The organism is Streptomyces sp. NPDC088553 (assembly GCF_044752965.1).
In the GTDB taxonomy this organism is placed as follows: Bacteria; Actinomycetota; Actinomycetes; order Streptomycetales; family Streptomycetaceae; genus Streptomyces.
The window spans coordinates 729,152-786,822 of sequence record NZ_JBIVMG010000004.1 but is presented as its reverse complement, the minus strand read 5'-3'; the positions used below and the strand labels follow the sequence as shown (position 1 = coordinate 786,822).

At 72.3% G+C, this 57,671-nt stretch carries 42 protein-coding genes and 1 other RNA gene (2 of these 43 running past the window's edge); 33 read left to right on the top strand and 10 right to left on the bottom strand.

All coding sequences use genetic code 11. The features are described from left to right. A protein-coding gene (gene secA, locus ACIP8Z_RS16550; RefSeq protein WP_402083768.1) for a preprotein translocase subunit SecA crosses the window boundary here: on the top strand, positions 1-2,389 show its 3' portion. Its footprint begins 425 nt before the window's first position; 2,389 of the gene's 2,814 nt are visible here — the last part of the coding sequence; its start codon lies beyond the left edge, outside the window; it ends in the stop codon at positions 2,387-2,389. A 166-nt stretch (positions 2,390-2,555) separates the two neighbouring features. Here secA and ACIP8Z_RS16545 read toward each other — a convergent pair whose 3' ends face one another. Beyond that, positions 2,556-3,041, bottom strand: coding sequence for an Rv3235 family protein (locus tag ACIP8Z_RS16545; protein WP_402083765.1), 486 nt, complete (start codon positions 3,039-3,041; stop codon positions 2,556-2,558). 279 nt (positions 3,042-3,320) lie between these two features. On the opposite strand from ACIP8Z_RS16545, the gene ACIP8Z_RS16540 reads away from it, so the two are divergent. Together ACIP8Z_RS16540 and ACIP8Z_RS16535 are read left to right on the top strand one after the other, a co-directional pair. Continuing rightward, entirely contained in the window at positions 3,321-3,827 is a 507-nt protein-coding gene (locus tag ACIP8Z_RS16540; protein ID WP_402083763.1) for a DUF6912 family protein, read from the top strand. Positions 3,828-3,874: 47 nt separating this feature from the next. Then, positions 3,875-4,546, top strand: coding sequence for an HAD family hydrolase (locus ACIP8Z_RS16535; RefSeq protein WP_402083760.1), 672 nt, complete (start codon positions 3,875-3,877; stop codon positions 4,544-4,546). 226 nt (positions 4,547-4,772) lie between these two features. On the opposite strand, the gene ACIP8Z_RS16530 is transcribed toward ACIP8Z_RS16535, so the two are convergent. Further along, positions 4,773-5,327 carry a DJ-1/PfpI family protein gene (locus tag ACIP8Z_RS16530; RefSeq protein WP_229314013.1) on the bottom strand — a complete coding sequence of 185 codons (555 nt, stop codon included), beginning with the start codon at positions 5,325-5,327 and terminating at the stop codon, positions 4,773-4,775. Positions 5,328-5,761: 434 nt separating this feature from the next. Here ACIP8Z_RS16530 and ACIP8Z_RS16525 point away from each other — a divergent pair, with 434 nt between their 5' ends. After that, a complete protein-coding gene (locus ACIP8Z_RS16525; protein ID WP_402083757.1) occupies positions 5,762-10,735 on the top strand; it encodes an NAD-glutamate dehydrogenase in 4,974 nt (1,657 codons plus the stop codon). Between the two features lie 84 nt (positions 10,736-10,819). On the opposite strand, the gene ACIP8Z_RS16520 is transcribed toward ACIP8Z_RS16525, so the two are convergent. The 3 genes from ACIP8Z_RS16520 to ACIP8Z_RS16510 all read right to left on the bottom strand — a co-directional run bounded on the left by ACIP8Z_RS16520 (position 10,820) and on the right by ACIP8Z_RS16510 (position 13,873). Further along, positions 10,820-12,124 carry a glycosyltransferase 87 family protein gene (locus tag ACIP8Z_RS16520; protein ID WP_402083755.1) on the bottom strand — a complete coding sequence of 435 codons (1,305 nt, stop codon included), beginning with the start codon at positions 12,122-12,124 and terminating at the stop codon, positions 10,820-10,822. A gap of 26 nt (positions 12,125-12,150) precedes the next feature. Continuing rightward, on the bottom strand, positions 12,151-12,930 hold the full coding sequence (locus tag ACIP8Z_RS16515) for an ABC transporter ATP-binding protein (RefSeq protein WP_319309722.1): 780 nt from the start codon (positions 12,928-12,930) through the stop codon (positions 12,151-12,153). An 82-nt stretch (positions 12,931-13,012) separates the two neighbouring features. Then, a complete protein-coding gene (locus ACIP8Z_RS16510; RefSeq protein WP_402083876.1) occupies positions 13,013-13,873 on the bottom strand; it encodes an ABC transporter permease in 861 nt (286 codons plus the stop codon). Positions 13,874-14,144: 271 nt separating this feature from the next. On the opposite strand from ACIP8Z_RS16510, the gene ACIP8Z_RS16505 reads away from it, so the two are divergent. Beyond that, complete coding sequence (locus tag ACIP8Z_RS16505; protein ID WP_402083753.1) at positions 14,145-14,753, top strand: TetR/AcrR family transcriptional regulator; 609 nt, start codon at positions 14,145-14,147, stop codon at positions 14,751-14,753. A gap of 75 nt (positions 14,754-14,828) precedes the next feature. Here ACIP8Z_RS16505 and ACIP8Z_RS16500 read toward each other — a convergent pair whose 3' ends face one another. Beyond that, positions 14,829-18,866 carry an FtsK/SpoIIIE domain-containing protein gene (locus tag ACIP8Z_RS16500; protein ID WP_402083752.1) on the bottom strand — a complete coding sequence of 1,346 codons (4,038 nt, stop codon included), beginning with the start codon at positions 18,864-18,866 and terminating at the stop codon, positions 14,829-14,831. Between the two features lie 525 nt (positions 18,867-19,391). On the opposite strand from ACIP8Z_RS16500, the gene ACIP8Z_RS16495 reads away from it, so the two are divergent. From ACIP8Z_RS16495 to ACIP8Z_RS16480, 4 genes are all read left to right on the top strand, one after another. Further along, on the top strand, positions 19,392-21,155 hold the full coding sequence (locus ACIP8Z_RS16495; protein WP_402083750.1) for a serine/threonine-protein kinase: 1,764 nt from the start codon (positions 19,392-19,394) through the stop codon (positions 21,153-21,155). Positions 21,156-21,281: 126 nt separating this feature from the next. After that, positions 21,282-22,520 carry a serine/threonine-protein kinase gene (locus ACIP8Z_RS16490; RefSeq protein ID WP_402083747.1) on the top strand — a complete coding sequence of 413 codons (1,239 nt, stop codon included), beginning with the start codon at positions 21,282-21,284 and terminating at the stop codon, positions 22,518-22,520. Between the two features lie 29 nt (positions 22,521-22,549). Further along, positions 22,550-23,653, top strand: coding sequence for a peptide chain release factor 2 (gene prfB / locus ACIP8Z_RS16485; RefSeq protein WP_030324452.1), 1,104 nt, complete (start codon positions 22,550-22,552; stop codon positions 23,651-23,653). Positions 23,654-24,045: 392 nt separating this feature from the next. After that, positions 24,046-24,768: an LPXTG cell wall anchor domain-containing protein gene (locus ACIP8Z_RS16480; protein ID WP_402083744.1), complete on the top strand. Its 723-nt coding sequence runs from the start codon at positions 24,046-24,048 to the stop codon at positions 24,766-24,768. 118 nt (positions 24,769-24,886) lie between these two features. Here the strand turns inward: ACIP8Z_RS16480 and ACIP8Z_RS16475 are convergent, their stop codons facing one another. Beyond that, positions 24,887-25,072, bottom strand: a complete 186-nt coding sequence (locus ACIP8Z_RS16475; RefSeq protein ID WP_030324454.1) for a hypothetical protein — start codon at positions 25,070-25,072, stop codon at positions 24,887-24,889. A gap of 234 nt (positions 25,073-25,306) precedes the next feature. On the opposite strand from ACIP8Z_RS16475, the gene ftsE reads away from it, so the two are divergent. From ftsE to ssrA, 5 genes are all read left to right on the top strand, one after another. Then, a complete protein-coding gene (gene ftsE, locus ACIP8Z_RS16470) occupies positions 25,307-25,996 on the top strand; it encodes a cell division ATP-binding protein FtsE (RefSeq protein ID WP_053648390.1) in 690 nt (229 codons plus the stop codon). A 23-nt stretch (positions 25,997-26,019) separates the two neighbouring features. Next, positions 26,020-26,937 (top strand): permease-like cell division protein FtsX, encoded by a 918-nt coding sequence (ftsX, locus tag ACIP8Z_RS16465; RefSeq protein ID WP_229314003.1) that lies wholly within the window; start codon positions 26,020-26,022, stop codon positions 26,935-26,937. 78 nt (positions 26,938-27,015) lie between these two features. Then, positions 27,016-28,200 carry a S41 family peptidase gene (locus ACIP8Z_RS16460; RefSeq protein ID WP_402083740.1) on the top strand — a complete coding sequence of 395 codons (1,185 nt, stop codon included), beginning with the start codon at positions 27,016-27,018 and terminating at the stop codon, positions 28,198-28,200. An 18-nt stretch (positions 28,201-28,218) separates the two neighbouring features. Continuing rightward, positions 28,219-28,758, top strand: coding sequence for an SsrA-binding protein SmpB (gene smpB, locus ACIP8Z_RS16455; protein WP_319309632.1), 540 nt, complete (start codon positions 28,219-28,221; stop codon positions 28,756-28,758). A 125-nt stretch (positions 28,759-28,883) separates the two neighbouring features. After that, positions 28,884-29,276, top strand: a transfer-messenger RNA (tmRNA) gene (gene ssrA / locus ACIP8Z_RS16450). 79 nt (positions 29,277-29,355) lie between these two features. Here the strand turns inward: ssrA and ACIP8Z_RS16445 are convergent. Further along, entirely contained in the window at positions 29,356-30,645 is a 1,290-nt protein-coding gene (locus ACIP8Z_RS16445; RefSeq protein WP_402083736.1) for an MFS transporter, read from the bottom strand. Positions 30,646-30,692: 47 nt separating this feature from the next. Here ACIP8Z_RS16445 and ACIP8Z_RS16440 point away from each other — a divergent pair, with 47 nt between their 5' ends. The 6 genes from ACIP8Z_RS16440 to ACIP8Z_RS16415 all read left to right on the top strand — a co-directional run bounded on the left by ACIP8Z_RS16440 (position 30,693) and on the right by ACIP8Z_RS16415 (position 39,845). Further along, positions 30,693-31,787 carry a LysR family transcriptional regulator gene (locus ACIP8Z_RS16440; RefSeq protein WP_402083735.1) on the top strand — a complete coding sequence of 365 codons (1,095 nt, stop codon included), beginning with the start codon at positions 30,693-30,695 and terminating at the stop codon, positions 31,785-31,787. A 402-nt stretch (positions 31,788-32,189) separates the two neighbouring features. Next, a complete protein-coding gene (locus ACIP8Z_RS16435) occupies positions 32,190-33,557 on the top strand; it encodes a nitrate/nitrite transporter (RefSeq protein WP_402083732.1) in 1,368 nt (455 codons plus the stop codon). Positions 33,558-33,641: 84 nt separating this feature from the next. After that, on the top strand, positions 33,642-34,790 hold the full coding sequence (locus ACIP8Z_RS16430) for a uroporphyrinogen-III synthase (protein ID WP_402083729.1): 1,149 nt from the start codon (positions 33,642-33,644) through the stop codon (positions 34,788-34,790). Positions 34,791-35,089: 299 nt separating this feature from the next. Beyond that, positions 35,090-37,432 (top strand): HelD family protein, encoded by a 2,343-nt coding sequence (locus ACIP8Z_RS16425; protein ID WP_402083727.1) that lies wholly within the window; start codon positions 35,090-35,092, stop codon positions 37,430-37,432. A gap of 388 nt (positions 37,433-37,820) precedes the next feature. Next, on the top strand, positions 37,821-39,251 hold the full coding sequence (locus ACIP8Z_RS16420) for an NAD-dependent malic enzyme (RefSeq protein WP_402083725.1): 1,431 nt from the start codon (positions 37,821-37,823) through the stop codon (positions 39,249-39,251). A gap of 312 nt (positions 39,252-39,563) precedes the next feature. Then, positions 39,564-39,845, top strand: coding sequence for an HU family DNA-binding protein (locus ACIP8Z_RS16415; protein ID WP_017237029.1), 282 nt, complete (start codon positions 39,564-39,566; stop codon positions 39,843-39,845). Between the two features lie 248 nt (positions 39,846-40,093). Here the strand turns inward: ACIP8Z_RS16415 and murA are convergent, their stop codons facing one another. Then, positions 40,094-41,440, bottom strand: coding sequence for a UDP-N-acetylglucosamine 1-carboxyvinyltransferase (murA, locus tag ACIP8Z_RS16410; protein ID WP_073913346.1), 1,347 nt, complete (start codon positions 41,438-41,440; stop codon positions 40,094-40,096). A 289-nt stretch (positions 41,441-41,729) separates the two neighbouring features. Between murA and ACIP8Z_RS16405 the strand changes: the two genes are divergently transcribed. From ACIP8Z_RS16405 to mycP, 13 genes are all read left to right on the top strand, one after another. Then, positions 41,730-42,290: a YqgE/AlgH family protein gene (locus tag ACIP8Z_RS16405; RefSeq protein ID WP_030324470.1), complete on the top strand. Its 561-nt coding sequence runs from the start codon at positions 41,730-41,732 to the stop codon at positions 42,288-42,290. A gap of 152 nt (positions 42,291-42,442) precedes the next feature. Beyond that, complete coding sequence (locus ACIP8Z_RS16400; RefSeq protein WP_402083721.1) at positions 42,443-43,627, top strand: acyltransferase family protein; 1,185 nt, start codon at positions 42,443-42,445, stop codon at positions 43,625-43,627. Between the two features lie 53 nt (positions 43,628-43,680). Then, entirely contained in the window at positions 43,681-43,968 is a 288-nt protein-coding gene (locus ACIP8Z_RS16395) for a DUF3039 domain-containing protein (protein WP_015033918.1), read from the top strand. Between the two features lie 338 nt (positions 43,969-44,306). Continuing rightward, positions 44,307-45,620, top strand: coding sequence for an extracellular solute-binding protein (locus ACIP8Z_RS16390; RefSeq protein WP_402083718.1), 1,314 nt, complete (start codon positions 44,307-44,309; stop codon positions 45,618-45,620). Positions 45,621-45,625: 5 nt separating this feature from the next. Next, on the top strand, positions 45,626-46,591 hold the full coding sequence (locus ACIP8Z_RS16385) for a carbohydrate ABC transporter permease (RefSeq protein WP_402083715.1): 966 nt from the start codon (positions 45,626-45,628) through the stop codon (positions 46,589-46,591). Further along, a complete protein-coding gene (locus tag ACIP8Z_RS16380; RefSeq protein WP_319309622.1) occupies positions 46,588-47,436 on the top strand; it encodes a carbohydrate ABC transporter permease in 849 nt (282 codons plus the stop codon). The genes ACIP8Z_RS16385 and ACIP8Z_RS16380 overlap by 4 nt, the downstream gene beginning before the upstream one ends. Before the next feature lie 4 nt (positions 47,437-47,440). Further along, the gene (locus ACIP8Z_RS16375; protein ID WP_402083713.1) at positions 47,441-49,093 is read left to right on the top strand and encodes a beta-N-acetylhexosaminidase; all 1,653 of its coding nucleotides are present in this window, start codon (positions 47,441-47,443) and stop codon (positions 49,091-49,093) included. Between the two features lie 225 nt (positions 49,094-49,318). Further along, entirely contained in the window at positions 49,319-50,194 is an 876-nt protein-coding gene (locus tag ACIP8Z_RS16370) for a xanthine dehydrogenase family protein subunit M (protein WP_030324484.1), read from the top strand. Continuing rightward, positions 50,191-51,750 (top strand): 2Fe-2S iron-sulfur cluster-binding protein, encoded by a 1,560-nt coding sequence (locus tag ACIP8Z_RS16365; RefSeq protein WP_402083711.1) that lies wholly within the window; start codon positions 50,191-50,193, stop codon positions 51,748-51,750. Before ACIP8Z_RS16370 ends, ACIP8Z_RS16365 begins: the two co-directional genes overlap by 4 nt. After that, positions 51,747-54,071: a xanthine dehydrogenase family protein molybdopterin-binding subunit gene (locus ACIP8Z_RS16360; RefSeq protein ID WP_402083709.1), complete on the top strand. Its 2,325-nt coding sequence runs from the start codon at positions 51,747-51,749 to the stop codon at positions 54,069-54,071. The genes ACIP8Z_RS16365 and ACIP8Z_RS16360 overlap by 4 nt, the downstream gene beginning before the upstream one ends. A 120-nt stretch (positions 54,072-54,191) precedes the next feature. Further along, on the top strand, positions 54,192-54,668 hold the full coding sequence (locus ACIP8Z_RS16355) for a hypothetical protein (protein WP_402083706.1): 477 nt from the start codon (positions 54,192-54,194) through the stop codon (positions 54,666-54,668). Between the two features lie 44 nt (positions 54,669-54,712). Further along, complete coding sequence (locus tag ACIP8Z_RS16350) at positions 54,713-56,251, top strand: hypothetical protein (RefSeq protein ID WP_402083703.1); 1,539 nt, start codon at positions 54,713-54,715, stop codon at positions 56,249-56,251. 17 nt (positions 56,252-56,268) lie between these two features. Next, on the top strand, positions 56,269-57,513 hold the full coding sequence (mycP, locus tag ACIP8Z_RS16345) for a type VII secretion-associated serine protease mycosin (protein ID WP_402083701.1): 1,245 nt from the start codon (positions 56,269-56,271) through the stop codon (positions 57,511-57,513). 87 nt (positions 57,514-57,600) lie between these two features. On the opposite strand, the gene ACIP8Z_RS16340 is transcribed toward mycP, so the two are convergent. Beyond that, positions 57,601-57,671, bottom strand: the 3' end of a protein-coding gene (locus ACIP8Z_RS16340; RefSeq protein WP_402083698.1) for a serine/threonine-protein kinase. Its footprint extends 2,029 nt past the window's final position; 71 of the gene's 2,100 nt are visible here — the last part of the coding sequence; its start codon lies beyond the right edge, outside the window; its stop codon occupies positions 57,601-57,603.

Below are 57,671 nucleotides of genomic sequence, written 5' to 3'. Positions count from 1 at the left end.
CCGGGTCCACCGCTTCCTGGGCCTGTCCATCGGCTGCATCCTCGCCAACATGACGCCGGCCCAGCGCCGTGAGCAGTACAACTGCGACATCACGTACGGCACGAACAACGAGTTCGGCTTCGACTACCTCCGCGACAACATGGCGTGGTCCAAGGACGAGCTCGTCCAGCGCGGCCACAACTTCGCCTGTGTCGACGAGGTCGACTCCATCCTCGTCGACGAGGCCCGTACGCCGCTGATCATCTCCGGCCCGGCCGACCAGGCGACGAAGTGGTACGGCGACTTCGCCAAGCTCGTCACCCGCCTCTCCAAGGGCGAGCCCGGCAACCAGCTCAAGGGCATCGAGGAGACCGGCGACTACGAGGTCGACGAGAAGAAGCGCACCGTCGCCATCCACGAGGCCGGTGTCGCCAAGGTCGAGGACTGGCTCGGCATCGACAACCTCTACGAGTCGGTGAACACCCCGCTCGTGGGCTACTTGAACAACGCCATCAAGGCGAAGGAACTGTTCAAGAAGGACAAGGACTACGTCGTCATGGACGGCGAAGTCATGATCGTCGACGAGCACACCGGCCGTATCCTCGCCGGCCGCCGCTACAACGAGGGCATGCACCAGGCGATCGAGGCGAAGGAAGGGGTGGCGATCAAGGACGAGAACCAGACCCTCGCCACGATCACCCTGCAGAACTTCTTCCTCCTGTACTCGAAGCTCTCCGGCATGACCGGTACGGCCATGACCGAGGCCGCCGAGTTCCACCAGATCTACAAGCTGGGCGTCGTCCCGATCCCGACGAACCGGCCGATGATCCGCAAGGACCAGTCCGACCTGATCTACCGGACCGAGGTCGCCAAGTTCGCCGCCGTCGTCGACGACATCGCGGAGAAGCACGAGAAGGGTCAGCCGATCCTCGTCGGCACGACCTCCGTCGAGAAGTCCGAGTACCTCTCGCAGCAGCTCTCCAAGCGCGGCGTGCAGCACGAGGTCCTCAACGCCAAGCACCACGACCGCGAGGCGAGCATCGTCGCGCAGGCCGGCCGCCGCGGCGCCGTCACCGTCGCCACGAACATGGCCGGTCGCGGTACGGACATCAAGCTCGGCGGCAACCCGGACGACCTCGCCGAGGCCGAGCTGCGCCAGGCGGGTCTCGACCCGGTCGACCACGTCGAGGAGTGGGCCGCTGCCCTCCCCGCCGCCCTGGAGCGCGCCGCGAAGGCCGTGAAGGCGGAGTTCGAGGAGGTCAAGGAACTCGGCGGGCTGTACGTGCTCGGTACCGAGCGCCACGAGTCCCGTCGTATCGACAACCAGCTGCGCGGTCGTTCCGGCCGTCAGGGCGACCCGGGCGAGTCCCGGTTCTACCTCTCGCTCGGCGACGACCTGATGCGTCTGTTCAAGGCGCAGATGGTCGAGCGCGTGATGGCCATGGCCAACGTGCCGGACGACGTGCCGATCGAGAACAAGATGGTCACCCGGGCGATCGCCTCCGCCCAGTCGCAGGTCGAGACCCAGAACTTCGAGACGCGCAAGAACGTCCTGAAGTACGACGACGTCCTCAACCGGCAGCGTCAGGTCATCTACGCCGAGCGCCGCCGCGTCCTGGAGGGCGAGGACCTGCACGAGCAGATCCAGCACTTCATGGACGACACGATCGACGACTACATCCGCCAGGAGACCGCCGAGGGCTTCGCGGAGGAGTGGGACCTCGACCGTCTGTGGAACGCCTTCAAGCAGCTCTACCCGGTGAAGGTCACCGTGGAGGAGCTGGAGGACGCGGCCGGGGACCGGGCGGGCATCACCGCCGAGTTCATCGCCGAGTCCATCAAGGACGACATCCACGAGCAGTACGAGACGCGGGAGAAGCAGCTCGGCTCGGAGATCATGCGTGAGCTGGAGCGCCGCGTGGTCCTGTCCGTCCTGGACCGCAAGTGGCGCGAGCACCTCTACGAGATGGACTACCTCCAGGAGGGCATCGGCCTGCGCGCCATGGCGCAGAAGGACCCGCTGGTCGAGTACCAGCGCGAGGGCTTCGACATGTTCACCGCCATGATGGAGGGCATCAAGGAGGAGTCCGTCGGCTACCTGTTCAACCTGGAGGTCCAGGTCGAGCAGCAGGTCGAGGAGGTCCCGGTGCAGGCGAGCGGTCCGTCGCTCGACAAGGAGGACGCGGTGCCGGCCGGTGCCGGGCGTCCGGAGATCCGCGCCAAGGGGCTCGACGCCCCGCAGCGGCCGGACCGGCTGCACTTCTCCGCGCCGACGGTGGACGGCGACGGCGGTGTCGTCGAGGGCGACTTCGCCTCGGACGACGTCGACGCCGGTGACGGGATGACGCGTGCGGAGCGCCGCAAGGCGCAGAAGAACGCGGGTGGCGGCGGGCGTCGTCGCAAGAAGTGACGTGGGGCCGCTCGTGCGGCGCCGTTGAGTTCGTGCGGTGCCGTCGAGACGTTGACGCGGCGCCGTGGAGATCTTGCTGGTGACGCGGTGCCGTTGAGACGGTGCCGTTGACGCGGTGAGTCCGTTGCGGAGGGGTCGGTTGCCCGGTGGGCGGCCGGCCCCTTCGTCATGCCCGGTGGGGTGCGGGCCGGGCCGCCGCACCCAGGCCGTCGAGCTCCACCGCGGCGCAGCGCCAGCGCTGGTCCTCGCCGCGCTCCAGGCGGAACGCCATGGCCCGTACGCGGGCACCGGTGGCGATCGTCGCGAAGGCCTCCACCGCGGTCCGGTCGTCGTCCACCTGGACAGAGCAGCGGCGCAGGACCGGGCGGGGGCCGAGTGAGCGCAGGGGCGTCTCCGGGGCGATCCGGACGAGCTGTTCGTACGCCTCGCCGACGGTGTGGCCGAGCATCCAGTGGACCGGGCGTTCGCCGCTGAGCACGGCGAGGAGGCGCTCGGCGAAGACGGTGTGCGGCGGGAGGGCGCGGGGGCTCGTACGGGGGTGGCCCGTGCGGGGGTGGGTGCCCGCCGGGCCGCGGGGGCGCGTGCCCGCGGGGCCGCCGGGTGCCCTGCGGGGGCGAGGGCTGCCGGTGGTGGTGAGGGTGGTGGTGGTCATGGTGAGCCTGCCCCTGTCGTCGCGTCACCGAGCGATACCGGTCGGTAACTTTCCGTTGGGGATCTTGTACGGGTGGGCTCGGACGGGCCGCAAGAAGCCCGCCGCCGCTCGACGGCTCGAAAACGGAATCACCTATCAGGGTGACGCCAAGGAAAATCGCCTCCCGGGGGTCCTGAGAAGGGCCTCCCGCAGTGGACGCACGCCGACTCCGACCGGCCACCCCGAAGGGGGACTCCGCACGTATCCTGAGGGCCTCTCCGTCTACGAAAGCGGCCAGCCATGCGCGTGTACGTCCCCCTGACCCTCCCCGGTCTCGCACAGGCGCACAAGGCGGGCGAGCTGGGCCCCGGTCCGTTGACCGCCTATGCCGTCACCCCCGCCCTGCGCGAGTGGTACGTCTCCGACGACATCGAGGAGCTGGAGTACGCGGCGCTCAACCGGGCCGCGTCCGCCTCCCTGCGACTGCTCGCCGGGGACCCCGAGGCGCCCCGGCGCCGGATCGTCGTCGCCGTCGACGTCGCCGACAAGGACGCGGCCACGGACCCCGACGGGGCGCTGACCGTGAGCTCCATCGGCGAGGTCCGGATCGCCGGGCCCGTACGGCTCGCCAAGGCGGCGGCCGTGCACGCGGACGCGGACGACGCGGAGGCGGACGTGACGGCGGCGGCGGACGCGCTGGGCGCGGCGGACCAGGGGGACGACGACGCGCAGTTCGTCGTCGACGGGGCCGAGGACCATGAGCTGCTGTGGTTCGGGGTGCAGGAGATTCCGGGGCTGCTGGGCTGACGCCGCCGGCTTGGATGTCTGTCGGTGGGGCCGGGTACCGTCTCCCCATGGGGAAGCACGACGGCTTGCGCGGCAAGCATCTGGTCTGGGACTGGAACGGCACACTGCTCGACGACATCAGTGCGGTCATCGGGGCGACCAACGCGGCGTTCGCCGAGCTGGGGCTCGACCCGATCACTCTTGAGCGGTACCGGGAGCTCTACACGGTGCCCGTGCCCAAGTTCTACGAGCGGCTCATGGGGCGGTTGCCCACCGACGCCGAGTGGACCGTCATGGACGGCGCCTTCCATCGGCACTACTGGGAGCGGGCCGAGGCCTGTGTGCTGACCTCCGGAGCCGCGGAGCTGCTCGCGGCGCGGCAGGCGTCCGGGTTCACGCAGTCACTGCTGTCGCTCGCGCCGCACGCGGAGCTGGTTCCGCTGGTGCGGAGGCATGGGATCGCGGAGCGGTTCGTGCGGATGGACGGGCGGGTCGACGCGTCCACGGACGGGAAGTCGGGGCACATGGTGCGGCACCTGGCCGCGCTGGAAGGGGTGCTTCCCGAGCGGGTCGTCGTCATCGGCGACGCGGCGGACGACGCGATTGCCGCGCGGCACGTGGGGGCGCGGGCGGTGCTTTATACCGGGGGGTCGCACAGCCGGGCCTCGCTCTCGCGAGTCGGGGTGCCGGTGGTCGACTCCTTGGAGGAGGCGGTGGCTGTCGCGGAGGAGCTGGTCTGACGGGGTCCGCCCGGGGGTGGGCGGGCTCGCGGGCCGGGTGCCGGCCGGTGGGGGGGTTGTGCCCACCCTCCCCAAGGCTCCGTCCGGGGGACCCCCACGCCCTGCGGAACGTATGCCCACAACCCCTGGGCGGCGGTGTGTCGCCCACAACCCCTGGGCGGCGGTGTGTCGCCCACAACCGCCGGGCGGCGGTGTCGCCCACGGCCATGCCGACAGGCCCCCCGCGTCAGGCCTTGGCTCGGAGGACCTTCAGGAATTCGCGCATCCAGGTGGGGTGGTCCGGCCAGGCCCTTGAGGAGACCAGGAGGCCGTCCACCACCGCCGCGCTGTCCTGGAAGGTCGCGCCGGCCGCCTGCATGTCCAGTTCCAGGGCCGGGTAGGCCGTGACCCGGCGGCCCTCCAGGCCGCCGACCGCCGCCGTCAGGAGCGGGCCGTGGCAGATCTGGGCCACCGGCTTGTCCGCGTCGAAGAAGGCCTTGAGGATCTTGCGGAGCTCCGGGTCGTTGCGCAGGTACTCCGGTGCCCGGCCGCCCGGGATCACCACCGCCACGTACGCGCCCGGGTCGACCTCCGAGAACGCCAGGTCGGCGGGCCAGGTGTAGCCCGGCTTCTCGGTGTACGTGTCGAAGCCCGGCTCGAAGTCATGGACGACGAAGCGGAGCTGCTTGCGGGCCGGGGCGGCGATGTCGACCTCGTAGCCCTCTTCCAGTAGCCGCTGGTAGGGGTACATCACCTCCAGCGACTCCGCCGCGTCCCCGGTCACGATCAGGATCTTCGCCATGGCTCTCCCAGATCACAGATGGTCGGTCTGCCGTGCTGTGCCCATGCTCGCGTACACGCTGCCCGCGGCGGGGCGCTTTGCCAAGAGGACATGTGTCGCTGTCCAGAACGTCAAACTTCCACCCCCTCTTTTGTACACATACGGACCATGACGGTTCGGGGGGCGAGGGCGATAGGCTTTTGCCGTGATCAGCGCGATACGCCGAGGGGGCAGTGAAGCCCCCGGCTGCCGCCCGACCCGCTACGGCGGCCGGGCCGACAGCGCGTTCGCCGATCCTCTCCGTCCGGGCGCGCCGCTCTCCGTGGCCGATAACGACCCGGGCATCTCTCATTCGGGCATAACGTCGTCTTCGACCGGAATCACCGCGTCGAGGCGTCGCTGTGTCCTTTCTTCCACCGACGTCACGCAACGGCGCGCGACAGGAGTCAGAGGACATGCAGACCAAGCTGGACGAAGCCAAGGCCGAGCTGCTCGAAAGGGCCGCCCGGGTAGCTGAGCACAGCCCGGTCGGGGGGCGACTTCCGACGGGCCCGGAGGGTGCCGGGGAGCGCCCGGACCGGGACACGGTGCTCGAGTACCTCCAGCGCTACTACCTGCACACCGCGCCGGAGGACCTCGGCGACCGGGACCCGGTCGACGTGTTCGGCGCGGCGCTCTCTCACTACCGCCTCGCGGAGAACCGTCCGCAGGGCACGGCGAACGTGCGCGTCCACACCCCGACGGTCGAGGAGAACGGCTGGACGAGCAGTCACTCCGTCGTCGAGGTCGTCACCGACGACATGCCGTTCCTGGTGGACTCGGTCACCAACGAGCTCTCGCGCCAGGGCCGCGGCATCCACGTCGTGATCCACCCGCAGGTCCTCGTCCGCCGCGACCTCACCGGCAGGCTCATCGAGGTCCTGTCGGCGCAGATCCACGGCGAGCTGCCGCACGACGCGCTCACCGAGTCGTGGATCCACGTCGAGATCGACCGGGAGACCGACCGCGCCGACCTCAAGCAGATCACCGCCGATCTGCTGCGTGTCCTGTCCGACGTCCGTGAGACGGTCGAGGACTGGGAGAAGATGCGCGACACCGCTCTGCGGATCGCCGAGGGCCTCCCGGCCGAGCCCACCGCCTCCGACCTGCGTCCGACCGAGGTGGAGGAGGCCCGCGAGCTGCTGCGCTGGCTCGCCGACGACCACTTCACCTTCCTCGGCTACCGCGAGTATCAGCTGGTCAACGGTGACGCCCTGTCCGCCGTTCCCGGCACCGGCCTCGGCATCCTGCGCTCCGACCCGCAGCACGCGGGCGACGACCAGGGCCACCACGCCCACCCCGTCTCCCCGTCCTTCAGCCGGCTGCCCGAGGACGTCCGCGCCAAGGCGCGCGAGCACAAGCTGCTGATCCTGACGAAGGCCAACAGCCGCTCGACCGTGCACCGCCCCTCGTACCTCGACTACATCGGCGTGAAGAAGTTCGACGCCGACGGCAACGTCGTCGGCGAGCGCCGCTTCCTCGGCCTGTTCTCCTCGGCCGCCTACACCGAGTCCGTGCGCCGCGTTCCCGTCGTCAAGCGCAAGGTCCAGGAGGTCCTGGCGGGCGCCGGCTTCTCGCCGAACAGCCACGACGGCCGCGACCTGCTCCAGATCCTGGAGACGTACCCGCGCGACGAGCTCTTCCAGACCCCGGCCGACCAGCTCCAGTCCATCGTCACCAGCGTCCTGTACCTGCAGGAGCGGCGCCGGCTGCGCCTCTACCTGCGCCAGGACGAGTACGGCCGCTACTACTCGGCCCTCGTCTACCTGCCGCGCGACCGCTACACGACCCGTGTCCGGCTGCGGATCATCGACATCCTGAAGGAGGAGCTCGACGGCACCAGCGTCGACTTCACCGCCTGGAACACCGAGTCGATCCTGTCCCGGCTGCACTTCGTCGTCCGCGTCCAGCCCGGCACCGAGCTGGCGAAGCTCACCGACGCCGACGTCGACCGCATCGAGACCCGGCTCGTCGAGGCCGCCCGCTCCTGGTCCGACGGCTTCGCCGAGGCGCTCAACGCCGAGTGCGGCGAGGAGCGTGCCGCGGAGCTGCTCCGCCGCTACGGCAACGCCTTCCCCGAGGGCTACAAGGCCGACCACTCGCCGCGCGCGGCCGTCGCCGACCTGGTCCACCTGGAGGCCCTCGCCCGGGCCGGCGGTGGCAAGGACTTCGCGCTCTCGCTCTACGAGCCGGTCGGCGCGGGCCCCGGCGAGCGCCGCTTCAAGATCTACAAGACGGGCGACCCGATCTCCCTCTCCGCCGTGCTCCCGGTGCTCAACCGGCTCGGCGTCGAGGTGACCGACGAGCGGCCGTACGAGCTGCGCTGCGCCGACCGCACGCACGCCTGGGTCTACGACTTCGGTCTGCGGATGCCCGTCGCGACCGGCAACGGTGGCGACTACCTCGGCGACGACGCCCGCGAGCGCTTCCAGGAGGCCTTCGCCGCCACCTGGACCGGCGAGGCCGAGAACGACAACTTCAACTCGCTCGTCCTCTCCGCCGGGCTCAACTGGCGCGAGGCGATGGTGCTGCGCGCCTACGCCAAGTACCTGCGCCAGGCCGGTGCGACGTTCAGCCAGGACTACATGGAGGACACCCTCCGCAACAACGTCCACACCACCCGGCTGCTCGTCAACCTCTTCGAGGCCCGGATGGCCCCGGAGCGCCAGCGCGCCGGCACCGAGCTGATCGACGCGCTCCTGGAGGAGCTGGACGCCGCCCTCGACCAGGTCGCGAGCCTGGACGAGGACCGGATCCTGCGGTCCTTCCTGACCGTCATCAAGGCGACGCTGCGGACGAACTTCTTCCAGGTCACCGAGGACGGGAAGCCGCACTCCTACGTGTCGATGAAGTTCGACCCGCAGGCCATCCCGGACCTTCCGGCGCCCCGCCCGGCCTTCGAGATCTGGGTGTACTCCCCGCGCGTCGAGGGTGTCCACCTGCGCTTCGGCAAGGTCGCCCGAGGCGGTCTGCGCTGGTCCGACCGCCGTGAGGACTTCCGTACGGAGATCCTCGGCCTGGTCAAGGCGCAGATGGTGAAGAACACCGTCATCGTGCCGGTCGGCGCCAAGGGCGGCTTCGTCGCCAAGCAGCTCCCGGACCCGTCCGTGGACCGGGACGCCTGGCTGGCCGAGGGCATCGCCTCGTACAAGACCTTCATCTCGGCGCTGCTCGACATCACCGACAACCTGGTCGCGGGCGAGGTCGTGCCGCCGGCCGACGTGGTCCGCCACGACGAGGACGACACCTACCTGGTGGTCGCCGCCGACAAGGGCACCGCGACCTTCTCCGACATCGCCAACGGGGTCGCGGAGTCGTACGGCTTCTGGCTCGGTGACGCCTTCGCCTCCGGCGGCTCCGCCGGATACGACCACAAGGGCATGGGCATCACCGCCCGCGGCGCCTGGGAGTCCGTCAAGCGGCACTTCCGCGAGCTGGGCCACGACACCCAGACCCAGGACTTCACGGTCGTCGGCGTCGGCGACATGTCCGGCGACGTCTTCGGCAACGGCATGCTGCTCAGCGAGCACATCAGGCTCGTCGCCGCGTTCGACCACCGGCACATCTTCATCGACCCGAACCCGGACGCGGCCGTCTCGTACGCCGAGCGCCGTCGGCTCTTCGAGCTGCCCCGCTCGTCCTGGGCCGACTACGACACCTCGCTGCTCTCCGCGGGCGGTGGCATCCATCCCCGCAGCGCCAAGTCGATCCCGGTCAACGCGCAGGTCAGGGCCGCCCTCGGCATCGAGGACGGCATCACCAAGATGACCCCGGCCGAGCTGATGAAGGCCGTGCTCCACGCGCCGGTCGACCTGCTGTGGAACGGCGGCATCGGGACGTACGTCAAGTCCTCGGCCGAGTCGAACGCAGACGTCGGCGACAAGGCCAACGACGCCATCCGCGTCGACGGCCAGGACGTCCGCGCCCAGGTCATCGGCGAGGGCGGCAACCTCGGCGCGACCCAGCTGGGCCGTATCGAGTTCGCCCGCACCGGCGGCCCCGAGGGCCAGGGCGGCAAGGTCAACACCGACGCCATCGACAACAGCGCCGGCGTCGACACCTCCGACCACGAGGTCAACATCAAGATCCTGCTCAACGGGCTCGTCGCCGAGGGCGACATGACCGTCAAGCAGCGCAACAAGATCCTCGCGGAGATGACCGACGAGGTCGGCAAGCTCGTCCTGCGCAACAACTACGCGCAGAACACCGCCCTCGCCAACGCCGTCGCCCAGTCGCCGTCCCTGCTCCACGCCCACCAGCGCTTCATGCGCCGGCTGGGCCGCGACGGGGCCCTCGACCGGTCCCTGGAGTTCCTGCCCAACGACCGGCAGATCCGCGACCTGCTCAACAACGGCCGCGGTCTGAGCCAGCCGGAGCTCGCCGTCCTCCTCGCGTACACCAAGATCACAGTGGCCGACGAGCTCATCGGTACGGAGCTGCCGGACGACCCGTACCTGCGCGGGCTGCTCCACGCGTACTTCCCGACGCTGCTGCGCGAGAAGTTCACCGAGGCCGTCGACAACCACCCCCTGCGCCGCGAGATCATCACCACCGTCCTGGTCAACGACACCGTCAACGCCGGTGGCTCGACCTTCCTGCACCGCCTCCGCGAGGAGACGGGCGCGTCGATCGAGGAGATCGTCCGGGCGCAGACCGCGGCCCGGGTCGTCTTCCGCCTCGGCCAGGTCTGGGACGCCGTCGAGGCCCTCGACAACCAGGTGCCGGCCGACGTCCAGACCCGGATGCGGCTGCACTCCCGCCGGCTCGTCGAGCGCGGCACGCGCTGGCTGCTCAACAACCGGCCGCAGCCGCTCCAGCTCACCGAGACCATCGAGTTCTTCGCCGAGCGCGTCGAGCAGGTCTGGGCGCAGCTGCCGAACCTGCTGCGCGGCGCGGACCTGGAGTGGTACCAGTCGATCGTGGAGGAGCTGACCGAGGTCGGCGTGCCGGAGGAGCTCGCGCTGCAGGTGGCCGGCTTCTCCTCCGCCTTCCCGATCCTCGACATCGTGGGGATCGCGGACCGGACGGGCAAGGAACCGCTGGCGGTGGCCGAGGTCTACTACGACCTGGCCGACCGGCTGCGGATCACCGACCTGATGGACCGGATCATCGAGCTGCCGCGCGACGACCGGTGGCAGTCGATGGCCCGTGCGTCGATCCGTGAGGACCTGTTCGCGGCGCACGCGGCGCTGACCGCGGACGTCCTGGCGGCCGGGAACGGCACGTCGAGCCCGGAGCAGCGGTTCAAGGACTGGGAGGAGAAGAACGCGGCGATCCTGGGCCGCGCGCGGACGACCCTGGAGGAGATCCAGGGCTCGGACACCTTCGACCTGGCGAACCTGTCGGTGGCGATGCGGACGATGCGCACGCTGCTGCGTACGCACAGCTAGTCGCCGAGGCGATGACGTGAGAAGGGCCCCACCGGTCGTCCGGTGGGGCCCTTCTCCCGTGCGTGCCACGCGGCTTCCCGAGGTCTACGCGGCGTCCTCGGGCGGTCCGGTGACCGTCGACGTCCACAGGCGGCGGGCGGCGAGCAGGGCCGCGGCGAGCAGCAGACCGTTGCGGAGGACCATGACGGTCAGCCCCTGGGGGGTGCCGGCGACGACGTGGTCGTACAGGACGGGGTACGCGAGGGAGCTGAGGGCGGCGGCCGGGAGCAGCAGCAGTGCCACGGGGCGCATCACGGTGTCGCGCGAGGTCAGACAGACGGCGGCGAGGCCGAGCAGCCAGATCATGTACTGGGGGCTGATCACCCGGCTGGTGACGGTGAACAGCAGGACGGCGGTGAGGGCCGCGTCGAGCGGGGTGGCGGCGGTCCAGCGGTGGGCCCGTACGCGCCACAGCAGCAGCCAGCCGAAGGCGATGACGGTGAGCAGCAGGGCGAGGTGGCCGAGGCTGGAGACGTACGGGCCGACGTACTCGAAGGCCCCGTAGCGGAACTCGACCCTGCCCGGCCAGCTGCCGCCGGCCTCGGCCAGCGCGAGGGCCGTGCCGCCGAGCGACTCGATCTGGATGCCGCGGCTGCCCTGCTGGCGCAGGAAGCCGAGGGAGTCGGAGAAGAACAGCGCGAGCGTCGCGAGGAGGGCGAGGGCCGCGACGACCGCGGCGGTCCACGCCTCGCGGGTGGTACGGCCCCGGGGGGTGCCGATCAGGGCGAGCGCGGGCCAGACCTTGACCATCGCGCCGATGCCCGCGAGCGCCCCGCCGAGCTGGTGGGCGGCGGTCGAGCGGGCGGTGAGCGCGAGCAGCGCGAGCACGGCGAGGGCGGTGGTCTGGACGTCGTACCGCGCGAGCGGCAGGTGCAGGAGCAGCGGCAGCCCGCAGACCCAGATCCAGGTGCCGTGGGTGAGCCGGGCGCTGTCGGCGCGGGCGAGTGCGGCGGTGACGACCGCGTCGGCCAGGAGGGTGAGCGCGACGAACGCCTGGACGTAGGCCAGCCAGGGGAGGACGCCCGGCGACATGATCACGAGCCCCGCGCCGGGCGGGTACTGCCAGGTGACGTCGCCGGGCGGGAAGGTCCCCTGGGCGAACTGCTCGTACCAGTGCTGGTAGAGGTCCACTTCGCGGCGGACGCCGCCGATGCCGAGGGTGTCGCGGAGGAGCAGCAGCAGCATGCCGACGCGGGTGATCAGCCAGACGGCGGCGACGGCGAGGTAGGGGCCGCGGCCGACCGTGACGAAGGTGGCGGAGGTGAAGGTGTCCGAGTCGAAGGGGGACCCGGTGAGCCTGGGGGGCTCGGCTCGGGGCCCTGGTGGCGGCTGCGGGTGATCGTTCGTCATCCCTCCGCACTGTAGCCCTTAATGTCTTATTTGCCCTTTTCTTTGGCCCCTGTTCCGGCTCCTGTCGCGGTGAACTCCTCGTACGCCGCCACCACCTCCTTCGCCGGGCCGTCCATCCGCAGCGTGCCCGCCTCCAGCCACAGGGCCCGCTCGCAGGTCTCCGTGATCGTCGAGTTCGAGTGGCTGACCAGGAAGACCGTCCCGGCCTCCGCCCGCAGTTCGTCGATCCGCCGTTGGCTCCGGCGGCGGAAGCGCGCGTCGCCGGTGGACAGGGCCTCGTCGATGAGCAGGACGTCATGGCTCTTCGCGGCGGCGATGGAGAAGCGCAGCCGCGCCCCCATGCCGGAGGAGTACGTCCCCATGGGGCGGGAGATCGCGTCGTCCTTCTCGTTGATGCCGGAGAAGTCCACGATCTCGTCGTAGCGCTCGCGGACCTCCGTGCGGCTCATGCCCATCGCGAGACCGCCCAGGATCACGTTCCGCTCGCCCGTGAGGTCGTTCATGAGGGCCGCGTTGACGCCGAGGAGCGAGGGCTGCCCATCGGTGTACACCTGGCCCCGCTCGACGGGCTGGAGGCCCGCGATGGCCTTCAGGAGGGTGGATTTCCCAGATCCGTTCGAACCGATCAGGCCAATTGCCTCGCCCCGGTACGCGACGAAGCTGACGCCCTTCACGGCGTGGACCCGGCGTCCGGCCGGCCGCTTCCCGCCACGCCGGAGCATGCGGCTGAGCGCGGCCGTCGCGGCACCCCGGCCGCCGCTGCCGCCGCCGTTGACCGTGTAGGTGATGTGGACTCCGTCGACCACGACGGTCGGGGAGGGTGCGGTCGTGGGGGGCGGGGTGGGGGTGTCGAGGGGCGTGAGGGTGGGGGTGGGGGTGCTCTGCGGGTCAGCCACGGCCGTACGTCTCCTCCGCCTTCCAGAACCAGATGAAACCGCCCCCGAAGGCCAGCAGGGCCCAGCCGGCGGCGAGTGCCCAGACGTGCGGCGGCAGCTGCGCCGAGGTGTAGCTCTCGATGAGCGCGAAGCGCATCAGGTCGATGTAGACCGCCGCCGGGTTGCACTGGAGGGCGAGCACCACGCCGTCGGGGAAGCGTCCGCTCGCCGCCAGGTTCTGGATCGACCACATCGCGCCCGAGGCGTACATCCAGGTGCGGAGCACGAACGGCATCAGCTGGGAGATGTCAGGGGTGCGGGCCGCGAGCCGGGCGAGGACGAGCGCCACGCCCGTGTTGAACAGCGCCTGGCAGAGCAGCGCGGGGACGGCGAGGAGCCAGCTCCAGGTGGGGAACTCGCCGAGCGCGAACAGGATCATGGCCAGTGCGGCGAGCGAGAGCAGCAGTTGCTGGAGCTGCTGGAGCGACAGCGAGATCGGCAGGCTCGCGCGGGGGAAGTGCAGGGCGCGGACGAGGCCCAGGTTGCCGCTGATCGCCCGGGTGCCGGCCAGGATCGTGTTCGAGGTGAACGTCCACACGAAGATGCCGGTGATCAGGAAGGGCACGTAGTCGGCGACGCCCTCCTTGGCGTCCATGAGGACGCCGAAGATCAGGTAGTAGACGGCGGCGTTGAGCAGCGGCGTCATCACCTGCCAGACCTGGCCGAGGCGCGCCTGGCTGTACTGGGCGGTCAGCCGGGCGGTCGCGAAGGCGGTGATGAAGTCGCGGCGGGACCAGATCTGCCGGGCGTAGGCGGGCAGCGAGGGACGGGCGCCGCTGACGGTGAGGCCGTGGCGGCGGGCGAGTTCGCGCAGGTCCTCGGTGGAGGCCGCGTGGGGTGAGGCCCTCTGGGTCTCGGGGGGTGAGGCCTCCTGGGTCTCGCGGGGTGAGGCCTCCCCGGGAGGGGGCTTCTGCAGGGGCGGGGGAAGCGTCTGGGTGGTCACGGGTGGGCGCTTTCGACGAAGGGTGCGGGCATCCTCGGCGATGGAACGGGTCCGTATCGTCGCTACGGGGAGACTAGGATGATCCCACGTCGGAACGCAACCGTATCGTCGTGACGCCCTCGGGGCGTCGCCGTTGGTTAGGATGCCGTTCATGACCGATCCGACCCCCCGCCGCGCCCCCGCCGGAGCGGCCGTACTGCGCGAGGACGTGACCGAGGCCATCCGCGCCGCCGTCTTCGAGGAGCTCGCGGCCGTCGGCTTCGCCCGGATGTCCATCGAGGGCATCGCGCGCCGCGCGGGAGTCGGCAAGACCGCCGTCTACCGGCGCTGGAAGTCCAAGCTCGCCCTCGTCCTCGACCTCGTCGGTGCCTTCGCCGCCCAGGGTCTGCCGGCGCCGAACACCGGCTCCCTGCACGGGGACGTGCGCGCGCTCCTCCAGGTGGCCTCGCACGCGCTGCGCCACCCCGTCGCCTCGCAGGTCATCCCGGACCTGCTCGTCGAGGCGGCCCGGCAGCCCGAGATCGCCGAGGCCGTCACGGCCGCGCTGCTCGACGGCCAGCGCGGCGTCATGGCCCAGATCGTCCGCGAGGCCGTCGCCCGCGGCGAACTCCCCGAGGGTGCCGACCCGGGCCGCGCCCTCGACCTGGTCGTCGGGCCGCTCTACTGGCGCGTCGTCGTGGTCCGTACGCCGCTGCCCCCGGGGTACGTGGACGATCTGGCGCGGTCGACGGTCGCGGCGCTCAAGGCCTGAGCGGGCGGAGCCCCGTCGGCGCGATCATCGTCGGCCGGGTCAAGGGGGGCCTTGTGTCGCCCTCGTGACGTGGTGTCAGCTGTGGGTCGCGGGGGTCAGCGGGGGCACGGGCGTCGCCTCCACCGAGCGGGCGGCACGGTCGAGGGCGCTGGCGAGCAGGGCCAGGTCCGTCGGTCCGTTGCCCAGCTCGCGGACCGGACGGCGGGTCGGCGGATCGCCCATCCGCTCCCACTCCAGTGGCACGACGGTGGGGCGGAGCGTCGCCGTCCGGGGGATCCGGCCGGTGACACGGCCCGCCTGGAAGGGCGTCACCCGGCCGTCCGGATGGCCGAGGCGCCCGCGCCCGGCGGCCGGTACGTCCGGACCCGCGGTCACCGGGGGCGCGTCGAGCACGATCCGCAGCCGGGCCCCGTGGGCCAGCTCCGTGTCGGCGGTCCGGTCGGGACGCGCGGAGGTCGCGACGAGGTGCACACCGAGCCGCTCGCCGTGCCGCGCGACGGCCTCCAGGGCCCGCACGACGGAACCGGCGGCGGGCCGCCCGGAGGCGCCGAGCGCCGGGGCGACGAGGGCGTCGAAGTCGTCGACGAGAACGATGAGCCGGGGGAGGTGGGCGGGACTGCCCGGGGCTCGGCCGGACCCCTGCTCACCGACGGCGGGCCGGGGGATCCGCCCGGCGGTCTCCTCGCCGGAGGGGCGGGGCACGCGGCCGCCGGAGCGGTCGGCGAGGTCGCCGTCGCCGGGCCGGGACACGCGACCGCTCGGGTATCCGCCGAGGTCACCTTCCCCGGGCCGGGGGACGCGTCCGCCGGCCCGGCCGGCGATGTCCTCCGCCCCGGTGCGGGACACGCGCCCGCTCGGGCGGTCCGTGAGGTCGCCGTCGCCGGTGCGGAGGGTGCGGCCGCCGGAGCGGTCGGCGCCGTCCCGGCGCGGCAGCCGCCCGCTGGGCGTATCGGTCAGGAAGGCGTCGGCGGCGGCCCGCGTCCGGGCACCGGACCGCTCGTCGAGCGAACCGTCGCCGGGGCGGGGCACCCGTCCGCTGCCGTGGCCGCCGAGGTCCTCGGCCCCGCCGCGTGACACCCGTCCGCTGCCGTGGCCGCCCAGGTCCTCGGCCCCGGTGCGGGACACGCGGCCGCTGGGGTGGTCGGTGAGGTCGTCGTCGCCCGTGCGCAGGGTGCGGCTGCTGGGACGCCCGGCCGGGTCCTCGGACCCGGGGTACGCCATCCGGCCGCCGGCCCGGCCGCCGAGGTCCTCGGCACCGGGGTACGCGCTCCGCCCGCTGGGCCGGCTGTCGAGGTCTCCCGGGTACGCGCTCCGCCCGCTCGGCCGACCGTCGAGGTCTCCCGTGTACGTGATCCGGCCGCTCGGGCGGCCGCCGAGGTCGTCCGAGGGGGGGTACGGGCCGTCCGCGCGGCCGCTTCGTGTGCTCGGCAGCGAGCCGATCGTGCCGTCGCCCGTGCGCAGGGTGCGGCCGCTCGGGCGGTCCGTGAGGTCGCCGGAGTCCTGGAGCCGGACGGTCGCGCGGGCGCCCTGGGGCACGGACTCCGCCGCGCTCGGGGCACGCTGGCCGATCAGCCGGTCGGCGGCGGTCGCCGCGGTCGCCGCGCGCGGCCCCCGGCGGTCGGCGAAGTGGCCGTCGCCGAGCAGCTCCGCCCGGCGCTTCAGCTCCGCGCCCAGGGCCTGCGCGAACTCCCGCATCCGCACCGGGTCGGAGGCGACCAGATGCTCCGTCACGTGCGGCAGCTCCGTACAGACCGCGAGCCCTTCGCCGCGGTCGCCGCCCGCCCCGTCGACCAGGAGCAGGCCGAGCCGGTCGGGGCGGCCGCCGGCCGCGAGCGAGGCGGCGATCGAACGGAGCAGCTCCGTCCGCCCGCTTCCCGCGGGTCCCTCGATCAGCAGGTGCGGGCCCTCACGGGTGAGGTCCACGGCCAGCGGGCCGCGCGGCCCCGCGCCCAGGACGGCGGTGCCGTCCCCGGCGGAGGCCCAGCGGGCCATCAGGGAGGCGGGGGTGGCGCGGGCGAGCCCGAGTTCGTCGAGCAGGCGGGCCGACGGGGGCAGCGCGGCGGCACGCGCGCCGGGCGCCGCCGCCGTGTCCGAACGCAAGGGGGCGAGCGCGCGCCCGAACCGCTCGGCCCAGGCGACGGAGACCGCGTCGACCACGCCGACCGTGCCGTGGCCCGCGACCCGTCCGCCGGAGGTCCTGAGCAGCCGCAGGGCCGTCGCCACGTCGCCGCTGAGGAGCGCGGCGGCCCCGCACTCGCGGAACGCGAGGGACGCGGCGCACGCCGTCTCGTAGGTGGCGGCCACCGGGGAGACCGGGGAGGCCGAGGGCGCCTCGGCGAGGCACAGGAGATGGATCCCGGCCGCCGCTCCGGCTCCGGCCAGCCGCGCGACGGTCTCGCGCAGGGCCGCCGACCCGGGGTCGCCGTCGACGATCACGACCGTCGTCGGCCCCTCGTGGCGGGCCGCGGCGTCGGCGACGGACGCGCGGTCGGCGCTGGGCCAGCCGGGGCCGAGGGGGCCGTCGTCGAGCCGCCGGGTCAGCTCCGCCGTACGGGCCTGGGCCTGCTCGCGGTCGTACGCCAGGAGCAGCCGGCAGTCCTGGCCGTGGGCCGGCCGGACGTGCGGGAGCCAGCCGAGCCAGCCCCAGGACCGGCGCCGCTCGTCCAGCGAGCGGTTCCGGTCGGCGCTGATCAGCACGATCTCCAGGTCGGAGGGGGAGTGCAGGGCGGCGAGCTGCGCGACGACCGAGCGGGCGAGACCGGCGAGCCGGTCGGCTGGGCCGGCGAGGCCCAGCGACCCGGCCTCCCGCAGTCCCACGGTGACCGGGACGCCGGAGAGGTCGGCGCGGTCCGTGGTGCCGAGCCGGACCACCAGGGATTCGGGATGGTCCTGGCCGCGCTCCCAGAGCCGGGGTCCGGGACCGAGGGCGGTGAGCAGGACGGTGGCCGGGTCGGGCCAGGTGTCGGCCAGCGGCACGGGCGCGGGGGAGCCGTCCCGGGCTCCGGAGCCGAGCCGGGCGCCCGCGTGGGTGTCCGGGGCCGTACGGGGGTCGGCGGCTGGCGCCGGGAGTTCCTCGCGTCCGCCGGCCAGGCGCCGGGCCCAGGCGCCGAGGCCCCGCTTGCCACCGCCCCCCGCGCGCGGAGGGCCGGCCTGGGCGGGGGGAGTGTCGCCGGGGGACGGTCGGGTCCTGCTGTGCGCCTCGCCGCCGTCGGACCCGTCGTGGCCGCCGAGGTGGTCGCCCGCGCGGGCGTGGCCCGCGCCGGGTGAGTCCGCACCGCGGTCGCGGGCACCGCCCGGACCGTACGGGTCGTCGTACGCGCTCTCGGTGGGCCCGCCGAGCGGGACGCCGCGCGCCCCGCCGTGGGTGGTGTCGTCCAGCGCGCCGTCGGCCGCCGAGCGGGGCACGCCCGCGTGGGCGGGCCGGTCGTCCGTCGCCGGAGCCCGTCCGTCGGCTCCGGGCGGTGCCACGCGCAGGTGGCCCTCGCCGTCCGGGGCCGTCGCCCTCGTCTCCGTACCGCCGAGGTCGTCGCCGGGACCGGTCAGCCGGAGGGCGGACTCGCCGAGGCGCAGCAGCGCGCCCGGCCGGAAGGCGACCGGGCGGTCGCCGACCGGCGTGCCGTCGAGGGTCGTGCCGTTCGTCGAGCCCCGGTCCGCGACCGTGACCCGGCCGTCCTCGCCGACGGTCACCGTGCAGTGCGCGCGGGAGACGTCCGGGTCGTCGAGCGGTACGTCGGCGTCCACGGAACGGCCGATTCTGATCGCTCCGCCGTGCAGCAGGTGCACTCCGCCCGCGTCGGGGCCCGCCACCACGTGCAGCCGGGCCGCGGCGGCCTCGCCGACGCGGTCGTCGGGGCCGGGGACCTGGAGGGAGAGGACCGCGCCGTCGACCAGCGGGGGCTCGCCGAGCACGCACCGGCGGCCGTCGAGCCGCTCCGCGCCCGCGTAGAGCACGGTGGTGCCCGAGGCGGAGGTGTCGGGGCCGGTGACGGCGGCGGCGAGATTCGAGGCCACGGCGGCCAGGGCCGTCCCGGCGGGGGCCGTGACGAGCACGTCGCAGGTACGTCCGGCGCCATGGCCGGCGTACGGCGCGAGGACGGTCAGCCGGATCTGCATCGCCGTCAGCGGTCCCTTCTGCGTGATGCCCGGCAGGGGAACCGCCCTGTGACTCCCCCCACCCGGCACGGACGCGTCGCCCGGTACAGGTCGGCACGGCGCGGGGGCTCCCGACCCCACCGATGCGACGTGCTGGAGGCATCCTCGCACCTGCCACCGACAACCCGCCCCCGGGTCGGCCGGAAGTGATCTTGAATGGTCGGCTGTGGACGCAAAAGTGCCTGGTTGAGCATGCCTTCGGAACATGCCCCGCAACCGTCCCGCCTCCTGAAGCGTCTTCTTTCGGACAGACCGGACCCACCCGGGCCCGCCCGGCGACGGCACGCGTCGACACCGGCGACGGCACGGCACCGGCCCGCCCCCGGCGGGCCTCGGGAATCGGAATCGGCCTGTGGACGACCGGTCGGTACCCCGTTCGGCGGCACTAAAGTGGGTCGGACACCCGGACGGGTCACAACAGAGAACAGGGACCCAGGGAGCATCACCGGATCACCCCAGGACCACGATCAGCAGGGAGCGCGTGACGTGCGGCCTATCGGCAGCAAGTACCTGCTCGAGGAGCCGCTCGGCCGCGGCGCCACGGGCACCGTCTGGCGAGCCCGCCAGAGGGAGACGGCGGGCGCCGAGGCGGCCGTGCCCGGCCAGCCCGGCGAGACCGTCGCGATCAAGGTCCTCAAGGAGGAGCTGGCCAACGACGCGGACATCGTGATGCGCTTCCTGCGCGAGCGGTCCGTGCTGCTCCGGCTCACCCACCCCAACATCGTGCGCACCCGCGACCTGGTCGTCGAGGGCGATGTCCTCGCGCTCGTCATGGACCTCGTCGAGGGCCCCGACCTGCACCGGTACATCCGCGACAGCGGCCCGCTCACCCCGGTCGCCGCCGCCCTCCTGACCGCCCAGATCGCCGACGCGCTCGCCGCCAGCCACGCCGACGGCGTCGTCCACCGCGACCTGAAGCCGGCCAACGTCCTGCTCGCCGAGCAGGGCGGCCAGATGCACCCGATGCTCACCGACTTCGGCATCGCGCGCCTCGCGGACTCCCCGGGGCTGACCCGCACCCACGAATTCGTCGGCACGCCCGCGTACGTGGCGCCGGAGTCCGCCGAGGGCCGCCCGCAGACCTCCGCCGTCGACATCTACGGCGCCGGCATCCTGCTCTACGAGCTGGTCACCGGCCGGCCGCCGTTCGCGGGCGGCACCGCCCTCGAGGTCCTCCACCGGCACCTCAGCGAGGAGCCCCGCAGGCCCTCGACCGTGCCCGGGCCCCTGTGGACGGTCATAGAGCGCTGCCTCAGCAAGGACCCGGACCGGCGGCCGAGCGCGGTGAACCTCGCGCGCGGTCTGCGCGCGGTCGCCGCCGGCATCGGCGTGCACTCCACGCCCGCCCAGATCGAGGCGGCCGAGGGCGTCGGCGCGCTCCTCGCCCCGGACCCGGCGCCCGCGCCCGTCCCGGAGACCCCCGAGGCGGGTGCCGCCGACCCCACCCAGGTGCTGCCCAGCGGTGCCGGGATGCCGCCGCGGTACGACCCCGCCGGCGCGACCAGCGTCATGCCGACCAGCGGCTCGGCGGGCGCCGCCGACCCGACGGCCGTCATGCCCCCCGTACCGCCGCAGCCGCCGCAGGGCGCGCAGTCCGAGGAGCCGCACCCCTGGCAGAGCCAGCTCCGCGCGGCCCGCGACCGCAACGAGCAGACGCAGGTGCAGTACCTGGACCCGAGCCAGGACCCGCTGCGCCGCCGCCCGCAGCGCCAGCAGCCCCCGCAGGACCAGCGACCCGGCCAGTACGGGCAGCAGGGCCAGCAGGGCCAGTACGGGCAGCAGCCGCCGCAGCCGTACCAGCAGCAGCGTCCCGCGCAGCAGCGGCCGCAGCAGCCGTACCCGCCGCAGCACCAGCAGCAGCAGCACCAGCAGCACCAGCCGCAGCAGTACGCGCCGCCGCCCGCCCCGCAGCAGTACGCGCAGCCCCAGCAGCAGTACACCCCGCCGCAGCCGCCGCCCCAGGCCCCGGCGCCTGCCCCGCGCGAGCCGCGGCCGCCGCGTCAGCGCAGCGCCAACCCGGTGCGGATCCCCGGCCTCGGCTGCCTCAAGGGCTGCCTGGTCATGATCGTGCTGTTCGTGGTCGCGGGCTGGCTCGTCTGGGAGCTGACCCCGCTCCAGGACTGGATCGCCGAGGGCAAGGGCTACTGGGAGGCCATCGGCGACGGCATCGCGAAGGTGACCGACTGGTTCTCCAAGATCGGCGAGGCGAGCGACTCCACCGGCGCTACCGGCGGTAAGACCGGGCAGTGACGGCCCGGGACCACGTAATACTGCCGATTTATCGACTTCCGAGGGGTGATTTCCCCTCGGAAGTGACGTCCGGCGGCTGCGGACGCGTAACTTTGCACGCGAACCGCAGCCGCTGAGGGAGCAGTCTTGGCACGGAACATCGGCAGCCGCTACACCACCCACCAGATCCTGGGACGGGGCAGTGCAGGAACGGTGTGGCTCGGCGAGGGGCCCGAGGGTCCCGTCGCCGTCAAACTGCTGCGCGAGGACCTGGCCTCCGACCAGGAGCTCGTCGGCCGCTTCGTCCAGGAGCGGACCGCCCTGCTCGGCCTCGACCACCCCCGCGTGGTCAAGGTCCGCGACCTCGTCGTCGACGGCAACGACCTGGCCCTCGTCATGGACCTCGTCCGCGGCACCGACCTGCGCACCCGCCTCGACCGGGAACGCAGGCTCGCCCCCGAGGCCGCCGTCGCGATCGTCGCCGACGTCGCCGACGCCCTCGCGGCCGCGCACGCCGCCGGGATCGTCCACCGGGACGTCAAGCCGGAGAACATCCTGCTCGACATGGAGGGACCGCTCGGACCCGGCGGCGCGCACCCCGCCCTGCTCACCGACTTCGGCGTCGCCAAGCTGATCGACACGCCGGGCCGCACCAAGGCCACCCGGATCATCGGCACCCCCGACTACCTCGCCCCCGAGATCGTCGAGGGCCTCCCGCCGCGCGCCGCCGTCGACATCTACGCCCTCGCGACGGTCCTGTACGAGCTGCTCGCCGGCTTCACCCCGTTCGGCGGCGGCCACCCCGGCGCCGTGCTGCGCCGCCACGTCACCGAGACCGTCGTCCCGCTGCCCGGCATCCCCGAGGAGCTGTGGCAGCTGATCGTGCAGTGCCTGGCCAAGGCCCCGGCCTCCCGGCTGCGCGCCTCCGAGCTCGCCACCCGCCTCAAGGACGTCCTGCCGCTGCTCAAGGGCATCCCGCCGCTCGACGTGGACGAGCCGGACGCGGAGCCGGCGCCGGAGACGTACGAGGAGGACACGTACGCCACCGGCACGGGCGCGGGGGAGCCCGGTCCGCGCCGGGCCGCCGTCCCGCTCGTCCCCGGCGCCTCGCCCGACTCCAACCGCGACACCCACACCTCCATGCGCGTCCCGGCCCCCGACGAGCTCTCCGGCGGCCCCCTGGGCACGGCCCGCGCCCCGCGCCCCGCGGGGGCCCGCAGACCCGGCTCGGCCCGCCACAAGGCCGAGACGGTCCGCAAGCGCCGGATCACCCTCACCATCGCCGCGGTGGTGGTCGCGGGCGCCCTCGGCGCGGGCGGCTACCTGGCGGCCTCCGGGGACGCCGACACCCCGCCGCAGGACTCCAAGCAGTCCTCCCTGCCGTAACAGCGGCGGCGAGCCGTTACGCTGGACGCGTGGCAGTCGTCGATGTATCAGAAGAGCTGAAGTCCCTCTCCTCGACCATGGGGTCGATCGAGGCCGTCCTGGACCTCGAGAAGCTGAGGGCGGACATCGCCGTGCTCGAAGAGCAGGCCGCGGCCCCGTCCCTGTGGGACGACCCGGAGGCGGCGCAGAAGATCACGAGCAAGCTTTCGCACCTGCAGGCCGAGGTCCGCAAGGCCGAGACCCTGCGCGGGCGCATCGACGACCTCGCGGTGCTCTTCGAGCTCGCCGAGGAGATGGACGACCCGGACACCCTCGCCGAGGCCGAGACGGAGCTCACCTCCGTCCGCAAGGCCCTCGACGAGATGGAGGTCCGCACCCTCCTCTCCGGCGAGTACGACGAGCGCGAGGCCCTGGTCAACATCCGCGCCGAGGCCGGTGGCGTCGACGCCTCCGACTTCGCCGAGCGGCTCCAGCGCATGTACCTGCGCTGGGCGGAGCGCCACGGCTACTCGACCGAGATCTACGAGACCTCGTACGCGGAGGAGGCCGGCATCAAGTCGACCACCTTCGTGGTGAAGGCGCCGTACGCCTACGGCACGCTCTCCGTCGAGCAGGGCACTCACCGCCTGGTCCGCATCTCGCCCTTCGACAACCAGGGCCGTCGCCAGACCTCCTTCGCCGGTGTCGAGATCCTGCCGGTCGTCGAGTCCTCCGACCACGTCGAGATCGACGAGTCCGAGCTGCGCGTCGACGTCTACCGCGCGTCGGGCCCCGGCGGCCAGGGCGTCAACACGACCGACTCGGCGGTGCGCATCACGCACCTCCCGACCGGCATCGTCGTCTCCTGCCAGAACGAGCGCTCGCAGATCCAGAACAAGGCGAGCGCCATGAACGTCCTCCAGGCCAAGCTCCTCGAGCGTCAGCGCCAGGAGGAGCGGGCCAAGATGGACGCCCTGAAGGACAGCGGCAGCTCCTGGGGCAACCAGATGCGCTCGTACGTCCTGCACCCGTACCAGATGGTCAAGGACCTCCGTACGGAGTTCGAGGTCGGCAACCCGCAGTCCGTTCTGGACGGCGAGATCGACGGCTTCCTGGAGGCGGGCATCCGCTGGCGCAAGCAGCAGGAGAAGTAACCCCGGAACACGGCACGTTCGGGCCCCGCACCGTCACGGTGCGGGGCCCGTCGTCGTTCCACGCCGTGTCCTCCGGCCGCTCAGCGGATTCGCTGACGCAAGCGGAAACGGGGCTGCCGGGGAGCTTTGTCGACAAGGGAACTGGCAGTGCGGGGCCCGGAGTTCTGGGTTTACGTCACAGTTGCATCCCCGCATGTGGGACACGTCGTGATCTTTCGGGCATCGCACGCGCAACGACCTTGACGCCTCATCGGAAAATCGGAAGGGTGGCGTACTGGCATGCGCATTTCTGGGGCGCGTGCGAACGGGGGCGGGCCCAGCAGTGAGCCGCCTCTGTCGCGTGCCCCGAGCGCTGCCCCATGACGAGATGAGCTACTGGGGGTAGCAGCCAGATGACCAAGCAGATGCGAGTCCGTATCGCGCGCATCGCCGCCGGTGCGGTGATCGCGGCCGGTGCGTCGCTGACCGCGGCGGGTGCGGCGCAGGCCGTGGGTGCCTTCGGTGACGAGGTTCCGAACAGCGTGACCTCGGATCCCACCGTGTGCATTCCGGGCACGGCCGGGTGCGAGGAGACGGAGACGCCGCCGGTGACCACGCCGCCGGTGACGACGCCGCCCGAGACGACCCCGCCGGTGACCACGCCGCCGGTGACCACGCCGCCGGAGACGACCCCGCCGGTGACCACGCCGCCGGTCACGACGCCGCCGGAGACGACCCCGCCGGTGACGACCCCGCCGGTGACCACGCCGCCGGAGACGACCCCGCCGGTCGAGACCACGCCCCCCACGGGCGAGACCACGGCGCCGGGCCCGGGCGAGACGACCAGCCCGACCGACGACACCACCGACGGCACCGACGGCACCGACAACGGTGACGCCGGCACCTGCACCGTCGACCTCGACGGCGCCGAGTGCGTGGACGGTGGCAACAACAACACCGACACCAACAACGCCGGCTCGCAGCCCGTGCAGCAGGGTCAGGCCAAGGAGGAGCTCGCCGAGACCGGTGCGGCCGAGACCTCGTTCCTGATCATCGGCGCCGCGACCATGATCGCCGGTGGCATCGGCTTCCGCATGCTGCCGCGTCTCGTCGGCGGTGGCCGCGCCGCCGTCTGATCCGGCCGTGAGCGTGGATCCGTACGGCGTATGACGTACAGCGCATGAGGAAGGGCCGGGGAGTCGCTCCCCGGCCCTTCCTCATGGTTCCGGCTCGTGTGGACGCCGCACGGTCCCGCTAGACCGTACGGACCGCCGCGAGCAGGGCGATCGCGGCCAGCAGGGCGATCGCCAGCGTCAGCAGCATCGCGGGCGAGAGACCGCCTTGCGGGGTCAGTCGCTCCCGGTTCGCGCGGCAGACGGGGCAGCGGCCCTCGGCGACCGGGGCCGCGCAGTTGGCGCACACCAGTCGGTCGTAGGTCATGCGCTCTCCTCCTCCCGCACTGGGTTTCACACCAGGACAACGCCCGGCGGTGTCCGGACGTTCCCCCTACCACTCTGCCAGCTCGACGGCGTTTCGGCGCGCCCCACCGGATCGCCACCGTTCCACCGTGAGGGCGAAAGGGATAAACGTCGCAAGCCGGAACCGCGACTGCGCGGGTCTTCCCCGGTCGCGTAAGGTCACGCACACCTACTCCCGGCCGACCGTGGTGCATCCGTGATCCGATTCGACAACGTCTCCAAGTCCTATCCGAAGCAGAACCGCCCCGCGCTCCGGGATGTATCCCTGGAGATCGAGAAGGGGGAGTTCGTCTTCCTCGTCGGTTCGTCCGGCTCCGGAAAGTCGACTTTCCTGCGGCTGCTCCTCCGCGAGGAGCGCGCCAGCCAAGGCCAGGTGCACGTCCTCGGCAAGGACCTGGCCCGGCTCTCCAACTGGAAGGTGCCGCACATGCGGCGTCAGCTCGGCACCGTCTTCCAGGACTTCCGCCTCCTTCCCAACAAGACCGTCGCCCAGAACGTGGCCTTCGCCCAGGAGGTCATCGGCAAGCCGCGCGGCGAGATCCGCAAGGCCGTGCCGCAGGTGCTCGACCTGGTCGGGCTCGGCGGCAAGGAGGACCGGATGCCGGGCGAGCTCTCCGGCGGTGAGCAGCAGCGCGTCGCCATCGCCCGGGCCTTCGTCAACCGCCCGATGCTGCTGATCGCCGACGAGCCCACCGGCAACCTCGACCCGCAGACCTCGGTCGGCATCATGAAGCTGCTCGACCGCATCAACAGGACAGGGACCACCGTCGTCATGGCGACCCACGACCAGAACATCGTCGACCAGATGCGCAAGCGCGTCATCGAGCTGGAGAAGGGCCGCCTCGTCCGCGACCAGGCCCGCGGCGTCTACGGTTACCAGCACTGAGCAGGTAGGGGACTCAACACACCATGCGCGCTCAGTTCGTGCTCTCCGAGATCGGCGTCGGTCTCCGGCGCAATCTCACGATGACGTTCGCCGTCATCGTCTCCGTGGCCCTCTCGCTCGCCCTGTTCGGCGGTGCGCTGCTCATGCGCGAGCAGGTCAGCACGATGAAGGACTACTGGTACGACAAGGTCAACGTCTCCATCTTCCTCTGCAACAAGGCCGACGCGGCCTCGGCGGCCAAGTGCGCCAAGGGCGCGGTCACGGCGCAGCAGAAGGAGCAGATCGAGGCCGATCTGAAGAAGATGGACATCGTCGACACCGTCATGCACGAGACGGCCGACGAGGCGTTCAAGCGGTACAAGGAGCAGTACGGCGACACCGCCATCGCCTCCGTCGTGACGCCGGACCAGATGCAGGAGTCGTTCCGGGTCAAGCTCAAGGACCCGGAGAAGTACAAGGTGGTCGCCACCGCCTTCGCCGGCCGTGACGGCGTCGAGTCGGTCGCTGACCAGCGGGGCATCCTGCAGAACCTCTTCGACCTGATGAACGGCATGAACATCGCCGCCCTCGGCGTCATGGGGCTGATGCTGGTCATCGCGCTGATGCTGATCGTCAACACGGTCCGCGTCTCGGCCTTCAGCCGCCGCCGCGAGACCGGGATCATGCGGCTCGTCGGCGCGTCCAGCTTCTACATCCAGATGCCGTTCATCATGGAGGCGGCGTTCGCCGGACTCCTCGGCGGCGCGGTCGCCTGTGTGCTGCTGCTCGTCGGCCGGTACTTCCTCATCGACCACGGCATCGCGCTCGCGGAGAAGATGCAGCTCGTCAACTTCATCGGCTGGGACGCCGTCCTCGCCAAGCTGCCGCTGGTGATCGCCATCGGGCTGCTGATGCCCGCCGTGGCCGCTTTCATCGCGCTGCGCAAGTACCTGAAGGTGTGAGAAGACCCCGCTGACGGCGGAGGGCGTCGTACGGGCAAAGCCCGTGCGGCGCCTTTGCCTTGTCCTAGAGTGGGCGCCATGCCGGCCGGCACCGACCATTCCTGTATCCGGCCCCGCGGAGTGCTCCGTGGGGCCGTTCTGACGTTGGTCTTCGCAGGGGTCCTGGCCACCGCCGCCGCTACCGGCTCGCTGCCCCGGCAGGAGACCGCGGGGCGCACGGGGGCCACCCTGCGCGCGGGTGAGGGGTCCCGGGACTCCGCGACGGTCGACAGCGCCGCCCTGAACCGGGCCGCGGCCGACGCCATGGCGGACGGCAAGTCGGGCAAGCAGGCGGCCGAGGAGTTCGTCAGCCGCAGCGGAGACCGCTGGGGCGCGGTGTACGACAAGAGGGAGTACGCCGAGTTCGAGCAGGCGCTCGACGGCACGTACACCGGTGTGGGGCTCTCCGCCGGCCGGGCCGCCGACGGCAGGGTCCGGGTGACCCGGGTGCAGAGCGGCGGCCCCGCCGAGCGCGCCGGGCTGCGGGCCGACGACCGGCTCGTCTCCGTCGACGGCCGCCCGGTCGACGGGCTCTCGGTCTCCGAGGTCGTCGCCCTCCTGCGCGGCGACGGCGTCCCCGGCTCCACCGTCGCCCTCCGGGTCGAGCGCGGCCGCGCGGCCTGGACCCAGACCCTGCACCGGGCCAGGCTCGCCACGGATCCCGTCACCGTCCGCCGCCTCGACGACGGGACCCTGCTGATCCGCGTCGCCGCGTTCACCAAGGGCGCGGGTACGCGCGTGCGGGACGCGGTACGCGCCGCCCCGGCCGGCGCCGGCGTCCTCCTGGACCTGCGGGGCAACGCCGGCGGCCTGGTCGCCGAGGCAGCCGTGGCGGCCTCCGCCTTCCTCGACGGCGGTCTGGTCGCCACGTACGACGTGGAGGGCGAGCAGCGCGCCGTGTACGCGGAGGGCGGCGGCGACACCGGCAGGCCCCTGGTGGCGCTGATCGACGGCGGCACCATGAGCGCGGCCGAGCTGCTCACCGGAGCCCTCCAGGACCGGGGCAGGGCCGTCACGGTCGGCTCCCGCACTTTTGGCAAGGGTTCGGTCCAGATGCCGAGCGCCCTGCCGGACGGCTCCGTCGCCGAGCTGACCGTCGGCCACTACCGCACCCCGGCCGGTCACGCCGTCGACGGCCGGGGCATCACCCCCGACCTGACCGCCGGGGAACGGGCGGAAGAACGGGCGAAGACGGTATTGAGTGGCCTCGGAGGGGGCTCGTAGTGCGAAAATGACCGCACTATGGCAAAGGGACTCGTGAACGTGCAGGGCAAGCCTGCGAAGAAGAACCAGGACAAGGCGCCCGAGCGCAAGATGATCGCGCAGAACAAGAAGGCGCGCCACGACTACCACATCGTCGACACCTACGAGTGCGGTCTGGTGCTCATGGGCACCGAGGTGAAGTCGCTGCGGATGGGCCGCGCCTCGCTCGTCGACGGCTTCGTGCAGATCGACCGGCACGAGGCGTGGCTGCACAACATCCATGTGCCCGAGTACATGCAGGGCAGCTGGACCAACCACTCGGCGAAGCGGAAGCGCAAGCTGCTGCTGCACCGCGAGGAGATCGACAAGCTGGAGGCGAAGTCGCAGGAGACGGGTCACACGATCGTGCCCCTCGCGCTGTACTTCCTGAACGGCCGGGTCAAGGTCGAGATCGCGCTCGCCAAGGGCAAGAAGGAGTTCGACAAGCGCCAGACTCTGCGCGAGAAGCAGGACACGCGCGAGACGAACCGGGCCATCGCGGCGGCCAAGCGCAAGCAGCGGGCGGCCCAGGTCGGGTGAGCCCCGCTCGGCGCTGTTCGGCGGAGCGGCGCGGTCGCGGGTAATACGCTGGCGACAGCACCCGTCGGTCACGTACGATGGGTCGTGCCCACCTCGCAAGGGTGCGCACTTTGAAAAATAAACATGGGGATGATCGGTTTCGACAGCGGATACCGATGCAGGGGAAGCGTGCCGAGGAAGCGGCAATGATCTCGTTAACCATATGTCGCAACCAATAATCGCCAACTCCAAGAGCGATAACTCCCGCTTCGCCCTCGCTGCCTAATTTTAGGTAACGACAAGAAGCCTCTGTGAGGAGCGTCAGCCCGGGGGTGGTCCCGACCCGGATCCTGGCGTCATTTAGGGATCTAAACCTCTCACCCCGGTCACGGGGGTGAGAGGGAAATCAAACAGTGACTGAGCCCGTCGGAGACTTGTCCGTGTGATCTCCGGGGCCGAGAAACTCGTAGCGGACTGCGCACGGAGAAGCCCTGCTTCCGTACCGTTGGACGCGGGTTCGATTCCCGCCATCTCCACCGAGCGTCCGGGAGGTTTGCCTCCCGGACACCTCATCCCATGTGGGCGAAGGCCCGGCAGTCACCGACTGCCGGGCCTTCGTCATGCCCGGCCGCCCACCCGGGCCGCCGCGCACAGCGTCAGCGCCACGGCGGCCGCGGTGGCGGGGGCCAGGAAGCCGAAGGACGCGAACGGCGCGTGGTCGGCGGCCCAGCCACCGGTGGCGGAGCCGGCCGCGATGCCGCCGAGCAGGGCGGTCACGGCCAGCGTCATGCCCTCGTTGAGCTGGGACGCCGGGGTCAGGCGCTGCACCAGGCCCATGCCCGTCACCATCGTCGGAGCCGTCGCCATGCCCGCCAGGAGGAGCCCGGCGGCGAGGGCGAGCAGCGAGCCGGTCGAGGCTGCGAGCAGCGGCATCGTCATCAGGACGGCCATCGCGGCCAGGCAGGTGCGGAGCCGGAAGGTGCGGCGGGCGTGGCCGTAGAGGAGGCCCGCCGCGCAGGAGCCGGCGGCCTGGAGGGCCAGCACCGGACCGGCGAGGGGGCCGTCCACGTACGCCACGGTCACCACCTCCATGGAGCCGAAGACCGCGCCGGTGGCGAGGAAGACCGCCAGGAGCGGGGCCATGCCGGGGACCCGCAGCGGGGAGCCCGTGACGGTACGGGGTGAGACCGGCGGCTCGGTGGAGCGCTGGGCGGCGAAGACCAGGACGCCGGTGAGGAAGAGGGCGGCGCCGACGAGGGTGCCGGCCTCGGGGAAGAGCGTGGAGCAGAGCAGCGCGGCGACGACCGGGCCGAGCATGAAGCAGAGCTCGTCGGTGGCCTGCTCGAAGGCGTTGGCGGTGTGCAGGGCGTCCCGGTCGCCCTTGAGGAGATGGGCCCAGCGGGCCCGGGACATGCCACCCGTGTTGGGTGAGGTGGCGGTGAGCGCGGTGGTGGCGAACAGGGCCCAGACGGGCGCCTTCTCATGGACGCAGAGCAGCAGCACCAGATGGCCGAGGACGGCGTAGACGGTGGCGGGGACCGCGATCCGCGCCTGGCCGTACCGGTCGACGAGCCGGGCGATCCAGGGGGCGGTGAGGGCCCCGGCGGCCATGCCGGTGGCCGTCACGCCGCCCGCGAGGGCGTACGAGTCGTAGGCCGCCGCGATCATGATCACGGCGCTGACGCCGAACATGCCCATGGGCAGCCGGGCGATCAGATTGCCGACGATGAAGGCGGGGGCGCCGGGGACGGCGAAGAGGCGGAGGTAGGCGTTGCGGGGGGTGTGCGTGTGCGTGTCCGTGTGGCCGGAGGTGTGGGTGGGGCGGCTGAGAACGGCGGTGCGCCGGTCGCGGTAGCGGGGGGCGAGGGCCGGGCCCGCCGGGGTGAGGGTGAGGTCCGGTTGCGGCATGGATCAAGGCTCGCCGGAGGGGGCCGGGCGGGTCCAACACCTGTTCGGTGGCCATTCACGCGGCTGTGTTGTTAAATGCGGCGATGTCCTCCCCGGTGCCTTCCCGCGTGCCGGCGTCCGCCGCATCGACGTCTCCCGTCTCGGCGTCCGCCGTGCCGACGTCTCCCGTGCCGGTGTCCGTCGTGCCGCGCGACATCGACCCCCGCCTCCTGCGCGCCTTCACCGCCGTCGCCGAGGAGCTGCACTTCACCCGCGCCGCCGCCCGCCTCTACGTCGCCCAGCAGGCCCTCAGCCGTGACATCCGGCGCCTGGAGCGCGAGCTGGGCGCCGAGCTCTTCGTACGGACCACCCGGCAGGTCTCCCTCACGCCCGACGGCGAGCGCCTCCTCCCGTACGCGCTCCGGGTGCTGGCCGCGCACGACGAGCTGACCGAGGCCTTCCTGGCCGCGCCCCGGCCGCTCCTCGTCGACCTCAACAGCCCCGGCCTAGCCCCCGAGAACGTGCTGCGCCGGGCCCGTGAACTCGCCCCGGACCAGGAGCTGATGGCCCGCTACGAGAGCGGACTCACCGGCGCCGTACGGGAGATGTTCGCCGGGCGGCTCGACACCTCCTTCGGCCGGTACGGCGGGCTCGACGCCGGGCTGCGGGCGCGGCTCGACTCCCAGTTCGTGCGGTACGAGCGGATGGCCGTGATCCTCCCCGACGACCATCCGCTCGCCGACCTGACCGAGGTGCCGCTCGCCGGTCTCGCCGGGGAACGGATCTACGCGGGCGCCGGGAACGACCGCACGCCCGAGTGGACCGACCTCGCCGCCCGGCTCTTCGCCGGGCGCGGCATCGAGATCGCCCCGCCCGCGCCGCTCGCCGTCGGCAAGGAGGAGTTCCGCCGCATCATGGCCAAGCACCGCAACCCGGTGCTCGCCGTCGTCGACTTCCCGCCCATGCCGGGCTGTGTGCTGCGGCCGCTCGTCGACCCCGTACCCCTGTCGCCCTTGAGCCTGGTGTGGCGCAAGGGGCTGCGCCATCCCGGTCTGGACGCGCTGCGGACCGCCGCCGCCGAGATCGGCGCCCGGGAGGGCTGGCACGCCCGCCCGGCCGGGTCCTGGCTGCCGGAGGGGGAGCCGGGGCTGCCGGGCGCCTGAAGGGGAGCCGGGACTGCCGGGGGCCTGAACGGGAGCCGGGGCTGCCGGGCGGCTGAGGGTGCGGCCCGGGGCGGCACGCATCGGGTCCCGGTCCCGTCCACCCCTGGGACCGGCGAATGAGCCGAAGGGGCGCGCCGGGGGAACGGACCCGAGCGCGCGGAGCCTCCCGAGGAACGAGGGAGGTGAGCACGGTCGGGTCCGTGAGCCCGGCTCCAGCGCCCCGGAGGCGAACCGAGCCCTAAAGAGACGGGGGCGCTCACAGGGGCTTCGCGCTCCGGGTGAGAGCAAGGTTCCGCTGACGTCACCTCGCGGCACCGGGCCGAAACGCGGCCTCCCTAGCGTCGGGGACAGGTGGACCGGGGCTGTGGACGCCCCAGGACCCGACACCCGCGGAGGTACGACATGGGCGGCCGGTGGATCGAGCAGTGGGAGCCGGAGGACGAGACCTTCTGGCGCGAGAAGGGGGAGCGGATCGCGCGGCGGAACCTGCTCTACTCCGTCATCTCCGAGCACATCGGCTTCTCGATCTGGAGCCTGTGGTCGGTCATGGTGCTCTTCATGGGGCCGCAGTACGGCGTCGACCCGGCCGGCAAGTTCTTCCTGATCGCGACCGCGACCTTCGTCGGCGCGCTGATCCGGATCCCGTACACCTTCGCCGTCGCCCGCTTCGGCGGCCGCAACTGGACCATCCTCAGCGCCCTGCTGCTCCTGCTGCCCACCGGCTTGGCCTTCGCGGTGATGGAGCCCGGCACCTCGTACACCACCTTCGTCCTGGTGGCGGCGCTCACCGGCGTCGGCGGCGGCAACTTCGCCTCCTCGATGACCAACATCAACGCCTTCTTCCCGCTGCGGAAGAAGGGCTGGGCGCTCGGGCTCAACGCGGGCGGCGGCAACATCGGCGTCCCCGTCGTCCAGCTCGTCGGCCTCCTCGTCATCGGCACGGCGGGCGCCCTGCACCCGAGGATCGTGCTCGGCGTCTACCTGCCGCTGATCGTCGTCGCCGCCGTCTGCGCCGCGCTCTTCATGGACAACCTCGCCCCCGTGAAGAACGACGCCGGCGCCGCGAAGGAGGCCGTCCGGGCCCGCCACACCTGGATCATGGCCTTCCTGTACATCGGCACCTTCGGCTCCTTCATCGGCTACAGCTTCGCCTTCGGCCTCGTGCTCCAGACGCAGTTCGGCCGCACCCCGCTCCAGGCCGCCTCGCTCACCTTCATCGGCCCGCTGCTCGGCTCCCTCATCCGGCCCGTCGGCGGCTCCCTCGCCGACCGCCACGGCGGCGCCCGCATCACCCTGGGGACCTTCGCCGCGATGGCCCTCGCGACCGGAGTCGTCATCTACGCCTCCGTGACCGAGTCCCTCCCGGTCTTCCTCGTCGGCTTCATCGGGCTCTTCGTCCTCAGCGGCCTCGGCAACGGCTCCACGTACAAGATGATCCCGGCGATCTTCCTCGCCCAGGGGCACCGCGAGGGCCTCGCCGGAGAGGCCGCCGAAGCCTACGGGCGGCGGCTCTCCGGCGCCGCGATGGGCCTCATCGGGGCGGTCGGCGCGCTCGGCGGCCTCGGCATCAACCTCGCCTTCCGCCAGTCCTTCCAGACCTCCGGAACCGGCACGGCGGCCTTCGTCGCCTTCCTCGCCTTCTACGCGGCCTGCATGGTCGTCACCTGGGCGGTATACCTTCGGGTGCCGTCCGCGGTCCCCTCCACGGTCCCGGAGAACGCCGGGGACGTCACCGAGCCGGAGCCCCGGCCCGGTTACGCGAAGGTGTGATGTCCGGTGCCCGGCGCGGACCGTAACGATCAGGAAATACGGGCGAACCGAGACCGTCACGCGTCCCCGTCAGGCTCTCACCCCATGGACGAGCAGCAAGAACACGGCCCCGCCGGCCCCCTCGCCGGCTTCACGGTCGGCGTCACCGCGGCGCGGCGCGCGGACGAACTCATCGCGCTGCTGCGCCGGCGGGGCGCGGCCGTCGTCCATGGACCCGCCCTGCGGATCGTGCCCCTCGCGGACGACACCGAACTCCTCGCCGCCACCAAGGAACTCATCGGCCACGCCCCGGACGTCGTCGTCGCCACGACGGCGATCGGCTTCCGGGGCTGGGTCGAGGCGGCGGAGGGCTGGGGGTGCGGAGAGGAGCTCCTCGCCGTGCTGCGGGACGTCGAGCTGCTCGCCCGGGGACCCAAGGTCAAGGGAGCCGTACGGGCCGCCGGGCTCACCGAGTCCTGGTCGCCCGGCTCGGAGTCCATGGCCGAGGTCCTCGACCGGCTCCTCGGCGAGGGCGTGGCGGGCCGGCGGATCGCGCTCCAACTGCACGGGGAGCCGCTGCCAGGATTCGTGGAGGCGCTCACGGCCGGCGGCGCGGAGGTCGTCGGCGTCCCCGTCTACCGCTGGATGCCGCCGGAGGACATCGGGCCGCTCGACCGGCTCCTCGACGGCGTCCTGTCCGGGGGCCTGGACGCGGTCACCTTCACCAGCGCGCCCGCCGCCGTGTCGCTGCTGTCGCGGGCCGCGGAGAAGGGCGTACGGGCCGAACTCGTCACCGCGCTGAGGCACGACGTCCTCGCGGTGTGCGTGGGGCCCGTGACGGCGCTCCCGCTCCAGGCGGAGGGCATCGACACGTACGCGCCGGAGCGGTTCCGGCTCGGGCCGCTCGTCCAGCTGCTCTGCAAGGAGCTGCCGGCCCGCTCGCGGGTCCTGCCCGTGGCGGGCCACCGGGTGGAGGTCCGCGGGCACGCCGTCCTCGTCGACGGCCTCCTGCGGCCCGTCCCGCCCGCCGGGATGGCCCTCCTCGGACTCCTCACCCGCCGCCCCGGCTGGGTGGTCTCCCGCGCGGACCTGCTGCGGGCGCTGCCGGGGGCGGGGCGGGACGAGCACGCGGTGGAGACGGCGATGGCGCGCCTGCGGGCGGCGCTGGGGACGCCGAAGCTGATCCAGACGGTGGTGAAGCGGGGGTATCGGCTGGCGCTGGACGCGGCGGCGGACGCGAAGTACGACGGCTGACCCGACCGCGCCCTTGGCCAGCGGACCCGCGCCCACCGGGGCCCGCGCCGCCGGGCCCCCGCCCGCTGGGACCGGCCCCCGCCCGGCCCGCGCCCACGGGGGCCCGCGCCGCGCCTGTGGGGGCCGCGCGGGAGCCCACCCAGTCGGGGCGGCGGGGGCGGGGTTCCGGGAGGGTGGGCCGGGGCAACGGAGGCGAGGCTGCGAGGGGGGGCGCGGCGTACGGTGGGCTCGCCTGACACGGTGCCTTCCGGTGGCGTACGCTCGACGGCTGCCCAGTGCACGTCAGAAGGGGGCCTTAGGTGGCCGCGCAGGAAGCCGTGGACACGGTCAGAGACCGTGAGATCGGTGTCGAGCAGGAACATCTGGATCACGTCTACCGCCGACTGGAGGAGAAGATCCACGAGGCGGAGTTCCTGATGAACGACGCCGCCCAGCGGGGCCAGGTCGGCACGCCCGGCGCGCTCGCCGAGCGCGACGCCCAGGTCTTCCGGGCCGGCATCCACCTCAACCGGCTCAACAACGAGTTCGAGGACTTCCTCTTCGGCCGGATCGATCTGCTGGAGGGGAAGGACGGGAAGAAGGGCCCGGACGGGGCCTACACCTCCGTCGAGCCCGCGGAGGACGCCGTACGGCCCGACAGCACCGCCGAGATCGGCGAGACCCTCCACATCGGCCGGATCGGCGTCCTCGACTCCGACTACGCGCCGCTGGTCATCGACTGGCGGGCACCCGCCGCCGCGCCCTTCTACCGGTCCACGCCGGTCGATCCGGGCCGGGTCGTACGGCGCAGGGTCATCCGTTCCAAGGGCCGCCAGGTCCTCGGGGTCGAGGACGACCTGATGCGTCCCGAGCTCCGGGCCACCCTGGGCGGGCGCGAGCTGCCCGTGATCGGCGACGGCGCCCTGATGGCCGCGCTCGGGCAGGCCCGCAGTCACACCATGCGGGACATCGTGTCCTCCATCCAGGCCGAGCAGGACCTCGTCATCCGCGCGCCCGCCGCCTCCGTCACGTACGTCGAGGGCGGGCCCGGGACCGGCAAGACCGCCGTGGCCCTGCACCGGGCCGCGTACCTGCTCTACCAGGACCGGCGGCGGTACGCGGGCGGCATCCTGATCGTCTCGCCGACCCCGCTCCTCGTCTCGTACACCGAGGGCGTCCTGCCCTCCCTGGGAGAGGAGGGGCAGGTCGCCATCCGCGCGGTCGGCAGTCTCGTCGACGGCGCCGAGGCCACCGCCTACGACGACCCGGCCGTCGCCCGGATCAAGGGCTCCTCCCGGATGCTCCACGTGCTCCGCAAGGCCGCCCGCGGCGCCCTGGAGACCCCCGCGCCGAAGGTCCAGCCGGAGCTGGGGGAGGAGGAAGAGGCCGCCGCCCCGGCCGGCACGCCGACGCGGCTGAGGGTCGTCGCCTTCGGCCGCCGTCTGGAGCTGGAGGCCGACGAGCTGCGGCGCATCCGGCACAACGTCCTCGGCGGCACCGCCCCCGTCAACCTGCTGCGCCCGCGCGCCCGCAAGCTGCTCCTGGACGCCCTGTACGCCAAGTCGGGCGCGGTCGGCCGGCACAGCGACCCCGAGCTCGCCGCCGAACTGCGCTCCTCCTTCGACGAGGACGTGTCGACGGAGGACTCCTTCCTCGGGTTCCTCGACGCCTGGTGGCCCGAACTCACCCCGCGCCGGGTCCTCGACGCGATGGCCGACGAGCGCCGGCTCGGCCGCTGGGCCCGCCGGATCCTCAACCCGGGGGAGGTGCGCCGGCTCGCCCGCTCGCTGCGCCGCACGGAGCTGTCCGTCCACGACGTGGCGCTCCTCGACGAGCTGCACACCCTGGTCGGGACCCCGGCCCGGCCCCGGAAGAAGCGCGAGTACGACCCGCTCGACCAGCTCACGGGCCTGGAGGAGCTCATGCCCGTACGGGAGGAGACCCAGCGCGAGCGGGCCGAGCGGCTCGCCGCGGAGCGCACCGAGTACGCGCACGTGATCGTCGACGAGGCGCAGGACCTCACGCCCATGCAGTGGCGGATGGTCGGGCGGCGCGGCCGGCACGCCACCTGGACGGTCGTCGGTGACCCGGCGCAGTCCTCCTGGTCGGACCCGGACGAGGCCGCGGCGGCCCGTGACGAGGCCCTCGGGTCCCGGCCGCGCCGCCGCTTCGAGCTGACCGTGAACTACCGGAACCCGGCCGAGATCGCCGAGCTCGCGGCCAAGGTGCTGGCCCTCGCCATGCCGGGCAAGGAGTCGCCGCGCGCGGTCCGCTCGACGGGCGTCGAGCCCCGTTTCGTACCGGTGGGGGAGACGGCGGGGAAGCCCGATCTGGCCGAAACTGTTCGGTCCGAGGCGCGGCTGCTCCTGGAGCGGGTCGAGGGCACCGTCGGTGTCGTCGTCGCCATGAACCGGCGTCAGGAGGCGGCCCGCTGGCTGGCCGAGCTGGGCGACCGGGTGGTGGCGCTCGGCTCCCTGGAGGCGAAGGGTCTGGAGTACGACGCCACGGTCGTCGTCTCGCCCGCGGAGATCGCGGACGAGTCCCCGGCCGGCCTGCGGGTCCTCTACGTGGCCCTGACCCGGGCGACGCAGCAGCTCACGGTGGTCGCGGCGGCGGCGGACATGCCGGACGAGGCGGGGGTCCCGGACCTGCTGAGGGACTGATCCCGCGGGGCGGGAGGCGCCGATTTCAGGTCAACCTGTGGCGCTGGAATCACCGACCAGGGTGGTTTGTTAGCCTTGTCGTGGCACCGGCTCGATCCAAGCCCCCGGGCCCAACCTTCGTCCCTCAGAGGGACCACTTGCCGCGAGGCGAGCATGGCGGGTCGGTGCCACTTAGACGTACGTACGAAGTTGAGGTCCTCGTCACCCCTGGTGACGGGGACCTCTTCTGTTTCCCGACAGTTTCTCGTATGGTGGAAACTACTTTCCGAAAACAAAATGACCGCATTACCTGCTACCGGCAGGTAGGTGCGACCATCGGAGGGCGCCGCCGGGCAACCAGCCGGGGCGGCGTAGCAACGAAGCTCAGGGAAAGCAGAGGAACTCGGCCATGGCAACGGCGCCCAGCGTCTCGTACTCGATGACGGTCCGGCTGGAGGTTCCCGCGAGCGGAACCGCGGTCTCCCAGCTCACCACGGCGGTGGAGTCCCACGGCGGATCCGTCACCGGCCTCGACGTGACCGCCTCCGGCCACGAGAAGCTCCGTATCGACGTCACCATCGCCGCGACCTCCACGGCGCACGCCGACGAGATCGTCGAGCAGCTGCGCACCATCGAGGGCGTCGTCCTGGGCAAGGTCTCCGACCGTACGTTCCTGATGCACCTCGGCGGCAAGATCGAGATGGCGTCCAAGCACCCCATCCGCAACCGTGACGATCTCTCCATGATCTACACCCCGGGCGTCGCCCGCGTGTGCATGGCGATCGCCGAGAACCCCGAGGACGCCCGCCGCCTCACCATCAAGCGCAACTCCGTCGCGGTCGTCACCGACGGCTCCGCCGTCCTCGGCCTCGGCAACATCGGCCCGATGGCCGCCCTGCCCGTCATGGAGGGCAAGGCCGCCCTCTTCAAGCGCTTCGCCGGCATCGACGCCTGGCCGATCTGCCTCGACACGCAGGACACCGACGAGATCGTGTCCATCGTCAAGGCCATCGCCCCCGGCTTCGCGGGCATCAACCTGGAGGACATCTCCGCGCCCCGCTGCTTCGAGATCGAGGCCCGGCTGCGCGAGGCCCTCGACATCCCCGTCTTCCACGACGACCAGCACGGCACCGCCATCGTCGTCCTCGCCGCCCTGACCAACGCCCTCCGCGTGGTCAACAAGGGCATCGGCGACGTACGGGTCGTCATGTCCGGTGCCGGCGCCGCCGGTACGGCCATCCTCAAGCTGCTCATCGCGGCGGGCGTCAAGCACGCCGTCGTCGCCGACATCCACGGTGTGGTGCACGCGGGCCGCGAGGACCTGGTCGACGCCGCGCCCGGCACTCCGCTGCGCTGGATCGCCGACAACACCAACCCCGAGGGCGTCACCGGCACCCTCAAGGAGGCCGTGGTCGGCGCGGACGTCTTCATCGGCGTCTCGGCCCCGAACCTGCTGGGCGCGGACGACGTCGCCGCGATGGCGGAGGGAGCGATCGTCTTCGCGCTCGCGAACCCCGACCCGGAGGTCGACCCGGCCGCCGCGCGCCAGACGGCCGCCGTCGTCGCCACCGGCCGCTCGGACTTCCCGAACCAGATCAACAACGTGCTGGTCTTCCCGGGTGTCTTCCGCGGTCTCCTGGACGCCCAGTCCCGTACCGTCAACACGGAGATGATGCTGGCGGCCGCCACGGCCCTCGCCGACGTCGTCACCGAGGACGAACTGAACCCGAACTACATCATCCCGTCGGTCTTCAACGACAAGGTCGCGGGCGCGGTCGCCGGAGCCGTGCGCAACGCGGCCAAGGCGGCGACCGGAAGCCCTGCGGCGTCCGGGCGCTGACGGCGCGTCGCGATTCGCGGAGTCGTAAACCCGCCTTTAGGGTGGCGTTTCGGCTCCGCATGGTTTTCGCGGAGTCGACAGAACGTCACCACCACGGGGCTCTGGCGCTTTTCGTGTGACCCCAGGGGGTGCCGGATTGGCGTTCCCGCCGCTGGTGGGGGCAGGATGCGTGTTTGGGCGCGAGGGTCTGTCATTAGACCCGGGTCCGGGGACTGTCCGAAGGCCCTGGCAGCATCGGCTTCGCTGTACCCAATCACGCGGCTTCCGCCGCGTGGCACGCCTCACAGGCAAGAAGAACACGGGAGTAACAACATGAACCGCAGTGAGCTGGTGGCCGCCCTGGCCGACCGCGCCGAGGTGACCCGCAAGGACGCCGACGCCGTGCTGGCCGCTCTCGCCGAGACCGTCGGTGAGGTCGTCGCCAAGGGCGACGAGAAGGTCACCATCCCCGGCTTCCTGACCTTCGAGCGCACCCACCGTGCCGCTCGCACCGCTCGTAACCCGCAGACCGGCGACCCGATCAACATCCCGGCCGGCTACAGCGTGAAGGTCTCCGCGGGCTCGAAGCTCAAGGAAGCCGCCAAGGGCAAGTAAGGCCGCCAAGGCCGCGTAAGGCAGCCTGGAGGCACAGAAAGGGCGGCCACCCTGTCAGGGGGTGGCCGCCCTTTCGTTTGCCCGTCAGAGGCCCGTTGACGCGGTCGGACGCCGGGCACGCGCGCGGGGAGCGGGTCCCCGTGCGCGTACGAGCTGGTCGGACCAGCCCGTACAGGCCGGTCGGACCCGCGCGTCCAGGCCGGTCGGACCAGCCCGTACGAGCCGGTCCGGTCGGCGCGTACGGCCGGTCAGACCAGCGCGCTGCCCGGGAGTTCGACCTTGGCGCCGAGCTCGACGAGCTTCTCCATGAAGTTCTCGTAGCCGCGGTTGATCAGCTCGATGCCGTGCACCCGGGAGGTGCCCTGCGCCGCGAGCGCCGCGATCAGGTACGAGAAGCCGCCGCGCAGGTCGGGGATGACCAGGTCGGCGCCCTGGAGCTTCGTCGGGCCGGACACGACCGCCGAGTGCAGGAAGTTGCGCTGGCCGAAGCGGCAGTCGGAGCCGCCGAGGCACTCGCGGTACAGCTGGATGTGAGCGCCCATCTGGTTGAGCGCGGAGGTGAAGCCGAGCCGGGACTCGTACACCGTCTCGTGGACGATGGAGAGGCCGGAGGCCTGCGTCAGGGCCACGACCAGCGGCTGCTGCCAGTCCGTCTGGAAGCCGGGGTGCACGTCCGTCTCCAGGTGGATCGCGTTGAGCGAGCCGCCCGGGTGCCAGAAGCGGATGCCCTCGTCGTCGATCTCGAAGGCGCCACCCACCTTCCGGTAGGTGTTGAGGAAGGTCATCATCGAGCGCTGCTGGGCGCCGCGCACGTAGATGTTGCCCTCGGTCGCGAGCGCCGCGGACGCCCAGGAGGCCGCCTCCAGGCGGTCCGGGAGCGCCCGGTGGGTGTAGCCGTCGAGGCGGTCGACACCGGTGATCCGGATGGTCCGGTCGGTGTCCATGGAGATGATCGCGCCCATCTTCTGCAGCACGCAGATGAGGTCCTCGATCTCGGGCTCCACGGCGGCGTTCGACAGCTCGGTGACGCCCTCGGCGAGCACCGCCGTCAGCAGCACCTGCTCGGTCGAACCGACCGAGGGGTACGGCAGCCGGATCTTGCAACCGCGAAGGCGCTGCGGGGCCTCCAGGTACTGCCCGTCGTCCCGCTTCTCGATGGTCGCGCCGAACTGGCGCAGCACGTCGAAGTGGAAGTCGATGGGCCGGCCGCCGATGTCGCAGCCGCCGAGGCCCGGGATGAAGGCGTGGCCGAGGCGGTGCAGCAGCGGGCCGCAGAAGAGGATCGGGATACGGGACGAGCCGGCGTGGGCATCGATGTCGGCGACGTTCGCCGACTCGACGTGCGTCGGGTCGAGGACGAGCTCGCCGGGCTCCTCGCCCGGACGGACCGTCACGCCGTGCAGCTGGAGCAGCCCGCGGACCACCCGGACGTCACGGATGTCGGGCACATTGCGCAGGCGGCTGGGGCCGCTGCCGAGCAGCGCGGCGACCATCGCCTTGGGCACGAGGTTCTTCGCGCCGCGGACGCGGATCTCGCCCTCCAGCGGGGTTCCGCCGTGGACGAGCAGTACATCGTGGCTGTCTGTGCCGGTCATGAATCTCGCGTTCCGGAGTGGGTCGGTCGGGTGGCCAGTGAAAAGGGTAAGGGGCCATGAGACCTCTCTTGGGTGCCTCGGGGGGCCTGTCAGATGTAATGAATTCGGCACAACACCCTCTGTTCCCATGATCTTGCGGAGCGTTACCGTCCGCTTGTGCCGCCCGGGCGCCGTAACGGGCCCGCCCCGTCCCCTCTGATCTGCGACGGTCGGCGAGTTCCGGACATCGCGTCCCTCCGTGGCGTCCGAGACCCCCCGCGAACGCCGAAGATGCGGGATCATGTGTCGCATGACCGAGGTGTCCTCGCTCACAGGACGGCTGCTCGTCGCGACCCCCGCCCTCGCGGACCCGAATTTCGACCGCGCGGTGGTGCTGCTGCTCGATCACGACGACGAGGGCTCGCTCGGTGTGGTCCTCAACCGGCCGACGCCGGTGACCGTCGGCGACATCCTCGCCCCGTGGGCCGGCCTCGCCGGCGAACCCGGGGTGGTCTTCCAGGGCGGCCCCGTCTCCCTCGACGCCGCGCTCGGCGTCGCGGTGATCCCCGGTGACGAGGGGCCGCTCGGCTGGCGACGGGTGTACGGGGCGATCGGCCTGGTCGACCTGGAGACCCCGCCCGAGCTGCTCGGACCGGCCCTCGGGTCGCTGCGGATCTTCGCCGGGTACGCGGGCTGGGGCCCCGGCCAGCTGGAGACCGAGCTCGGCGACGGAGCCTGGTACGTGGTCGAGTCGGAGCCCGGCGACGTCTCCTCGCCGCAGCCCGAGACGCTCTGGCGGCAGGTGCTCCGGCGGCAGCGCGGCGAGCTCGCGATGATCGCGACCTACCCGGACGATCCGTCCCTGAACTGAGGCGACCGGGCCGGCGGGCGCCGCCCGGCGCGCCGGTGGGTGAACTCCTGGGTGCGCACATGTGTCCGATGGCGGACGCGATGCGTACGATGAGCCGACTTTCCTGAGCCATTGTGCGCATCAGCCGCGCCCAGACGATCAAGAGATGACAAGTGCCTGTCATAACCGCCACCCGGGTCGGCCGGGTCCCGAAGCAGGCCGCCGAGTCGGTCGGATCCGCGCTTCCCGCCCGCCTCGACTCGCTCACGAGTCTGAGGTTCTTCGCGGCCTTCGCGGTGTTCGCCCACCACTTCACCGGAGTCGGCGGCAAGACGGGTTATGGGCGGGCGCCGTCCATCTTCCCGTACTCGGAGATGGGCGCCCACGGCGTCACCTTCTTCTTCGTCCTCTCGGGCTTCCTCCTGACCTGGGTGTACAAGCCGTACGAGCACCCGATCGCCTTCTACATCCGCCGGGTCGCGCGCATCTGGCCGGCGACCCTGGTCGCCGCGGTGCTGGCGTACTACGTCTTCTACGTGCGCGCCCACGAGGCCGTCGAGTGGAAGTCGTTCATCGCCTCCCTCTTCCTCGTCCAGAACTGGCTGCCCGAGGCCACGCCGACCCTGCCCGGCAACCCGGTCACCTGGACCCTCAGCGTCGAGATCCTCTTCTACGCGCTCTTCCCGCTGCTCGCCCGCTTCGTCGTCCGGATGCGCACCCCGCTCCTCGTCGGACTCACCATCGCCGGTCTCCTGGCGATGTGGGCCGTCGCCTGGTGGTCCTTCGACAACCTCGACGGCGAGACCGCCCGCTGGGTCATGCGGCACCCCGCCGTCTACCTGCCGCAGTTCCTCCTCGGCATGACGGTCGCCCTGCTGATCCGCCGCGGCCTGCGGGTGCCGCTGCGCCCGATCGTGCCGCTGGCCCTGCTCGGCGTGTACGTCTACGCCTACTTCGAGCTGCGGGAGCGCCTGTCCCCGGCCTACGACGCGCAGCTGGAGTACACACTGCGGCCCACCCTGGCCGTGCTCGCCGCGCTGATCATCATCGCGTTCGTGCAGCGTGAGCTCGCGGGCCACAAGGGCGTCCTCAACAAGAAGCCGCTCATCCTGCTCGGCGTCTGGTCGTACAGCTTCTACCTGCTGCACCACTCGGTCAGCCGCTTCGCCACCTACGAGTGGGGCCGGATCCCCGACCGGGACTCGGCGCTCTTCACCATGCTCGGGATGGGCCTCGTCATCCTCGTGATGTCCTGGGCGCTCTACCGCTTCGTCGAGGAGCCGGCCAACCGCTGGCTCGTCCGCCGGATCCCGGCCCGCTGGCGGCGCACCGCTCCGGTGGCCCCGGACGCCCGGTGACCGCCGTGACGGAGGGCTCTGTCCCGCCGCGGGCGTGGGTACCCTTGGGTCCCATGAGCACTCTCGAGCCCGAGCGCGGGGCAGGTACGGGAACCCTCGTCGAGCCGACGCCGCAGGTGTCCCACGGTGACGGCGACCACGAGCGCTACGCCCATTACGTCCAGAAGGACAAGATCATGGCGAGCGCCCTCGACGGGACCCCCGTCGTGGCGCTGTGCGGAAAGGTCTGGGTACCGGGGCGCGACCCCAAGAAGTACCCGGTCTGTCCGATGTGCAAGGAGATCTACGACTCCATGGGCGCCGGCGGTGGCGACAAGGACAAGGGCGGCAAGGACAAGTAGAGGTGTCCTGACGTCCGGGAATGTCGGGGACGGCCCCCGTCGCGCGTACTTCGGTACGGGTGACGGGGGCCGTTCCGTTTCCCGGTGCGCGGCTGTGTCGCTCTCCGGAGTGCGGCCGTGCCGCTCTCCGGAGTGCGAGCGGGCGCTCTCCGGCGCGCGGCCATGGCGCTCCCGGTCCGCTGAGCCGTTGCGCAGGGTGCGTCCGCCGGTCACGGAGTGGTTGAGGTGGTCGAGACCTCTTGTCGGGCCGCCGGAGGCGCGCCTAACCTCACGCGTGTTGTGCAGAACGAAACGCGCATTGCGCATGTTGCAACGCACGCATCCGGAGGGGATCCGTCATGAAGCTTCCTCGCGTCGCCGCCCGCGTCACCGCCCCGGCCGCCGCGCTCCTGCTGGCCGGCCTGACCGCCACGGCCTGCGCGCCCCAGACGTCCGACGGCAAGGCCACGACGGACGAGAAGACCGGCACCCTGCGGGTCTGGCTCTTCCAGGAGGTGAGCAACAAGCCCAAGGAGCAGGTCGTCGCGCAGGCCGTCGCCGCCTTCGAGAAGCAGCACCAGGGCGCGAAGGTCGAGGTCGAGTACATCCCCGTCGAGACCCGCGCCCAGCGCGTCAAGGCCGCCTTCAACGACCCCAGGTCGGCCCCCGACCTCATCGAGTACGGCAACACCGACACCGCCGGATACGTCAAGGACGGCGGACTCGCCGACATCAGCGCCGAGTTCGGCGCCTGGGACGAGGCCAAGGACACCGACCCCACCGCCAGGCAGTCCGTCACGGTCGGCGGCAAGGTGTACGGCGCCCCGTTGTTCGTCGGCGTCCGCGCCCTCTACTACCGCACCGACGTGTTCGGGGAACTCGGCCTCACCGCCCCCAAGAGCCAGGCCGAACTCGTCTCCACCGCCAAGAAGATCCGCAAGGCCAGGCCCGAGCTGTACGGCATCGCCGTCGGCGGCGCGTACACCTACGGCGCCATGCCCTTCGTCTGGGCGGCCGGCGGCGAACTCGCCACCGCGAACGGCGACGCGTACAAGGCCGCCGTCAACAGCGAGGCCGCCCTCAAGGGCATCAGCACCTACACCTCGCTCTTCGGCGACGACAACTGCCCCGCCGCCAAGTGCGCCCAGATGGGCGGCAACGCCACCGTCACCGCCTTCGCCTCCGGCAAGGCCGCCATGGCCATCGGCGGCGACTTCAGCCACGCCGCCGTCGAGGCCGGCACCGTCAAGGGCAAGTACGCCGTCGTCCCGCTGCCCGGCACCACCCCCGGCTCCATCGCCCCGGCCTTCGCCGGCGGAAACAACATCGGCGTCCTCAAGAGCACCTCCCACCGCAGCCTCGCCGTCGACCTCCTCAAGTCCCTCACCGGCAAGGAGACCCAGGGCAGGCTCTTCGACGCGATGGGCTTCCTCCCCACGTACACCGACGTCCGGACCGCCGCCGCCCAGCGGCAGCCCTTCGTGAAGCCCTTCATCGACACCCTCGGCGCCGGCACCAAGTTCGTCCCGGCGTCCCCCGGCTGGGGTCAGATCGACGCCTCCCTCGTGCTGCCCACGATGTTCCAGGAGGTCGTCAGCGGCCGTAAGGACGTCAAGGCGGCGGCCGACGACGCCGCGAAGAAGATGGACGCGGCCTTCGCGCCGGCGGGCTGAGCCGCATGACGACCCAGCTCACCGTCACCCAGAAGCGGCCGGGTGCGACCACGCCCCCGGCCGCCCCCCGGCCGGCCCGGCGCGGCGGCCCCAGGGGCCACCGCCCCTGGACCCCCTGGCTGTACCTGCTGCCCGCCCTCGCCGTCCTCGGCGGACTCCTCGTCTACCCCGTCTACCAGCTCGGCCTGATCTCCTTCCTGGAGTACACCCAGGCCCAGGTCAGCGGCGGCGAACCCACCTCCTTCAAGGGCTTCGGCAACTACACGGCCCTCTTCGCCGACCCCCAGTTCTGGCAGGTCCTCCTCGCCACCGTCCTCTTCGCCGCCGCCTGCGTCGTCACCACGCTCGCCGTCGGCTGCGCCCTCGCCGTACTCCTCACGCGCGTGCGTGCCCTGCCGCGGTTCGTCCTGATGATGGCCGCGCTCGGCGCCTGGGCCACGCCGGCGGTCACCGGCTCCACGGTCTGGGTCTTCCTCTTCGACCCCGACTTCGGCCCCGTCAACAAGCTGCTCGGGCTCGGCGACTTCTCCTGGACGTACGGGCGGTACAGCGCCTTCGCCCTCGTCCTCCTCGAAGTCGTCTGGTGCTCCTTCCCGTTCGTGATGGTCACCGTCTACGCGGGCATCAAGGCCATCCCGTCCGAGGTCCTGGAGGCCGCTGCCCTCGACGGCGCCTCGCAGTGGCGGATCTGGCGCTCGGTCATGGCGCCGGTGCTCCGGCCGATCCTGGTCGTCGTCACGATCCAGTCGATCATCTGGGACTTCAAGGTCTTCACCCAGATCTACGTGATGACGAACGGCGGCGGCATCGCCGGCCAGAACCTCGTCCTCAACGTGTACGCCTACCAGAAGGCCTTCGCCTCGTCCCAGTACAGCCTGGGCTCGGCGATCGGCGTCGTCATGCTGCTGATCCTGCTGGCCGTGACGCTCGTCTACCTGCGCCTGCTGCGACGTCAGGGAGAAGAACTGTGAGCGTCCCGACCGTTCTCCGCGTCCGCCGCCCCGGCCGCCTCGCCGCCGAGGCCGTCACCCTGCTCGTCGCGGCCGCCGTCGCCTTCCCGCTGTACTGGATGGTCCTCTCGGCCTTCAAGCCGGCCGGTGAGATCCAGTCCACCGAGCCCCGGCCGTGGACGCTCTCCCCGTCCCTCGACTCGTTCCGCCGGGTCTTCGAACAGCAGGACTTCGGGCGCTACTTCCTGAACTCGCTGATCGTGGCGGGCACGGTCGTCCTCGCCTCCGCGCTGATCGCCTTCCTCGCGGCGACGGCCGTCACCCGGTTCCGCTTCAGGTTCCGGACGACGCTCCTGATCATGTTCCTGGTCGCCCAGATGGTGCCGGTCGAGGCCCTCACCATCCCGCTGTTCTTCCTCATGCGGGACGCCGGCCAGCTCAACACCCTCGGCTCGCTGATCCTCCCGCACATCGCCTTCTCACTGCCGTTCGCGATCTGGATGCTGCGCGGCTTCGTCAAGGCGGTCCCGGAGGCCCTGGAGGAGCAGGCCCAGATCGACGGGGCGAGCAGGACCCGGTTCCTGTGGCAGATCCTCTTCCCGCTGGTCTTCCCCGGCCTCGTCGCCACCAGCGTCTTCTCGTTCATCTCCACCTGGAACGACTTCCTCTTCGCGAAGTCGTTCATCATCAGCGACACCTCGCAGTCGACCCTGCCCATGGCCCTGCTCGTCTTCTTCAAGCCCGACGAGAACGACTGGGGAGGCATCATGGCCGGCTCGACCGTGATGACCGTCCCGGTGCTCGTCTTCTTCGTACTCGTACAGCGCCGCCTGGTCTCGGGACTGGGCGGGGCGGTGAAGGACTGACGCGATGCCCTACCCCCTGGACCTGATTCCGGCCCCGCTCTCCGCCGAGCGCACGGGGAGCGCCCCCGGGTACCTCACGCTCGACGAGCGGACCACCCTCGACGCCGGACCCGGCACCGGGTCCACCGCCCGCTGGCTCCGCACCGTCCTCGGCGCCGCCACCGGACTTCCCTTCGCCGACGGGACCGGCGCCCACGCCGTACGCCTGCGGATCAGCGAGGACGTGGAGCGGGAGCTCGGCCCCGAGGGCTACCGCCTCACCACGGAGGACCCCGCCGCCGCCGTCGTCATCGAGGGCGGCGGCCCCGCCGGGGTGTTCTGGGGCGCCCAGAGCCTCCGCCAGCTGCTCGGCCCCGAGGCGTACCGCGGGGCGCCCGTGAACGGCGGCGCCCGGGACCTCCCGTACGTCACCGTCGAGGACCGGCCCCGCTTCGGCTGGCGCGGCCTCATGCTCGACGTCTCCCGGCACTTCCTGCCCAAGGACGACGTCCTGCGCTACCTCGACCTGCTCGCCGCCCACAAGCTCAACGTCTTCCACTTCCACCTCACCGACGACCAGGGCTGGCGCATCGAGATCAAGCGCCACCCCCGGCTCACCGAGGTCGGCTCCTGGCGGGCCCGCAGCAAGTGGGGCCACCGCGCCTCGCCCCTCTGGGACGACACTCCGCACGGCGGGTACTACACCCACGACGACATCCGCGAGATCGTCGCGTACGCCGCAGAGCGGCACATCACCGTCGTCCCCGAGATCGACCTCCCCGGACACTCGCAGGCCGCCATCGCCGCGTACCCCGAGCTCGGCAACACCGACGTCGTCGACACCGCCGCCCTCACCGTCTGGGACACCTGGGGCGTCAACCCCAACGTCCTCGCCCCCACCGAGGCCGTCCTACGCTTCTACGAGGGCGTCTTCGAGGAGGTCCTCGACCTCTTCCCGGCGGCCACCTCCCCCTTCGTCCACGTCGGCGGCGACGAGTGCCCCAAGGACCAGTGGAAGGCCTCCCCGGCCGCCCAGGCCCGCATCAGGGAACTCGGGCTCGCCGACGAGGACGAGCTCCAGTCCTGGTTCATCCGCCACTTCGACCGCTGGCTCACCGCCCGCGGCCGGCGGCTCATCGGCTGGGACGAGATCCTGGAGGGCGGCCTCGCCGAGGGCGCGGCCGTCTCCTCCTGGCGGGGATACGGGGGCGGGATCGCCGCCGCCGAGGCCGGCCACGACGTCGTCATGTGCCCCGAGCAGCAGGTGTACCTGGACCACCGTCAGGCGCCGGGCGAGGACGAGCCGATGCCCATCGGGTACGTCCGCACCCTGGAGGACGTCTACCGCTTCGAGCCCGTCCCGCCGGGCCTCTCGCCGGAGGCCGCCGCCCACATCCTGGGAACGCAGGCCAACGTCTGGACCGAGGTGATGGAGAACCGGTCCCGCGTCGACTACCAGGTCTTCCCGCGCCTCGCCGCCTTCGCCGAGGTCGCCTGGTCCGCGCTGCCCGCACCGGAGTCGCGCGACTACCCGGCCTTCGCACGCCGGATGCGCACCCACTACGGGCGCCTGGACGCCCTCGGCGTGGACTACCGTCCGCCCGCCGGACCCCACCCCCGGCAGCGGCGCCCCGGGGTCCTGGGACGCCCTCTGGAGGGCACGCCCCCGATCGTGTGAGGGACCCGACATCCCCCTTCACCCAAGAGCGGCGAAACGGAAGTTACCGTCACTCGTCGGGGCGTCCCGGACGGAACAGTCCTTCGCGGGCCCTCGCGCCGGACCGCTCGGAAGATGTGCCAGAGTTGCCACGTCCGGCCTGTGAGCACGTACGGTACGCCCACACGCAGGCGCGACCGCCGGGCACATTCGGGGACCACCGGGACACCGGGAAGGGGCAGCGGGTTGACCACGCACGCACCACAGACGGCGCAGTCCGTGACGCTGCCCGCCTCGCTCGACGAGGCCGTGGCAGCGCTCACGGCCATGCCGGCCGCCGTCCCCGTCGCCGGTGGCACCGACCTGATGGCAGCCGTCAACAAGGGGCAGCTCCGCCCCGCCGGACTGGTCGGCCTGAGCCGCATCAACGAGATCCGCGGCTGGCAGTACCAGGACGGCCACGCACTGCTCGGCGCGGGCCTCACCCACGCGCGCATGGGCCGCCCCGACTTCGCCGCCCTCATCCCCGCGCTCGCCGCCGCCTCCCGCGCCGCCGGGCCGCCCCAGATCCGCAACGCGGGCACCCTCGGCGGCAACGTCGTCACCGCCGCGCCCACCGGCGACTCGCTGCCCGTCCTCGCCGCCCTTGAGGCCGACCTGGTCGTCCTCGGGCCGCTCGGCAGCCGCGAGATCCCCGTCTCCCACCTGCTCGCCGGCCGCGACCTGCTGGCCCCCGGCGAACTCGTCGCCTTCGTCCGCGTCCCCCTGCTCCACGCCCCCCAGGTCTTCGTCAAGGCCACCGGCCGGACCGGACCGGCCCGCGCGACCGCCTCCGTCGCGGTCGTCCTCGACCCGGCCCGGCGCGGGGTGCGCTGCGCGGTCGGCGCCGTCGCGCCGATGCCGCTGCGCCCGCTGGAGGCCGAGCGCTGGATCGCCTCGCTGGTCGACTGGGACAACGACCGGGGACTGGCCCCCGAGGCGCTCGCCGCCTTCGGCGAGTACGTCGCCGCCGCCTGCATCCCGGACCCGCCGGGCGACGAAGTGTTGCCCCCGGCCGTACTGCACCTGCGGCGCACCGTCGCCGCACTCGCCCGACGGGCACTGGGGAGGGCACTCTCGTGAGCAACGAACAGCAGCGTCAGCAGCGGAACTCCGGCGGCTGGGAGCCGATCCCGCAGAGCGAGGGGTACGACGGGGACGCCACCGCGTTCGTCCAGCTGCCGCCCGACTTCATGCTGGACGGCGTCCCCCTGGAGGCGCCCGGCCACGGCTACGTACCGCCGATGATCACCCCGCTGCAGCCGCTCGACCCGGCGGTGGCGGACCCGTCGGCGACGGGCACGTGGAACGTCCACCTGCCGACGCGGGCTGAGCAGACGCAGTACTTCGACGGGACGGAGTACGCGGAGCAGGGCGGGTACGGCGAGCAGGGCGGGTACGCGGGACAGGGCGGGTACGCCGACGAGCAGGCCGGGTACGCCGAGGGCCGGGCCGGGCACGCCGGGCACGCGGCCGGGCACGCCGGGCACGCCGGGCGCACGGAATACGCCGAGCACTTCGAGCAGGACCCGCACGCGACGTCCGAGTGGCGCTTCACGGAGGTGACGGAGGCGACGGCACCCGCCGGCTCCGGCGCCACAGGGCAATGGGAGATTCCGGGCGTACCGGGCATGTCCGAGGCGGCCGAAGAGGCGGGCCCCGCCGAGGAGTCGGGCGACTTCGCCGCCTCGGCCGTCCGGCCGTACGCGGAGGCACCGGCGACCCTGCCGGGCGGCGCCCCGGCCCCGTGGGCGCTGCCGGAGGAGCCGGCCGCGGAGGCCGCGGCGGACACCGCCGACACCGACGCCGCGGCCGAAGCCGAGGGGGAGCGGGGCGCGGGCCCGGCGAACGGGACGGCGGAGCCGGAAGAGGCGGAGGCGCGGGAGCAGGACACGGAGCCGGACGGCGCCGACGCGTCCCACGTGTCCGACCCGTCCGATGTGTCCGGCCCGTCCGGTCAGGCGCCGGAGGCGTACACCGCCTCGGAGGCGGACACCGCCCCCGAGCCCCCCGCGGCGATCCCCGCCGCACCCGCCACGCCCGACGCGAGCCTCGCCGCCTCCACCGACAGCGACGAGCACCCCCACACCTCGTACACCCTTCGGGTCAACGGCGCCGACCGGCCCGTCACCGGCTCCTGGATCGGCGAGTCGCTGCTCTACGTCCTGCGCGAGCGCCTCGGCCTCGCCGGGGCGAAGGACGGCTGCTCGCAGGGCGAGTGCGGCGCGTGCAACGTGCAGGTCGACGGCCGGCTCGTCGCCTCCTGCCTGGTCCCCGCGGCGACCGCCGCCGGGAGCGAGGTACGGACGGTCGAGGGCCTCGCGGTCGACGGGGAGCCCTCGGACGTGCAGCGGGCCATGGCCAGGTGCGGCACCGTCCAGTGCGGCTTCTGCATCCCCGGCATGTGCATGACCGTGCATGACCTCCTTGAGGGCAACCACGCCCCCACCGAACTCGAGACCCGCCAGGCGCTCGCGGGCAACCTGTGCCGCTGTTCCGGCTACCAGGGCGTCCTCGAAGCCGTACGCGAGGTCGTGTCCGAGCGCGAGGCGAGCGCCGCGGCCACCGCGTCCGAGGCCGCGGAAGAGCCCCGGGTCCCGCACCAGATTCCCCACCCGCACGACGGAGGCATGGCGTGAGCGACGCGATCACCGCCGTTCCCACGATCCCGGTCCTGGACACCCCCGGGGCCCTGGGTCAGGAGCCGGCCGCGCACGGCCTCGGCACCTCGCTCCCGCAGGCCGAGGCGAGGGCGAAGACCGAGGGCACCTTCCCGTACGCCTCCGACCTGTGGGCCGAGGGGCTGCTCTGGGCCGCGATCCTGCGCTCCCCGCACCCGCACGCGCGCATCGTCTCCGTCGACACGAGCGCCGCCACCGCCATGGCGGGCGTACGGGCCGTGGTGACGGCCGCGGACGTGCCCGGCGCGGCGACGTACGGCCGACGGGTCGCCGACCGGCCGGTGTTCGCCGCCGACCTGGTCCGGCACCACGGCGAGGCGATCGCCGCCGTCGCCGCCGACCACCCCGACACGGCCCGGCTCGCGGCCGCCGCGATCGCCGTCGAGTACGAGGTGCTCGACCCGGTGACGGACCCGGAGAAGGCGTTCGCCGCCGAGGCGCTGCACCCCGACGGGAACCTGATCCGGCACATCCCGCTGCGTTTCGGCGACCCCGACGTGACGGGCGAGATCGTCGTCGAGGGCCTGTACCGGATCGGGCGCCAGGACCCGGCGCCGATCGGGGCCGAGGCGGGCCTGGCCGTACCGCGCCCGGACGGCGGGGTGGAGCTCTACACCGCCTCGACCGACCCGCACACCGACCGGGACCTGGCCGCCGCCTGCTTCGGCCTTCCGCCCGAGCAGGTCAAGCTGGTGGTGACCGGCGTGCCCGGCGCCACCGGCGACCGCGAGGACCCGGGCTTCCAGATCCCGCTGGGCCTGCTCGCGCTGCGTACCGGCTGCCCGGTCAAGCTCACCGCCACGCGCGAGGAGTCCTTCCTCGGCCACGCCCACCGGCACCCGACCCTGCTGCGCTACCGGCACCACGCGGACGCGGAGGGACGCCTGGTGAAGGTGGAGGCGCAGATCCTGCTCGACGCGGGCGCGTACGCCGACTCCTCGTCGGAGTCGCTCGCGGCGGCGGTGGCCTTCGCCTGCGGCCCGTACGTCGTCCCGCACGCCTTCGTCGAGGGCTGGGCGGTCCGTACGAACAACCCGCCGTCCGGCCATGTGCGGGGCGAGGGCGCGATGCAGGTGTGCGCGGCGTACGAGGCGCAGATGGACAAGCTCGCGGCGAAGCTGGGTGTGGACCCGGCGGAGCTGCGCATGCGGAACGTGATGTCGACCGGCGACATCCTGCCGACGGGCCAGACGGTGACCTGCCCGGCCCCGGTGGCCGAACTCCTCGCCGCCGTGCGCGACTTCCCGCTCCCCGCCCTGCCCAAGGACACGCCCGAGGGCGAGTGGCTCCTGCCCGGCGGCCCCGAGGGCGCGGGCGAACCGGGCGCGGTGCGACGGGGCGTGGGCTACGCGCTGGGCATGGTGCACATGCTGGGCGCGGAGGGCACGGACGAGGTCTCCACGGCGACCGTGCGGGTCCAGGACGGGGTGGCGACGGTCATCTGCTCGGCCGTGGACACCGGTTCGGGCTTCTCGACGCTCGCCCGCCAGATCGTGCAGGACACGCTCGGCATCGACGAGGTCCACATGGCTCCGGTCGACACCGACCAGCCGCCGGCGGGACCCGCGGCCCACGGCCGCCACACCTGGGTCTCCGGCGGGGCGGTGGAGCGGGCCGCGAAGATGGTCCGTACGCAGCTTCTCCAGCCGCTGGCCCACCAGTTCGGCATGTCGACGGAGCTCCTCCAGATCACCGACGGCAAGATCACCTCGTACGACGGGGTGCTGTCGACGACCGTCACGGAGGCGATGGACGGCAAGGAACTCTGGGCCACCGCCCAGTGCCGCCCGCACCCGACGGAGCCGCTGGACGAGGCGGGCCAGGGCGACGCGTTCGTCGGCCTCGCGTTCTGCGCGATCCGCGCGGTGGTCGACGTGGACATCGAACTCGGCGCCGTACGCGTCGTGGAGATGGCCGTCGCCCAGGACGTCGGCCGCGTCCTCAACCCGGCCCAGCTCGCCACCCGCATCGAGGCGGGCGTCACCCAGGGCGTCGGCGCGGCCCTCACGGAGAACCTCCGCACCGCCCGTGGCCTGGTCCGGCACCCCGACTTCACCGGTTACGCACTCCCGACATCCCTGGACGCCCCGGACATTCGCATCGTGAAACTCGTCGAAGAGCGGGACGTCGTCGCGCCGTTCGGCGCGAAGGCGGCGAGCGCGGTCCCGGTCGTCACCTCACCCGCCGCAGTGGCCTCAGCGGTACGCGCGGCGACGGGCCGCCCGGTCAACCGCCTCCCGATCCGCCCCCAGGCAGCGGTGGCCGTGCCCAATTCGTAACCCTGTGATGTCCGTTGCTTGTGCAACCCGGAGGTGCGGACTGTCGTCGTTCCTGACTACAGTGGAGTTCTGGACTTGGCAGTACGGCGGACGGTTGTTCGACGGGGGAGGAGCGCGGGCATGGAAGCCTACGTGGACGGGGGCGGGTACGGGATGCGGGCGATGAGCGCCGATGCGGTGCGCTACAACACCGAGACGATGACTGAGTTCAAGGCGAGCATCGACGGTCTGATCGAGACGCTCACCTCATCAGCGGCCGACAAGGGCAAGTTGAACGCCGAGCCGATAGTGCGCGCTCAGTTCGGCGGAGGCGGCGCGGCCTGGAGCGAGGCGCACGGCGTCCACTCGTCGTACACGACCGTCCTCAAGCAGCTGACGGACCTCTCCGGCCTGTTGCAGGACTGCCTGGAGGGCCTCGGCATCGCGGTCGTCGCGTCCAAGGACGGCTTCGAGCAGATGGACGACGACATCAAGCAGAAGATGATCCGCATCCATCAGCGGACCGAGGACGCCAAGGCGACGGCGGACCGCGAAGCGGGCCGTGTGCCGGAGGGCCAGGGCAGCCAGGGCACCGAGAGCGACAGCCCCTTCAAGTAGGGCGGCACGGGCAGATCACAGGGGACACGGGGAAGAGGCGAAGAATGAGTCGTGCACACGAAGGCGGAGGCGGCGGAGGCGGCACCACCGACTTCCAGTCCATGACGCACCAGCAGATGCTGGACTGGCTGGACGAAGCCAGCGAGCCGGGTGTGAGGCTCGCGGGTGACCGCTTGAAGGAAGCGGCCGAGCAGCTGCACCTGATCGCCGACCAGCTCAAGAACCGGACCGGCCGGGTCGACTGGAAGGGCGAGGCGGAGAAGGCGTTCACCGAATGGGCTGAGAGCGTGGTGAGCTCGACGCGCTCGCTCGGCGACTACAGCTCCCACTCGGCCGAGTGGATGCACCGCACGGCACAGGCCATCGCCAGCGCCAAGAGCGCCACGCCGCGCTACACCTCCCACGAGTCGGCCAAGGCGAACCTGGAAGCGGCGCAGAAGTACCGCAACGACCCCGACTCGGCGACGATCGCCCGGAACGCCCAGAGCTCGATGTCCGCCAGCGAGGACCTCCAGGCCATCCTGGACAAGGAGAGGGCCAACAAGCAGGCGGCGGCGGACGAGATGAAGAAGCTCTCGTCCACGTACCAGTGGTCGAGCTTCCAGATGACGAGCATCGCACCGCCGACGTTCCCGCCGCCGCCGGGCGAGTTCGTGCCGGAGGCGGGCACCGAGCGCAGAGGCGTGGGATCCGTCGACCCCTCGTCGAGGACCGGAACCCACTCCACGGGCACGGGTACGGAGACGACCACGGGGACGCACATCGCGCGCCCGCGACCGGAGACCCCCGGCACCGAGTCCGACACGCGCATCGTTCCGCCGACGGGCGACCCGACCGGGCCGACGCACGTCATCCGCCCCGAGGTCAGGCCCGACGTCCCCGTGGACCTCGGCATCGACAGCGTCGACACCAAGACGCCGCCGACCACGCTGCCGGGACCCACGACGCAGACCCCGGGCACGCCGCCGCCGATCACCAAGCCGGACGGCAGCGCGCCTCCGTTCGTGACCACGACCGGCATGCCCCCGCTCCCCTCGAAGGGCGGCCCGGGCGTGCCGCCTCCCACCGGTCCCGTCACCGGCGGCACGCGCAACCCGATGAACACCACCGGCCCGCGCGGCCTTCCGACCGGTCCCGGCCCGCTGGGCGGTCCCCGCGAGGGCATCAGCGGCGGCAAGGCCGTGCCCCACGCGCAGGGGCGTCCCCAGACCGGACTCCCGCGCAGCACCGTCATCGGCGCCGAGCCGGGCCGCAACGGCTCGGGCATGGGCCGCGCGCCCATGGGCGGCGGCATGGGCGGCCCGATGGGCGGCGGCATGGGCGGCGGCCAGAACGGCATCACCGGCGGACGCCGTCTCGCTGGCGAGACCGGCGGAGTCGTCGGCGGCAAAGCGCAGCGCGCCGGCGCCACCGGCGGCGCCGCGCGTCCCTTCACGCCCGGTGGCTCCGGCCTCGTGCGCGGAGGCTCCACGCAGCGGCCCGGCGAGCGCGAGGAGACGAACGGAGAGCGTCCCGACTACCTGGTCGAGGACGAGGAGACCTGGCAGCAGGGGCGCCGCGTGGCGCCGCCCGTCATCGACTGATCAGCGCGAGGAAGCAGATGCGTACCAGCAGTATTCGTCGGAGCCGTGCCCGAGTCACCGCCTCGGCCGCCTTGGGGATGCTGCTGGTGGGCATCGCTTCCGTACCCGCCCACGCGGCGGGTGTCCGCGACCGGCAGTGGCACCTGGACGCCTTCGGCGCCGAGGAGATCTGGCAGATCAGCACCGGCAAGGGCGTCACGGTCGCCGTGATCGACAGTGGTGTGGAGCAAGGGATCCCTGACCTGAAGGGCCAGATCCTCAAGGGCAAGGACCTCGCCCCGGAGGAGGAGGGCGACGAGTTCACCGACTACACCGGCCACGGCACGGGCATGGCCGCCCTCATCGCCGGTACCGGCGCGGCGGACGGCGGCAACGGTGCCTTCGGGCTGGCTCCGGGAGCCAAGATCCTCCCCATCCGCATTCCAGGAGCGGACGCCGGCGACAAGAGCCAGGCGGCGGCGGACCGTGAGTTCAACACGGTCATGCCCGAGGCCATCCGCTTCGCCGTCGACTCCGGTGCCAAGGTCCTCAACATCTCGCAGGGCGCAACCGCCGGCTCGCAGCAGCTCACCGACGCCGTGAAGTACGCCCTGGACAAGGGTGCGCTGGTCTTCGCCTCCGTCGGCAACACCGGCGACAAGACCAACAAGCTGGAGTACCCGGGGGCGACCCCCGGAGTCGTCGGAGTCGGCGCCGTCGACAAGAAGGCGACCCGCATCCCGATGTCCCAGTACGGCCCCCAGGTCGACGTCGTGGCCCCCGGCAAGGACATGGTCGCCGCGTGCAGCGGCGGCCGAGTCTGCACGACGACCGGTACCAGTGACTCCACCGCCCTCGCCTCCGCCGCCGCCGCGCTGATCTGGTCGAAGCACCCCGACTGGACCAACAACCAGGTCCTGAAGGTCATGCTCAACACCATCGCCAAGCCCTCCCAGGGCGAGGCACGCAGCGACTTCATCGGCTACGGCGCCGTCCGGCCGCTCCGGGCGCTGAAGACTCCCGGCGACCCCGGCCCGGCCGGCGTCCGGCCCATCAAGGACCTTGAGGAGCCCTTGACGGCCGCGCCGTCGGCCTCGGCGTCCGCATCGGCGGACTCGGCGACGTCCGCACCCTCCGCCCCCGCGCCCGCGCCCGCCCCGGCAACCCAGGCGTCGGGCGACGACGGGGGCAACACCGGCCTCTGGATCGGCCTCGGGATCGGCGCGGCCGTGTTGATCGGTGCCGCGATCGCCGTGCCCGTACTCCGCTCGCGGCGGAGCTGAACCCGACCCGCCTCCTGTGAACACCGGGCCGGTCCAAGGCGGCCCGGCCGGTGAAGACGCGGTCGTGACGGGGGCGGGGGCGTCGGCTCAGGTGCCGAAGACCGGCATGGCCGCGAGGTTTCCTCCACGGGCGACGAAGACGCGATGGGCGTCACTCA

What these genes read in the sequence shown, in the direction of transcription:
- ACIP8Z_RS16500 (WP_402083752.1), bottom strand. Translation starts at nt 18,866, where the DNA reads ATGCAGATCCGGCTGACCGTCCTCGCGCCGTACGCCGGCCATGGCGCC.
- smpB (WP_319309632.1), top strand. Translation starts at nt 28,219, where the DNA reads ATGGCAAAGGGACTCGTGAACGTGCAGGGCAAGCCTGCGAAGAAGAAC.
- ACIP8Z_RS16545 (WP_402083765.1), bottom strand. Translation starts at nt 3,041, where the DNA reads ATGACCACCACCACCCTCACCACCACCGGCAGCCCTCGCCCCCGCAGG.
- murA (WP_073913346.1), bottom strand. Translation starts at nt 41,440, where the DNA reads ATGACCGGCACAGACAGCCACGATGTACTGCTCGTCCACGGCGGAACC.
- ACIP8Z_RS16415 (WP_017237029.1), top strand. Translation starts at nt 39,564, where the DNA reads ATGAACCGCAGTGAGCTGGTGGCCGCCCTGGCCGACCGCGCCGAGGTG.
- ACIP8Z_RS16395 (WP_015033918.1), top strand. Translation starts at nt 43,681, where the DNA reads ATGAGCACTCTCGAGCCCGAGCGCGGGGCAGGTACGGGAACCCTCGTC.
- ACIP8Z_RS16420 (WP_402083725.1), top strand. Translation starts at nt 37,821, where the DNA reads ATGGCAACGGCGCCCAGCGTCTCGTACTCGATGACGGTCCGGCTGGAG.
- ACIP8Z_RS16405 (WP_030324470.1), top strand. Translation starts at nt 41,730, where the DNA reads ATGACCGAGGTGTCCTCGCTCACAGGACGGCTGCTCGTCGCGACCCCC.
- ACIP8Z_RS16350 (WP_402083703.1), top strand. Translation starts at nt 54,713, where the DNA reads ATGAGTCGTGCACACGAAGGCGGAGGCGGCGGAGGCGGCACCACCGAC.
- ACIP8Z_RS16540 (WP_402083763.1), top strand. Translation starts at nt 3,321, where the DNA reads ATGCGCGTGTACGTCCCCCTGACCCTCCCCGGTCTCGCACAGGCGCAC.
- ACIP8Z_RS16385 (WP_402083715.1), top strand. Translation starts at nt 45,626, where the DNA reads ATGACGACCCAGCTCACCGTCACCCAGAAGCGGCCGGGTGCGACCACG.
- ACIP8Z_RS16430 (WP_402083729.1), top strand. Translation starts at nt 33,642, where the DNA reads ATGGACGAGCAGCAAGAACACGGCCCCGCCGGCCCCCTCGCCGGCTTC.
- ACIP8Z_RS16525 (WP_402083757.1), top strand. Translation starts at nt 5,762, where the DNA reads ATGCAGACCAAGCTGGACGAAGCCAAGGCCGAGCTGCTCGAAAGGGCC.
- ftsX (WP_229314003.1), top strand. Translation starts at nt 26,020, where the DNA reads ATGCGCGCTCAGTTCGTGCTCTCCGAGATCGGCGTCGGTCTCCGGCGC.
- ACIP8Z_RS16530 (WP_229314013.1), bottom strand. Translation starts at nt 5,327, where the DNA reads ATGGCGAAGATCCTGATCGTGACCGGGGACGCGGCGGAGTCGCTGGAG.
- ACIP8Z_RS16460 (WP_402083740.1), top strand. Translation starts at nt 27,016, where the DNA reads ATGCCGGCCGGCACCGACCATTCCTGTATCCGGCCCCGCGGAGTGCTC.
- ACIP8Z_RS16505 (WP_402083753.1), top strand. Translation starts at nt 14,145, where the DNA reads ATGCCGTTCATGACCGATCCGACCCCCCGCCGCGCCCCCGCCGGAGCG.
- ACIP8Z_RS16520 (WP_402083755.1), bottom strand. Translation starts at nt 12,124, where the DNA reads ATGACGAACGATCACCCGCAGCCGCCACCAGGGCCCCGAGCCGAGCCC.
- ACIP8Z_RS16355 (WP_402083706.1), top strand. Translation starts at nt 54,192, where the DNA reads ATGGAAGCCTACGTGGACGGGGGCGGGTACGGGATGCGGGCGATGAGC.
- mycP (WP_402083701.1), top strand. Translation starts at nt 56,269, where the DNA reads ATGCGTACCAGCAGTATTCGTCGGAGCCGTGCCCGAGTCACCGCCTCG.
- ACIP8Z_RS16375 (WP_402083713.1), top strand. Translation starts at nt 47,441, where the DNA reads ATGCCCTACCCCCTGGACCTGATTCCGGCCCCGCTCTCCGCCGAGCGC.
- ACIP8Z_RS16535 (WP_402083760.1), top strand. Translation starts at nt 3,875, where the DNA reads ATGGGGAAGCACGACGGCTTGCGCGGCAAGCATCTGGTCTGGGACTGG.
- ACIP8Z_RS16480 (WP_402083744.1), top strand. Translation starts at nt 24,046, where the DNA reads ATGACCAAGCAGATGCGAGTCCGTATCGCGCGCATCGCCGCCGGTGCG.
- ACIP8Z_RS16390 (WP_402083718.1), top strand. Translation starts at nt 44,307, where the DNA reads ATGAAGCTTCCTCGCGTCGCCGCCCGCGTCACCGCCCCGGCCGCCGCG.
- ACIP8Z_RS16435 (WP_402083732.1), top strand. Translation starts at nt 32,190, where the DNA reads ATGGGCGGCCGGTGGATCGAGCAGTGGGAGCCGGAGGACGAGACCTTC.
- ACIP8Z_RS16475 (WP_030324454.1), bottom strand. Translation starts at nt 25,072, where the DNA reads ATGACCTACGACCGACTGGTGTGCGCCAACTGCGCGGCCCCGGTCGCC.
- ACIP8Z_RS16445 (WP_402083736.1), bottom strand. Translation starts at nt 30,645, where the DNA reads ATGCCGCAACCGGACCTCACCCTCACCCCGGCGGGCCCGGCCCTCGCC.